Annotated in this window: 56 protein-coding genes (1 of these 56 running past the window's edge); 14 read left to right on the top strand and 42 right to left on the bottom strand. The window is 45.0% G+C overall.

Annotated elements, in window-relative coordinates; genetic code table 11:
• On the top strand, nt 1–3,005 hold the 3' portion of the coding sequence (locus AA980_RS23035) for a DEAD/DEAH box helicase (protein WP_024029671.1). The gene continues 148 nt to the left of window position 1, outside the view; only the last 3,005 of its 3,153 coding nucleotides appear in the window; its start codon lies off the left edge, out of view; the stop codon is at nt 3,003–3,005.
• 499 nt (nt 3,006–3,504) lie between these two features.
• On the opposite strand, the gene AA980_RS23030 is transcribed toward AA980_RS23035, so the two are convergent.
• On the bottom strand, nt 3,505–4,647 hold the full coding sequence (locus AA980_RS23030) for a 3D domain-containing protein (RefSeq protein ID WP_024029670.1): 1,143 nt from the start codon (nt 4,645–4,647) through the stop codon (nt 3,505–3,507).
• 376 nt (nt 4,648–5,023) lie between these two features.
• On the opposite strand from AA980_RS23030, the gene AA980_RS23025 reads away from it, so the two are divergent.
• On the top strand, nt 5,024–6,010 hold the full coding sequence (locus AA980_RS23025) for an NAD(P)-dependent alcohol dehydrogenase (protein ID WP_024029669.1): 987 nt from the start codon (nt 5,024–5,026) through the stop codon (nt 6,008–6,010).
• 205 nt (nt 6,011–6,215) lie between these two features.
• On the opposite strand, the gene AA980_RS23020 is transcribed toward AA980_RS23025, so the two are convergent.
• Nucleotides 6,216–6,626: a hypothetical protein gene (locus AA980_RS23020; protein WP_024029668.1), complete on the bottom strand. Its 411-nt coding sequence runs from the start codon at nt 6,624–6,626 to the stop codon at nt 6,216–6,218.
• 225 nt (nt 6,627–6,851) lie between these two features.
• Between AA980_RS23020 and AA980_RS23015 the strand changes: the two genes are divergently transcribed.
• Complete coding sequence (locus AA980_RS23015) at nt 6,852–7,265, top strand: helix-turn-helix domain-containing protein (RefSeq protein ID WP_024029667.1); 414 nt, start codon at nt 6,852–6,854, stop codon at nt 7,263–7,265.
• Between the two features lie 419 nt (nt 7,266–7,684).
• Nucleotides 7,685–8,428 (top strand): transporter substrate-binding domain-containing protein, encoded by a 744-nt coding sequence (locus tag AA980_RS23010; RefSeq protein WP_407937481.1) that lies wholly within the window; start codon nt 7,685–7,687, stop codon nt 8,426–8,428.
• A 5-nt stretch (nt 8,429–8,433) separates the two neighbouring features.
• Here the strand turns inward: AA980_RS23010 and AA980_RS27385 are convergent, their stop codons facing one another.
• Nucleotides 8,434–8,604, bottom strand: a complete 171-nt coding sequence (locus tag AA980_RS27385; protein WP_156351203.1) for a hypothetical protein — start codon at nt 8,602–8,604, stop codon at nt 8,434–8,436.
• 90 nt (nt 8,605–8,694) lie between these two features.
• Between AA980_RS27385 and AA980_RS23005 the strand changes: the two genes are divergently transcribed.
• Both AA980_RS23005 and AA980_RS23000 read left to right on the top strand, forming a co-directional pair.
• Complete coding sequence (locus AA980_RS23005) at nt 8,695–9,342, top strand: amino acid ABC transporter permease (RefSeq protein WP_024029665.1); 648 nt, start codon at nt 8,695–8,697, stop codon at nt 9,340–9,342.
• 39 nt (nt 9,343–9,381) lie between these two features.
• On the top strand, nt 9,382–10,119 hold the full coding sequence (locus tag AA980_RS23000) for an amino acid ABC transporter ATP-binding protein (RefSeq protein WP_034724556.1): 738 nt from the start codon (nt 9,382–9,384) through the stop codon (nt 10,117–10,119).
• Nucleotides 10,120–10,453: 334 nt separating this feature from the next.
• Here AA980_RS23000 and AA980_RS22995 read toward each other — a convergent pair whose 3' ends face one another.
• From AA980_RS22995 to AA980_RS22980, 4 genes are all read right to left on the bottom strand, one after another.
• Nucleotides 10,454–11,323 (bottom strand): RNA polymerase sigma-70 factor, encoded by an 870-nt coding sequence (locus AA980_RS22995; RefSeq protein ID WP_024029663.1) that lies wholly within the window; start codon nt 11,321–11,323, stop codon nt 10,454–10,456.
• A gap of 5 nt (nt 11,324–11,328) precedes the next feature.
• Nucleotides 11,329–12,627 (bottom strand): phytoene desaturase family protein, encoded by a 1,299-nt coding sequence (locus AA980_RS22990; RefSeq protein ID WP_024029662.1) that lies wholly within the window; start codon nt 12,625–12,627, stop codon nt 11,329–11,331.
• Between the two features lie 371 nt (nt 12,628–12,998).
• Nucleotides 12,999–13,223 carry a hypothetical protein gene (locus AA980_RS22985; RefSeq protein ID WP_024029661.1) on the bottom strand — a complete coding sequence of 75 codons (225 nt, stop codon included), beginning with the start codon at nt 13,221–13,223 and terminating at the stop codon, nt 12,999–13,001.
• Complete coding sequence (locus tag AA980_RS22980; RefSeq protein WP_024029660.1) at nt 13,216–13,584, bottom strand: single-stranded DNA-binding protein; 369 nt, start codon at nt 13,582–13,584, stop codon at nt 13,216–13,218. The genes AA980_RS22985 and AA980_RS22980 overlap by 8 nt, the downstream gene beginning before the upstream one ends.
• A 245-nt stretch (nt 13,585–13,829) precedes the next feature.
• Here AA980_RS22980 and AA980_RS22975 point away from each other — a divergent pair, with 245 nt between their 5' ends.
• Nucleotides 13,830–14,261 carry a YwpF-like family protein gene (locus AA980_RS22975; RefSeq protein ID WP_024029659.1) on the top strand — a complete coding sequence of 144 codons (432 nt, stop codon included), beginning with the start codon at nt 13,830–13,832 and terminating at the stop codon, nt 14,259–14,261.
• Nucleotides 14,262–14,331: 70 nt separating this feature from the next.
• On the opposite strand, the gene fabZ is transcribed toward AA980_RS22975, so the two are convergent.
• The 4 genes from fabZ to spoIIID all read right to left on the bottom strand — a co-directional run bounded on the left by fabZ (nt 14,332) and on the right by spoIIID (nt 17,180).
• On the bottom strand, nt 14,332–14,766 hold the full coding sequence (gene fabZ, locus AA980_RS22970; protein WP_024029658.1) for a 3-hydroxyacyl-ACP dehydratase FabZ: 435 nt from the start codon (nt 14,764–14,766) through the stop codon (nt 14,332–14,334).
• 136 nt (nt 14,767–14,902) lie between these two features.
• Complete coding sequence (locus AA980_RS22965) at nt 14,903–15,223, bottom strand: DNA-directed RNA polymerase subunit beta (protein ID WP_024029657.1); 321 nt, start codon at nt 15,221–15,223, stop codon at nt 14,903–14,905.
• A 365-nt stretch (nt 15,224–15,588) separates the two neighbouring features.
• Nucleotides 15,589–16,590, bottom strand: a complete 1,002-nt coding sequence (gene mreB / locus AA980_RS22960; protein ID WP_024029656.1) for a rod shape-determining protein — start codon at nt 16,588–16,590, stop codon at nt 15,589–15,591.
• A gap of 317 nt (nt 16,591–16,907) precedes the next feature.
• Entirely contained in the window at nt 16,908–17,180 is a 273-nt protein-coding gene (gene spoIIID / locus AA980_RS22955) for a sporulation transcriptional regulator SpoIIID (protein WP_007086083.1), read from the bottom strand.
• Between the two features lie 787 nt (nt 17,181–17,967).
• On the opposite strand from spoIIID, the gene AA980_RS22950 reads away from it, so the two are divergent.
• On the top strand, nt 17,968–18,282 hold the full coding sequence (locus tag AA980_RS22950; protein WP_024029655.1) for an MGMT family protein: 315 nt from the start codon (nt 17,968–17,970) through the stop codon (nt 18,280–18,282).
• A 181-nt stretch (nt 18,283–18,463) separates the two neighbouring features.
• On the opposite strand, the gene AA980_RS22945 is transcribed toward AA980_RS22950, so the two are convergent.
• The 8 genes from AA980_RS22945 to AA980_RS22905 form a co-directional block, all read right to left on the bottom strand.
• Entirely contained in the window at nt 18,464–20,548 is a 2,085-nt protein-coding gene (locus AA980_RS22945) for a penicillin-binding transpeptidase domain-containing protein (RefSeq protein WP_024029654.1), read from the bottom strand.
• A gap of 213 nt (nt 20,549–20,761) precedes the next feature.
• On the bottom strand, nt 20,762–21,598 hold the full coding sequence (locus tag AA980_RS22940; protein WP_024029653.1) for a M23 family metallopeptidase: 837 nt from the start codon (nt 21,596–21,598) through the stop codon (nt 20,762–20,764).
• A 361-nt stretch (nt 21,599–21,959) separates the two neighbouring features.
• Nucleotides 21,960–22,955: a nuclease-related domain-containing protein gene (locus tag AA980_RS22935; protein WP_024029652.1), complete on the bottom strand. Its 996-nt coding sequence runs from the start codon at nt 22,953–22,955 to the stop codon at nt 21,960–21,962.
• 834 nt (nt 22,956–23,789) lie between these two features.
• Entirely contained in the window at nt 23,790–24,836 is a 1,047-nt protein-coding gene (spoIID, locus tag AA980_RS22925; RefSeq protein ID WP_024027136.1) for a stage II sporulation protein D, read from the bottom strand.
• A gap of 320 nt (nt 24,837–25,156) precedes the next feature.
• The gene (murA, locus tag AA980_RS22920; protein ID WP_024027135.1) at nt 25,157–26,467 is read right to left on the bottom strand and encodes a UDP-N-acetylglucosamine 1-carboxyvinyltransferase; all 1,311 of its coding nucleotides are present in this window, start codon (nt 26,465–26,467) and stop codon (nt 25,157–25,159) included.
• Between the two features lie 32 nt (nt 26,468–26,499).
• Nucleotides 26,500–27,291 (bottom strand): YwmB family TATA-box binding protein, encoded by a 792-nt coding sequence (locus AA980_RS22915; RefSeq protein WP_024027134.1) that lies wholly within the window; start codon nt 27,289–27,291, stop codon nt 26,500–26,502.
• Nucleotides 27,292–27,494: 203 nt separating this feature from the next.
• Nucleotides 27,495–27,731: a DUF1146 family protein gene (locus AA980_RS22910; protein WP_024027133.1), complete on the bottom strand. Its 237-nt coding sequence runs from the start codon at nt 27,729–27,731 to the stop codon at nt 27,495–27,497.
• A gap of 168 nt (nt 27,732–27,899) precedes the next feature.
• Nucleotides 27,900–28,226, bottom strand: a complete 327-nt coding sequence (locus AA980_RS22905; protein ID WP_024027132.1) for a general stress protein — start codon at nt 28,224–28,226, stop codon at nt 27,900–27,902.
• Between the two features lie 214 nt (nt 28,227–28,440).
• Between AA980_RS22905 and AA980_RS22900 the strand changes: the two genes are divergently transcribed.
• Both AA980_RS22900 and AA980_RS22895 read left to right on the top strand, forming a co-directional pair.
• A complete protein-coding gene (locus tag AA980_RS22900) occupies nt 28,441–28,809 on the top strand; it encodes an IDEAL domain-containing protein (protein ID WP_024027131.1) in 369 nt (122 codons plus the stop codon).
• Nucleotides 28,810–28,880: 71 nt separating this feature from the next.
• On the top strand, nt 28,881–29,135 hold the full coding sequence (locus tag AA980_RS22895; protein ID WP_024027130.1) for a GlsB/YeaQ/YmgE family stress response membrane protein: 255 nt from the start codon (nt 28,881–28,883) through the stop codon (nt 29,133–29,135).
• Between the two features lie 165 nt (nt 29,136–29,300).
• Here AA980_RS22895 and cls read toward each other — a convergent pair whose 3' ends face one another.
• The 3 genes from cls to AA980_RS22880 form a co-directional block, all read right to left on the bottom strand.
• A complete protein-coding gene (cls, locus tag AA980_RS22890; protein ID WP_024027129.1) occupies nt 29,301–30,800 on the bottom strand; it encodes a cardiolipin synthase in 1,500 nt (499 codons plus the stop codon).
• Nucleotides 30,801–31,017: 217 nt separating this feature from the next.
• On the bottom strand, nt 31,018–31,839 hold the full coding sequence (locus tag AA980_RS22885; protein ID WP_034723347.1) for a CheR family methyltransferase: 822 nt from the start codon (nt 31,837–31,839) through the stop codon (nt 31,018–31,020).
• Between the two features lie 50 nt (nt 31,840–31,889).
• Nucleotides 31,890–34,778: a CHASE3 domain-containing protein gene (locus tag AA980_RS22880; protein ID WP_407937480.1), complete on the bottom strand. Its 2,889-nt coding sequence runs from the start codon at nt 34,776–34,778 to the stop codon at nt 31,890–31,892.
• Nucleotides 34,779–35,074: 296 nt separating this feature from the next.
• On the opposite strand from AA980_RS22880, the gene AA980_RS22875 reads away from it, so the two are divergent.
• Nucleotides 35,075–35,533 (top strand): Dps family protein, encoded by a 459-nt coding sequence (locus AA980_RS22875; protein ID WP_024027126.1) that lies wholly within the window; start codon nt 35,075–35,077, stop codon nt 35,531–35,533.
• Between the two features lie 557 nt (nt 35,534–36,090).
• On the opposite strand, the gene AA980_RS22865 is transcribed toward AA980_RS22875, so the two are convergent.
• The 7 genes from AA980_RS22865 to AA980_RS22835 form a co-directional block, all read right to left on the bottom strand.
• Nucleotides 36,091–37,230, bottom strand: coding sequence for a PP2C family protein-serine/threonine phosphatase (locus AA980_RS22865; RefSeq protein ID WP_034723345.1), 1,140 nt, complete (start codon nt 37,228–37,230; stop codon nt 36,091–36,093).
• Between the two features lie 42 nt (nt 37,231–37,272).
• The gene (sigB, locus tag AA980_RS22860; RefSeq protein ID WP_024027123.1) at nt 37,273–38,064 is read right to left on the bottom strand and encodes an RNA polymerase sigma factor SigB; all 792 of its coding nucleotides are present in this window, start codon (nt 38,062–38,064) and stop codon (nt 37,273–37,275) included.
• Nucleotides 38,030–38,512 (bottom strand): anti-sigma B factor RsbW, encoded by a 483-nt coding sequence (gene rsbW / locus AA980_RS22855; RefSeq protein WP_024027122.1) that lies wholly within the window; start codon nt 38,510–38,512, stop codon nt 38,030–38,032. Before rsbW ends, sigB begins: the two co-directional genes overlap by 35 nt.
• Nucleotides 38,509–38,841 (bottom strand): anti-sigma factor antagonist, encoded by a 333-nt coding sequence (locus AA980_RS22850; RefSeq protein WP_024027121.1) that lies wholly within the window; start codon nt 38,839–38,841, stop codon nt 38,509–38,511. Before AA980_RS22850 ends, rsbW begins: the two co-directional genes overlap by 4 nt.
• Before the next feature lie 239 nt (nt 38,842–39,080).
• Nucleotides 39,081–39,410 (bottom strand): KGG domain-containing protein, encoded by a 330-nt coding sequence (locus AA980_RS22845; RefSeq protein ID WP_024027120.1) that lies wholly within the window; start codon nt 39,408–39,410, stop codon nt 39,081–39,083.
• A 318-nt stretch (nt 39,411–39,728) separates the two neighbouring features.
• The gene (locus AA980_RS22840; RefSeq protein ID WP_024027119.1) at nt 39,729–40,160 is read right to left on the bottom strand and encodes a hypothetical protein; all 432 of its coding nucleotides are present in this window, start codon (nt 40,158–40,160) and stop codon (nt 39,729–39,731) included.
• A gap of 120 nt (nt 40,161–40,280) precedes the next feature.
• Entirely contained in the window at nt 40,281–41,225 is a 945-nt protein-coding gene (locus AA980_RS22835; protein ID WP_024027118.1) for a magnesium transporter CorA family protein, read from the bottom strand.
• Nucleotides 41,226–41,378: 153 nt separating this feature from the next.
• Between AA980_RS22835 and AA980_RS22830 the strand changes: the two genes are divergently transcribed.
• Complete coding sequence (locus tag AA980_RS22830; RefSeq protein ID WP_024027117.1) at nt 41,379–41,654, top strand: hypothetical protein; 276 nt, start codon at nt 41,379–41,381, stop codon at nt 41,652–41,654.
• A 132-nt stretch (nt 41,655–41,786) separates the two neighbouring features.
• Here the strand turns inward: AA980_RS22830 and AA980_RS22825 are convergent, their stop codons facing one another.
• Together AA980_RS22825 and AA980_RS22820 are read right to left on the bottom strand one after the other, a co-directional pair.
• On the bottom strand, nt 41,787–43,091 hold the full coding sequence (locus tag AA980_RS22825; protein WP_024027116.1) for a hemolysin family protein: 1,305 nt from the start codon (nt 43,089–43,091) through the stop codon (nt 41,787–41,789).
• A gap of 339 nt (nt 43,092–43,430) precedes the next feature.
• Nucleotides 43,431–44,924: a mechanosensitive ion channel gene (locus AA980_RS22820; protein ID WP_024031111.1), complete on the bottom strand. Its 1,494-nt coding sequence runs from the start codon at nt 44,922–44,924 to the stop codon at nt 43,431–43,433.
• Between the two features lie 394 nt (nt 44,925–45,318).
• Between AA980_RS22820 and AA980_RS22815 the strand changes: the two genes are divergently transcribed.
• Together AA980_RS22815 and AA980_RS22810 are read left to right on the top strand one after the other, a co-directional pair.
• Nucleotides 45,319–45,603, top strand: a complete 285-nt coding sequence (locus AA980_RS22815; protein WP_024029650.1) for a hypothetical protein — start codon at nt 45,319–45,321, stop codon at nt 45,601–45,603.
• Nucleotides 45,604–45,674: 71 nt separating this feature from the next.
• Nucleotides 45,675–45,863, top strand: a complete 189-nt coding sequence (locus AA980_RS22810) for a CsbD family protein (protein ID WP_024029649.1) — start codon at nt 45,675–45,677, stop codon at nt 45,861–45,863.
• Nucleotides 45,864–45,950: 87 nt separating this feature from the next.
• On the opposite strand, the gene nuoN is transcribed toward AA980_RS22810, so the two are convergent.
• From nuoN to AA980_RS22755, 11 genes are all read right to left on the bottom strand, one after another.
• Nucleotides 45,951–47,432, bottom strand: a complete 1,482-nt coding sequence (nuoN, locus tag AA980_RS22805) for an NADH-quinone oxidoreductase subunit NuoN (protein WP_024029648.1) — start codon at nt 47,430–47,432, stop codon at nt 45,951–45,953.
• 6 nt (nt 47,433–47,438) lie between these two features.
• The gene (locus tag AA980_RS22800) at nt 47,439–48,950 is read right to left on the bottom strand and encodes an NADH-quinone oxidoreductase subunit M (protein WP_024029647.1); all 1,512 of its coding nucleotides are present in this window, start codon (nt 48,948–48,950) and stop codon (nt 47,439–47,441) included.
• Nucleotides 48,947–50,815 (bottom strand): NADH-quinone oxidoreductase subunit L, encoded by a 1,869-nt coding sequence (nuoL, locus tag AA980_RS22795; protein WP_024029646.1) that lies wholly within the window; start codon nt 50,813–50,815, stop codon nt 48,947–48,949. Before nuoL ends, AA980_RS22800 begins: the two co-directional genes overlap by 4 nt.
• A 141-nt stretch (nt 50,816–50,956) precedes the next feature.
• Nucleotides 50,957–51,271 (bottom strand): NADH-quinone oxidoreductase subunit NuoK, encoded by a 315-nt coding sequence (gene nuoK, locus AA980_RS22790; RefSeq protein ID WP_024029645.1) that lies wholly within the window; start codon nt 51,269–51,271, stop codon nt 50,957–50,959.
• Nucleotides 51,268–51,786 (bottom strand): NADH-quinone oxidoreductase subunit J, encoded by a 519-nt coding sequence (locus AA980_RS22785; protein WP_024029644.1) that lies wholly within the window; start codon nt 51,784–51,786, stop codon nt 51,268–51,270. The genes nuoK and AA980_RS22785 overlap by 4 nt, the downstream gene beginning before the upstream one ends.
• Nucleotides 51,783–52,202 (bottom strand): NADH-quinone oxidoreductase subunit NuoI, encoded by a 420-nt coding sequence (nuoI, locus tag AA980_RS22780; RefSeq protein ID WP_024029643.1) that lies wholly within the window; start codon nt 52,200–52,202, stop codon nt 51,783–51,785. Before nuoI ends, AA980_RS22785 begins: the two co-directional genes overlap by 4 nt.
• 135 nt (nt 52,203–52,337) lie before the next feature.
• Nucleotides 52,338–53,342: an NADH-quinone oxidoreductase subunit NuoH gene (gene nuoH / locus AA980_RS22775; protein ID WP_024029642.1), complete on the bottom strand. Its 1,005-nt coding sequence runs from the start codon at nt 53,340–53,342 to the stop codon at nt 52,338–52,340.
• Nucleotides 53,342–54,442: an NADH-quinone oxidoreductase subunit D gene (locus AA980_RS22770; RefSeq protein WP_024029641.1), complete on the bottom strand. Its 1,101-nt coding sequence runs from the start codon at nt 54,440–54,442 to the stop codon at nt 53,342–53,344. The genes nuoH and AA980_RS22770 overlap by 1 nt, the downstream gene beginning before the upstream one ends.
• Nucleotides 54,443–54,445: 3 nt before the next feature.
• Entirely contained in the window at nt 54,446–55,789 is a 1,344-nt protein-coding gene (locus AA980_RS22765) for an NADH-quinone oxidoreductase subunit C (protein WP_024029640.1), read from the bottom strand.
• Nucleotides 55,790–55,792: 3 nt separating this feature from the next.
• A complete protein-coding gene (locus AA980_RS22760; RefSeq protein WP_024029639.1) occupies nt 55,793–56,305 on the bottom strand; it encodes a NuoB/complex I 20 kDa subunit family protein in 513 nt (170 codons plus the stop codon).
• Nucleotides 56,296–56,670 (bottom strand): NADH-quinone oxidoreductase subunit A, encoded by a 375-nt coding sequence (locus AA980_RS22755; RefSeq protein WP_024029638.1) that lies wholly within the window; start codon nt 56,668–56,670, stop codon nt 56,296–56,298. The genes AA980_RS22760 and AA980_RS22755 overlap by 10 nt, the downstream gene beginning before the upstream one ends.
• Between the last annotated feature and the right edge of the window lie 1,001 nt (nt 56,671–57,671).

Raw genomic sequence — 57,671 nt, 5'->3', positions numbered from 1 at the left:
GGACGGTGCTTGAGACGGAGAAAGTGGACGGCGTGGAAGGGGTCGTGCTCAGCGGCTGGCAGCTGGTCTCGCTTTTTGCCAAAGAGTCGTTTAATCGCTTCATTGAATGGGACTGGAATGAGGAATCCGAGATTTGTCTTGCCTCCTCCCTCGCCCTTTATGAAGGCATATTGGAGAAAGACTGGCTCCCGGACTTTTCGGTATGGGAGCACGGCGATTTCCGCTGGAAGCTGCCGGAGCGGGTTAAAGATGAATTCGATCCGTCCTTTTGGGAGCAGGAAATGGCCGGTGAGACGACGGCCCAGTTCCGGATTGGAGCTGCCGAGTCGCACCGGACGGACACGAATTTCAGGGATAATCCTGCCGAGCCGCACCGCCCACACACGGCTTTCGATTATCTCTCCGATTTGTACGATAACGCCTTAGATGCCTATCTAACTCGGAATTCCGCAATGAAAGAGCTATTCGGACCGAAGCTCGACTTATTGAAAAAGCAGAACATTTCTGGTGGCGAGCTGGCCCGTTATTTTGATGAGGAAAGCTGGCTCGAGTGGGTAGGGATTAAGGAAAGCGACATGCCATTTACGATCGGGCTCCGGTTAGATGAACCAATCAATGGCGAAGGTGCGTGGACGCTGGATGTTTTTTTGCGTGGTAAAAAAAATGTCGATGAGGTTTATGATGTTGATGGAGCCGCGAAGATTCCTGCGAAGTGGCGCCCATTTTTGGAGGGTGTTGACCGCGAGCAGACTCGCTGGGTGCGGCTGATTCCGTGGCTCGGTGAGGACCTTGGGGATAGCGAGGAAACGGCCACAGGCGATTTAGCCGCCGCCTTTATGAACAGCCGACTGAAAACCCATCTTACCGAGGAAGAAGCATGGATGTTTCTAACCGAGGCCAGTGAAACCCTGGTGGCGCTGGACATTGAAATCCTCCTCCCTTCTTGGTGGCAGGCGATGAAAAATGCCAATTTAAAAGTGAAGGCATCGCTGAAAGGATCGTCGAGCCATCGTCCGTCATTCGTTGGTCTGCAGGCGATGCTCGATTTCAACTGGCGTTTTTCAATGAATGGTGTCGACTTGTCCGAGGATGAGTTCGGTAAGCTGGTGGAGGAAAAACGGCGGCTGGTTTATATCCGCGGCCGCTGGGTCAAGCTCGATCCGCAGTTCATCCGCCAAATTCAGGATTTAATGAAGCGCGCCGAAAAGGAAGGGCTTCATGTCCGAGATTTGCTGGAGCAGGAGCTGGTGGAACCGACTGGTGCGGAAGATGAGCTCGAAAATCCCAAGGCGTTTGCAAAAATTCAAATCGAATTGAACCGCCAATGGAAGCAGATGGTCAAGCAGCTTTCGGAAGTGCACGAAATTCCGCTTGCGGACGTACCTGCGGGGCTGAACGGTGAGCTTCGTCCCTACCAGCATCTTGGCATGAGCTGGCTATGGTTTTTGCGCCAGTACGGCTTCGGCGCCTGCCTTGCCGATGACATGGGCCTCGGCAAAACCGTGCAGCTCATCTCCTATTTGTTGAAAGTGAAAGAAATTGTCGGCGATGAATTAGCAGCGGTGCCTGACACCCGTAATGGAATCGGCGATGCCTTGGTGCCTGACACCCGAAATAGGCACAACGTTGCTGTGGTGCCTGACACCCCCAACGGAATCGGAGCTGCCTCGGTGCCTGACACTCCTCCTGCCAAAACCCGCCGCAAAAAGGTGGCGGATGAGGTTCCTGCCAAGGTTCCGACGAAAGCGGCGCTGATCATCTGCCCGACTTCGGTGCTGGGTAACTGGCAGAAGGAGCTGGCGCGCTTTGCTCCGGAGATGCAGGTGTATTTGCATTACGGTTCGAACCGGCTGAAGGAAGAAGCTTTTTCCGAAAAGGTTCAAGCTGCCGATATCGTGCTGACTTCCTATGGATTGAGCCACCTTGACGGAGCCGAATTCGAGTCGATGATTTGGAGCTCCATTGCAATTGATGAGGCGCAAAATATCAAGAACGCACAGACGAAGCAATCGAAGGCTGTTCGGAGGCTGCGCGGCCGCCATCACATCGCGTTGACCGGAACTCCGATGGAAAACCGCTTATCCGAGCTGTGGTCGATTTTTGATTTTACCAATCACGGCTATCTTGGCAGCTTAGGGCAATTTCAGAAAAAGTTCGTTATCCCGATTGAAAAAGATGAGAAAAAGGAAAAAGTGCAGCAGCTCCAAGGATTAATTCGACCATTCTTGCTGCGCCGCACGAAAAAGGATGAAGAGGTTGCGCTCAACCTTCCAGACAAACTGGAACAAAAAGAATATTGCCCGCTCACGGCTGAACAGGCGTCGTTGTACGAGCAACTTATCCACGATACATTTGCTGAGATTGAAAAATTGTCTGGTTTCGAGCGCAAGGGGTTAATTTTACAAATGCTTAGCCGTTTGAAACAGCTATGCAACCACCCGGCGCTTTATTTGAAGGAGAAATCAGCGGGGCGCGAGCTTCTCGAGCGTTCAAATAAAATGGAGAAGCTTGTCGAGCTGATTGGCGCTGTTTTGGAACAGGGCGAAAGCTGTTTGATTTTTACGCAATATATAGAAATGGGAGAAATGATTCGCGCTACATTGAAGAAGAAATTTGGTGTGGAAGTTCCGTTTTTAAATGGGAGCGTGCCGAAGACGCAGCGGGATACGATGATTGAACGCTTCCAGAACGGCGAGTTTCCGGTGTTCCTGCTGTCCTTGAAGGCGGGCGGAACCGGGCTGAACTTGACCGCGGCGAATCACGTCATCCATTACGACCGCTGGTGGAATCCTGCCGTCGAGAACCAAGCGACCGACCGTGCCTACAGGATTGGGCAATCCAGGTTCGTCCACGTGCACAAGCTGATATGCACTGGAACGCTAGAGGAAAAAATTGACGCCATGCTCGAAAAGAAACAACACCTCAACGACCAAATCATCACCAGCGAAAACTGGATCACCGAACTCTCGACAGACGAGTTGAAGGATTTAGTTTATTTAGGGTGATGATGAGGGTGTCAGGCACCACTCGTGGACATTTGTCCGCCTGGGGTGGACAGTTGATGTCAGGCACTGTTGACGTTTCTTTGTTATTTGCGAATATGTGCCCTTTATTTGCGAATTGGTCCGTTTCATTTGCGAATATAGGCGTTTTATTTGCGAAATGTCCTGTTTTATTTGCGAATCATATTTTTACAGGACTTTTTGCAGGAAATATAGGTATGCGATAATCACGAAAGCCTCCTTAACTTATTTTATCAGCGAATTTAGAGGTCTTTTCAGCGAATCGAGCCTGTTTATCAGCGAATCGGAACCTTTTATCAGCGAATTCAAGGGTTTTATCAGCGAATTGAAAAATTGATACATCATCGCTGGGATATAAACCGCGACAGATAATACAAAAAAAGAGACCCTTCAGCATGAAAGCTGTGGGTCTCTTTTTTGCATGTTTAATTTTTTATAGCTATCTCCTAAACCTGACTAGAAATGGCATTATCACAAACCACTATTCCAATACAACAATTTTCACTGTCTTTCTGCCCCATTGCAGCGCTTGTGCTTTCGTTGGCAGTAAGATGTCGATTTTATGGCCCTTGATGGCTCCGCCGGTATCACCAGCAACAGCAACACCGTAACCTTCTACCCAAACTTTACTTCCTAGTGGAATAACTCTTGGATCGACGGCAATTAATTTCATATTAGGGTTGGCTTTAATATCGTAGCCAGCCGCTGTAATATGATAGGAATCTTCAGGTGTGTACGCAGTGGCAGTTACGTACATTTCCTTGCCTTTTATTGCAACGCCCACATTGCTTTTGGACGAAGATGAAGATGAAGATGAAGACGTAGATGAGGACGAGCGTGAGACTGTTCGCGCTTTTGCCTCTGCTTGTTCTCTAGCAATCTTTGCTTGGATATCTTTCATCTGCGACTCAATGCCTGCTTTTTCTTGTTCTGCAAGGGTTGCTTGCTGGGCGATTTGATTGTATTTATCCTGCATTGCTGTCAATGCTTCTTGTCTTTTTTGCAGATTTTGATCAAGCTCAGCTTGCTGTTTAGCAAGATCTTTTTGTTGATCCTCTAAAATCTGCTCTTGTTTATCAATCTCTTTTTTATCTTGTTCAATCTGTTGAAGGTCTTCCTTCTGAGCTGTTAAAATGCTTTTGTCCGCATCCATTAATTCCGATGCCGCAGTGGCACGCTGGATGAAATCTGAAATACTATTAGACTCGAAGAATAGGTTAATCATAAGATTAACACTATTATTTTGCTGCATGGCGACTGCCCGCTGCTTCATAATCCCTTTACGGCCAAGGATTTTGTCTTCAAGCTCGACAATCTCTTCTTTTTTCTTTTCGATGAGTTGGTTCGTCTCGTCTATTTTCTCCTGAGTCGCTGCCATGGCTTCTTTGTTTTTTGTAATATAACTATATAGTGATTCTAATTCTTGCTGTATATTTTGGATCTCTTTATTAACAACCTGTTTTTCTTGTTCCTTTTGCTCTACGATTCTTTGTTGGTCGTCAAGCGCCTGCTTGGCGTTATGTAGGGCTTCTTTACTTGTTTGTGCATATGTATTTGCAGTACCTGATACACATAACAGGGTTGTAAGTAACACGAGAATTATACGCTTTATCTTCAATTGCATACTCTTTCTCCTTTCCTTAGTACTATAGTTATAACAGAACAATATGCCAGTTATGTTACAAAAATATTAAAAGAGTATCACATTTTGTCTTATAACAGAAGATAGCGGCAGTTTTGTGTCATATTTGTGTCATTTTTAAACTGGGGGCCGCTCGCTTGTGGGCGCCGCTCGTGCGCATTTGGAATCGCACTGTTTTTAGCATTTTTAAAACTATTAATATAGTAAAGTTCCTTATTGAGCTGCCGTGGCATTTTTTTTACGAAAGTTATTAGAAACATTTTGCCTGAATAGTATGTAAAAACACCGCCTATATCCCCATATCTGAAGTTAGGGGTTTTATGAAAGATAACCTAAAAAATATTAAGGAGAAACCTTGATGAAGGCGATTATGTATAATAAATACGGAACTTCTGAGGTTCTTAAACTCAAAGAAGTAGAAAAACCTACACTAAAGGACAACGAGGTTCTAATAAAAGTTCATGCTGTTTCCGTGAATTCTTGGGATTGGGAACTCCTAAGAGGCAAACCGTTCCTAGCCCGGCTTGAGGGGCTTCTTAAACCAAAGTACAAAATACTCGGCGCTGACATAGCTGGCCAGGTTGAAGCTATTGGTAAAGACGTAAAGCATTTATTACCTGGTGATGAGGTTTTCGGGGACATTTCTTGGTGTGGATGGGGTGGGTTTGCGGAATATGTATGTGCTCATGAAAATGCATTGTCGTTGAAACCAGCGAGTATGACATACGAAGAAGCTGCGTCCATACCACAGGCGGCAGTCCTTGCCTTACAGGGACTTCGTGATAATGGAAAAATTAAAGAAGGACAAAAGGTTTTAATTAATGGTGCTGGCGGAGGTGTTGGCACGTTTGCATTACAGATTGCAAAATTATATGGAGCAAATGTAACATGTGTGGACAGGGCGGAGAAATTAAATATGCTTTCGTCTTTGGGGGCTGACCACGTTATTGATTATGCCCAAGAGGATTTCACCCAAAAAGGACAATCTTATGAACTTATCCTCGATATTGTGGGAAATCGGTCTATTTTCGATTTCAATCGGATATTAAATCCTAAGGGCACTTATATCATGGTCGGAGGTCCCTTGCACCGAATTTTACAATGCCTGATCATGGGACCTTTGTATTCTAAAACCTCGGGAAAGAAAATGACTATCCTGGTCTATAAACCAAATAGAAATGACCAAAATTATTTAAAGCAGCTCTTTATAGCAGGCACAGTAGTACCTGTTATAGATAAACAATATCCGTTAAGTAAAGCTGCTGATGCTGTCCAGTATCTTGGAGAAGGACATGCCAAGGGAAAGGTCGTAATCCGTGTTGAGCATGAAAATGTCCAATCTTAGAACATTTTTAGTTTGAAAATCTTCATAAACCCCTTCAAGTCAATAAAGAAGCAGAGCGAATTCATATGTGAATTACTCTGCTATTTTAGCTGCTCTTATATGTGTTTTTATAGCTGCGGGCACTCCAAAAGAGAACGGCTTTATTTGATCCCGAAACCTTCTTCTTGTACTTCCTACTACTCAGATAATCTCAATTCATTAATCTCTACTCGCCCTCCAGTTCCTTTCCCGCCAATAACACACGGACCTCCTTCTTTTTCCTTGGTATCGTATTTCGTTTCGGAATTACTTTTAAAAAAGTGACCTTGTTTCCTTCTTTAAAGGCAAAATTGCTACATATATCTAAAACTTTTTCATCGGATAGATTCTTGTCGCCTGCTAAGACCTGTAGTGACTTATTGTAGTACGTGAAATGGATGTTTTCATCACTAAAGTGGATGGAAAGGTTTTTGCTGCCATCAATGGCGATGGACTGATAGGGAGTATTCTTAGTTGAGTGGGTTAACGGTTTTGAAAGACAGATTGCATCGCTAAAATCGGGTTTACTCGTAAGCTGTAATTCATTATTCCGCTTTTTTTTGCCAATAAATATTATTGAATGTTGATTTTCATCCATAAAAACGGACCTCCCAATATAACACATGATGACACCATTATTTATTATTCGACAATAATTTGTATTTTCCTGCATTTGGAGTATTTGGAAATTAACTTTTCCTTGGTTATTCGCTCCGTGTGCACTATTTACACAATTACAATTGCGCATTTTATGCACATTTAGACCTTGCTGCTCGTTATCCCGTTAAGTTAAAAACAAGAAATGTTTTTGGCGGTGATAATAATGTCTTTAGCAGATAAATTGAAGGAGCTTCGCGATAATCAAAACTGGTCCCAGAAAACACTTGCTAAGATGATGAATTTGCATCGGTCTAAAATTAGTCGGATTGAAACAGGAAAAGTTATTCCTGACTATCAAACCCTGGTGAAATTTGCGGAAGTTTTTAAAATCGAAAAAGACTATTTGGTAATGGAACTGGATCAACAGAACCGCAAACCTGAGGAGAAGGGATTTGTAGCAAAGGAAAGCTTAGAGGATCCTGAATTAGTAATGATTTCACAACTTTTCGAAAAAGAACCGGAGTTAAAAAAGCACCTGGTCGAGCTTCATTTATTACCTCCAAGACGGAGAGCCTTCTACGTAGATTTAATCATAAACACAATTAAAGTTAACCAACGACACCCAGACAAAATGTAGCAGCAGTTGGCGGGGATAGTGCCTTCATAAATGGTGCCTGACACCATTTAGAAAAAAATGGATAATGGTGCCTGACACCTTTTGGAACAAACTGGAATGTGGTGCCTGACACCTTTTGTCAAAAACTTCAAATAATCTAAGTCCAATTCATTAGCTGAGTTGGACTTTTTTTATCGCATTTTAGCGAAACGTAGGGAATTTGAAGCATCCGGGACAAACTTAGCGAATTTATTAGCATTGGGGAGGCCATTTGCCCAAATGAATCGATAGCAAAGATAGGCCTGTTTTTTTGTCGCTTTTAATTTTGCGAATATTCAAAAATACATGGTAAGCTAAAGTGTGTTACCTAAAATAAATGAAAATTAGGGGGAGTTTTTCAGGTGAAATTTCTAGCGAAAGGAATGTTAGTACTGACTTTGATGGTTTCGCTTGCGGCTTGCGGGAGCGACAAAACATCGACGGATGGAATGAATTTGGTTGAAGGCGGCAAGTTTACCTATGCTGCTTCTGGTGAGTTCAAACCATTCAGTTATGTGGAAAAGGATGGCAACATGATTGGATTTGACATTGATGTTGCCGAGGCTGTTGCCAAGGAATTAGGGCTCAAGCCGGTCCAGAAGAAGTTTAAGTTCGGCGGGATTGTGGAAGGGGTTAAATCGGGGCGCTTTGATGCCGCCGTCGCCAGCCACACTATCACAGAGGAACGTTTACAAGCGGTAAATTTCTCTACACCATACTACTACTCAGGACCGCAGATCTTTGTCCGTCCTGACAGCTCATTTAAAACCCTCGATGACCTAAAAGGTAAAGAAATTGCCGTATCAAAAGGTTCCACTTATGCAGAAATAGCCACAAAAGTTACCGACAAGATTATTTTGCTCGACAGCGATGTCACCGCGCTCGAAGCCTTAAGCAAAGGAAAGCATGATGCCGTTATTACTGATTTCATTACAGGAAAAGAAGCGATTGGCGCCGGGATGAAGATTGCCGGAAAAGAGCTGCTCGGACGCAGTGAACAGGCAATTGCCGTTTCTAAGAAAAACGACAAGCTTCTGAAAGAAATTAATAAAGCGCTCGAAAAACTCCGTGAAAACGGGACGTTAACGGAAATCAGCAAAAAGTACATCGGCGAAGATATCACGAAAGATCCGGAAAAGGAATAATTGCTTCAATGGAGGCAGCACGATATCCGTAGATCTAAGAAGAACAACTGCTTCAATATAGGCGGAACAGTATCCGTGGATCTTAGAGGAACTGCTTCAATGGAGGCAGCACGATATCCGTGGTGCCAAGTGGGAATAACTGCAGCGGCGAATGCATGCAAGGGTGCATTCGCCATCCTTTTTACCTCCCTGCAATCATTTTTTTAGGCGAATCCAAGATTCAAGTATAAGTAAGTACTTTACGCCCTAGGAAAGGAGTGAAAGCCTTGGAGTGGCTTAATAAATTTATCGATTCCTATCCGGTTTTTCTGAAAGGAATGCTGCTGACGTTTGAACTGACAGCGGTCGCCATTTTTATTGGTATTTTTATTGGTTTATTTTTTGCTTTTTTAAAAATATCTAAGATCAAAATTCTCGAGTGGATTGCCGATTTGTATATCTTTCTGATTCGCGGAACGCCGCTTATTGTCCAGATTTTCGTTTTCTACTATGGCTTGACTTCATTAAATATTTCGCAATTTTCGGCGGTGGTGCTGGGGCTTGCCTTCCATAACGGAGCCTATATAGCTGAGATTTTCCGCGGCGCCATCCAATCGATCGACCGCGGGCAAATGGAAGCAGGCCGCTCATTGGGGATGAACTTGAAACTGACGTATCGAAGAATTATCCTGCCCCAGGCGCTCCGACGGGCGATGGCGCCCCTCGGAAATCAGTTCATCATCGCCCTGAAGGACTCATCGCTTGCTGCATTCATCGGCATGTACGAGCTCTTTAACGTCGCAACAACCTACGGCTCCAATTCGTTCGACTACATGACCTACCTATTAATTGTTGCCGTTTATTATCTAATCCTTGTGTTTATTTTTTCCATCCTTTTACGTTACGTCGAAAACCGCATGGCTATCAGCGACTAGCCTTGTTAACAAGTACTTTTAAAAAGGAGGGTTGTCCCTATGGCTGATTCCATCATGGTAAAGGTTGAAACACTCAATAAATCATTTGGTAATCTTCATGTTTTAAAAGATATCGATTTAACCGTGAAGGATCGGGAGGTCGTTTGTTTAATCGGCGCCAGCGGATCGGGGAAAAGTACGCTCCTCCGCTGCCTGAATTTCCTTGAGGTCAAGGACAGCGGCACGATTTTTATTGGCGGAGAGAAAGTGGAGGAAGCTACCCATGACCTTAATCAGGTTCGGACAAGGGTCGGCATGGTGTTTCAGCACTTTCAGCTTTTTCCGCACATGACCGTCATCGAGAATATTATCGAGGCGCCCGTTCATGTAAAAAAAATCCCCAAAGACCAGGCGTATCAAGAGGCAAAGGAGCTGTTGGCGAAAGTCGGCCTCAGCGACAAGGAAACCGTCTATCCCGGCAAGCTGTCCGGCGGTCAAAAGCAGCGGGTTGCCATCGCCCGAGCGCTTGCGATGAAGCCTGATGTCATGCTGTTCGATGAGCCCACTTCCGCCCTTGACCCTGAGCTGGTCGGCGAGGTGCTTGCCACGATGAAAAAGCTCGCCTTAGAGGGAATGACGATGGTCGTCGTTACCCATGAAATGGGCTTTGCCAGGGAAGTGGCCGACTGGGTTGTCTATATGCACGATGGCCGGATTGTCGAGGCTGGACCTCCCGACAAATTGTTTAGCAGCCCCACCGAGCAGCGGACAAAGGATTTCTTGGATTCGGTTTTGTAAATGTCCGTTCCAGAAGCTGCGGACACGTGATTTCTAGGTAAAAATCGAAGAAGCCGCTGAAACGCGTTCAGCGGCTTCTTTTTTAAGGCTGTTTTCGTAAATATTGTTGTTATTAACCTTCATTACGCGTCCAAAAATCGTTAATTCGGTGTAAAATTACACCTCATTAATAAGTGGAACAGATATATTATCGGATTTCGGATGTTTATTAGCGATTCGACAATTTTATTAGCGAATTCGACCATTTTATTAGCGAATCCACAATTTTATTAGCGAATCAATAATAGAAACAATCTGTTAAGCTTGGCTGTTGCTTACAGGTATTTCTGTTTTTCTATCCTCGTATTTGCAAGTGTCCAAGTTTATCAGGATTCGCAACCATAAAGATCCGAGCGATTTGGTTTGCCTCGAATTCAAATGAAAGCACATAAGCAATGTAACCATTTATCGTTAAGACCACACCCGGGCTGCCGTTTACATCTTTAAATTCTAGTATATAGTTTTCAGGAAACTTTTTAAGAATATTTGAGAATAACGAGATGATACGTTGTGACGTGTATATCGGTTTCAATGCAGCTGTTACTTTGCCGCCGCCATCGGAGATTAATACAGCATCTGTCCGTAATATTTCGAGCATTTTATCAATGTTGCCTTTTTGCAATGCAAGTGTAAACTGCTCGATACTGGACTTCATGGATTGGAAATCAAGAGTGGAAGCTTTCGGACGATTGGTGATGCCTTTTTTTGACCGATGGTAGATCTGCCTGCAGTTGGTTGCGGATTTCTCGACGATTTCTCCAATTTCTTCATAACTGTACTGAAATACTTCTCGTAAAAGAAAAACGGCACGTTCCACCTCCGATAACTGCTGCAAAAGCAGAAGATAGGCTGTTGAAATCGATTCCTTCATCAAATACAGATGAGAAGGTTCGTTTGCTTCTTCGACAATGGGTTCAGGCAGCCACTCGCCAACATAAACCTCGCGCTTGCTAGCCGCAGAACGCAATTTGTCTATTGAGCTGTTCATAACCATCCTGCATAAATACGCTTTTTCATTTTCAATCTTCTTTTCGTTAGCTAAACGGCTAAACGTAAGGAATGACTCATGGATAATATCCTCTGCATCCATGACACTCCCGGTCATACGGTAAGCAATCGAAAACAACAAAGGTTTGTAAATTTGGTAGAGCTCAGCAGTTTCCAAAACGGTTACCCTTCTTTCACTAAGAACAGTTCGTTCGTTTTTACTATCTGTAGCGCGGCACGCTTCCCGCTGGCAACAGCAGCATCTGCTAATACTTCTTCATGTCCACACCAATCCCCTGCAATATAGATGCCTTTCATTTGCGGTATGGCTGGGCCTGGGTTTCCACTTCGTTTCAAATGAGGAAAATCATGAACGACAGTAATTTTTGGTAAAAATTGTTGTTCTACCACATCTTTTCGCCAATCAGGATGAAGCAAGTCCATAGCTGCCTCTAATTGCTCTTTATCTGCTTGTGGATGAATGGATTGGTCAATCGGGTTATGGTATTTAACCAGGCTCACAACGATTGTGCCATCTTCACTTAGTTTGGCAGCTCTCGATTGATTCGTGAAAAACAAAGATTGGTCAAGTCCTAAGGCAAATTGATGATGAGGATCAGGCAATTTTTTCATACCTAAATCCAAGCAGCATGCTGTAACTGGAATTGCCTGTTCAGTCCATGTCCTTAGTGATGTGTAGTCTGAACCATTAATCATATTCAATGCTTCTTTCGGGGGCGCCGTTATGATGCAGTCAGGGACATTATATACCTCCCCATTTGAACATCGTATGCTTTGAGACTGTTCATGATGTTCAATTTCTATTACGTTTTTACTGTTGAAAAATTTCACTCCAGCCTCTTCTGCCTGTTTCTTTAGCTTTTGAATGATCGTTTCCCAACCACCGTCCACGTATAAGACTCCGTTTAATGATCGTTTCACCTGCTTCAAAACTGGTTTTGCTCTCTGGAGTGCTGGAGCGCTGGTATAAGTGGTCAATCGACATAATGAATAAAAAATATGCCTTACCATTGGGTCACTAATTTCCGCTTCGGCCCAGTCACTCAAACTTATATCTGGAATGGAGTCCATGTTGCCCTTCATAAGCTTCAACATTAATTTCGAAAAGACAATTTTAGCTTTCCATGATAAAAGTGACGATGACAAAATCGAAGAAAAATCAGTTGGGATTGGATAGACTGCATTTTTCCAAATTCCTTGAATTTGAACCGACTTTGAGGCATCTTCACCGGGAATAGTTATCCCTAGCTCTGTTAGAATCTTCATTGCCTGCCCTTCTAAATACAAGCCATGGGCTCCTAAATTCATAAGAACGCCATTTTTATCATTCGTCATCGCTCTACCGCCGAGGCGGTTTGATTTTTCCAACACCACTACCTTTTTTCCATCTCTGGCCAAAAAATTTGCTGCTGTCAATCCAGCAAGCCCGCCACCGATGATCGCAACATCAAAGTTATTCATAAAAAAATCCCCTCCTAATACTCGTTCTGTAATCAAAACGAATGAAGTGGGGTTTTTGTGACATAAATTTTAAAAAAATCGAAGAAGCCGCTGAACACTTAGTCAGCGGCTTCTTTTTAAAAAAACAGGGGGGTTTTTCTGTTAGTTTACCCCCTATGGTGAAGCTTAAACCTTTTCCATAAAAAAAATTCCGGCAATTTTCTGCCGGAAAAATGAGGACGCCGCGGGGAGATGTTTGATTCTCTTTAACTACCAGTTTAGCTGCGGAGATAATTTTTTATAAAACTCGCCAGCAAGTGGCTCAAATGATGCAAAACAGAGGCGATTTTTTTGAATGGTTCAATTTCACGGAGCTTGGCGATTTTTCCAGTTTAAACATGAAAGGGAATATTTTCTGCAGTTTTTTGCGGATGTCTGGAGTAAATTCTGATGGGGCCTCTTTCCCTGAGTTCAAACTGCTGCTCCTTTATAATCGATTCCAGCTGGCTGACGCGTTTTTGCAGACTGTCGACATTTTGATTGGCTTTGCCGACCATCTTAATTAAACTTTCAAGCAGCTGCTCCAATTTGTAGGCATCGTCATCATGATTAACCAATCGGGACTTCCTCCCTTTTTTGCTCGGTTGCCGCGACAGCCGGCTTAGCGCCCAAGAAGCGGATGGTTTCGGCTACTACCTCGGTGACGTACACCCTTTTTCCCTCTTTGTTTTCATAATTCCGAGTTTGCAATCTGCCCGTGATCCCGACGACGGAACCCTTACGGCAATATTGGTGCGTGTTTTCAGCGGCCTTGCGCCAAAGTGTGCACTGAACAAAATCGGCTTCAATCTCACCATTTTGGTTCCGGTAGTGGCGATTCACCGCTAGCGTAATGTGGGCGACCGACGTCCCTTCTGTCGTCTTTTTTAATTCCGGGTCCCTGGCCAATCGACCGACAAGTGTGACCTGATTGATCATGCGTTCATCTCCTTTTCACTTGATGGTTTTAGCATAGCTTCTTGGCTCCATGGTTGTAAAACCGCGAAAAGGTCCTTATCAAGGGGTGATTTCATTAGATAATCAGCTTATCAAGGGGGTATCGGTCAAATGTGCAGGACTTTTGACTCACAACAGCTTTTATTCAAATTTCGACAAATATTTTTCGACATTTGTTTCTGCTCGACGTATGTTATAATTTAGGGAAAAATAAACAGGAGGCCGCCATGAAATCTTTTAAGTTATACTCATTGGAAGTTGTCGAGGACGACAAGTCGGTGGAAGTTCCGTTAACCGATGGCTTAATTATTAATAAGGAAGACGACCGCTACACCTGGCTGCTTGAGGCTTATACAGATCTGTCCCTCTATGATTATTTTAAAAAAATATCTGAGCAAGACCGCGACATCATCGTCGAAGCGGTTATTACCAAAAAGGAAAACGACCCGGCCTATTTTCAAACGAAAATTTGCTCATTGACGAAATTTGAAAATTATATCAGCGTTTTATTCGAGGGCCATCTGCGCCGTAATAAAAGTGACTACGCCGAGCTGCTGCTCGATGTTCTTCTTCAAAAAGGCCTCGATGGTCCCGAACTTCTCAACGAATTCCGTGAAAAGATGCAGAGCAAGCCGAAGATCAAAGCGAACAATCGGTAATGTTTGAAAAGCGCAGTAGAATTTTAAAAACAGGCCACGTATTTTTAAAAAAATACGTGGCCTGTCTGGATTATTCCTTTTTTTCACCAAGTGCAAAGGTAATTTCCGCTTCGCAGGCGATCTCGCCGTCAACTGTTGCAACCGCTTTGCCCTTACCAATCGGTCCGCGCAGGCGCACGATTTCGACTTCAAGTCGAAGCTGGTCGCCCGGCTTCACCTGGCGCTTAAATCGGCAACTGTCAATTCCGGCAAAAAACGCCAGCCGCCCGCGATTTTCTTCCTTTTTCAAAACAGCGACAGCCCCGACCTGTGCAAGTGCTTCGACGATTAATACGCCAGGCATAACCGGATAATCAGGAAAATGCCCATTGAAAAACTCTTCATTGGCCGTAACATTTTTAATTCCAATCGCTCGTTTTCCTTCTTCCACTTCCAATATTCGATCCACTAGCAAAAACGGATAACGGTGCGGGATAATTTCTTTAATTTGATCAATATCAAGCATGCGATTTAGTACCTCCTACTAAGAACAAGTATTTATTACTTATTCTACTATTAATCGTGCACAAAAGGGAAGGGCTTTCTCCCCCTTCCCTTTTATTAATTATCCAAAACGCCATCCTGATTGTGGCTATCCAAGTCTATTTCCCTTTATCCACTAAATCACGAATATGCGTCCAGGTTGACTCTTTAAATACATCTGCGACTTTCCCATTCCCTAGCACACCGTAGCCAACCACTGCTCCAGCTGTCAACCCGACGGCGATGGATATCACCAATAGAAGAAGACGAAGCCAAATCGGAATCAGGCGGATGCGGACTCGTTTATTCTTTTGAGCTGCCACCTTTTCCCCACTTGCCTTCTTCTCATGGGCAGTTACCTTTTTCTGCGATTCATACTTTGCCTTTTTGTATTCTTCTCTCGTCTTCGCCTGTTCCTGGCTTATATTATTTACAGACATTTATTAATTCCCCTTTGGCAGAAATCCGTTCAAACGCCGGCCCTCGTCCCAGTTTGTTAATACGTATAATATCTAGTTTTTATCTCTTTTTTTAAAAAAATTCCCTTGTAATCATTCTATTATAAAATATTATTCCTAATTACAGGTTAACTTTTTGCAGAAAAAAGTCAATCCCTGCAAAAAATGTGCAATATTTGCTGATTCCGCCATATTTCAAGGTGGGAATAGCCGATGAATTTGGGCAAAATAAAAAGCCCAATGATCTAGGCTTGTTCCGCCTGTTTCATTAGACTTTTTTCGCGATGAAACCTTGATGGCCGAAAGTCAACGGCACGGTTCCTCGTTTTATTTTTTTAAAAAAGCTCTTACCCTAACTTCCGGTTCGGAATGCGGTCAATATTATCAAGCATGATGCCTGTTCCAATTGCTACGCAGTCCATTGGATTTTCCGCGACAAGGACTGGAACTTTAAGCTCGTCGGCAAGGAGCATGTCAATGCCGTGGAGCAAGGCACCGCCGCCGGTTAAAATTACGCCGCGGTCAATGATGTCGGCAGAAAGCTCTGGCGGAGTGCGCTCAAGAACGCTTTTTGCAGCCTGAACGATAACAGCAACCGATTCGCGCAAGGCACCCTCGATTTCCTCAGAACGAACGGTAATCGTACGCGGCAGACCGCTGACCATATCACGGCCGCGAATTTCCATTTCTTCCGAGCGTGAACCCGGGAAGACGGTGCCGATATTGATTTTTATATTTTCAGATGTGCGTTCACCGATTAACAGCTTGTACTCGCGTTTGATGTAGCTGAGAATTTCCGTGTCAAACTTGTCGCCGGCCATTTTGATGGAAGAAGAAGTGACGATATCGCCCATTGAAAGAACCGCAACATCGGTCGTTCCTCCGCCGATGTCCACAACCATGTTTCCGCTAGGCTGGAAGATGTCCATCCCGGCGCCAATTGCAGCCACTTTCGGCTCTTCTTCAAGATAAATCTTTTTGCCGCCGCTCTTTTCAGCAGCTTCCTTGATGGCTTTTTGTTCTACGCTGGTGATGTTCGTCGGGCAGCAGATCAAAATCCGCGGCTTCGATAAAAAGCCTTTCACGTTTAACTTATTAATAAAATGCTTCAGCATTGCTTCTGTTACGTCAAAATCAGCGATGACGCCGTCTTTCAACGGGCGAATCGCGACAATATTCCCAGGTGTACGACCGACCATGCGGCGGGCTTCTTCACCAACCGCCAGTACTTTGTTCGAATTCTTATCAATTGCTACGACAGATGGCTCATTTAAGACAATTCCACGGCCCTTCACGTGAATTAACACGTTCGCCGTTCCCAAATCAATTCCAATATCCCTTGCAAACATTCTCTTTTCTTTCCTCCTCAAAGCGGAATTCCACATGCATTTCCTAATTGTTTATTGTATCATATTCATGAAAATTTCCATACTTTTAATGAAAAAAGTTGTAAATATTTGCAGGAAATTGTCGGAATAGTTGGGAAATTAACAAAACCTTTTCGTTGCATAAAAAAAGCCAGTTCGCGTTGCCGCTATGCTGGCAAATGAAAACCGGATCAGCACAAAGTTTTGCTCAGAAAAAGCCAGTTCACGTTGCCGAACCAGCTGCAGATTGTTACCCTTTTCAAATTGGATTTTTTCGATTCCTTCCCATGAGGCTTTGTTTATTTGACAGCCTCGCCTTCCTTTTCTTCTTTTTGGTATTTCATTTTGGTCGCCTCTCCACCCCGGAGGTGACGGATCGATTTATGATAATCTAAAATTTCTTTTACCTCGTTTGCCAGCTCTGGATTAATTTCAGGAAGTCTCTCGGTTAAATCCTTATGGACTGTACTTTTGGATACGCCAAACTCCTTCGCAATCACGCGAACCGTTTTCCTCGTCTCCACGATATACTTTCCAATCTTGATAGTTCTCTCTTTGATGTAATCGTGCACACTCTCGCCCTCCCTAATATGGATGTGAGAAGTGTGAAATAAGGGCCCGCTTATCACCTCGACCAATACTGCTCCGCACACTGTCCGCCCCACAACGCCCACCCCAAGCTGTACACTCCACACTGTACACTCCACGCGGACAAATGTCTTTTTGTGGTGCCTGACACCAATAACACCATTTACACCATTAACACTATGCGGCTGAAGGTATTTCCCCTTCTGATTTACAATGAATAATCATGTCCCCGACTGGATACCTGCTAACTTCAAACGACTCCTCACCTCAAACACTCTCTTTGTAAAGGTTTGTAACCATTTTATTAGCTTGGATACGGGTTTATGCACAAAATCCACAATCTGGACAAGTCAATTCTAGACTCTTCTGAAAATAGGACAATTTTACTTTTTTCGACATTCCGCTAAAAGCATGGGGCGCCTGCGATTTTCTAGGAAATACGCAGGCCGGCACATTATTTCCTGAGAAATTTGTCGAGAGAAAAAATTATTCTAAATGCTGATGATGTGGGAATTTCTAATAAAACTGATTTGGCGTTCCATTTCTTTACCTTCCATAAAAATACATTTTAGGGGCACGACTAATCTTTAAGGCAGGGATGGACAAAATCGGGCTTGACTTAGTTTGTCTTCATCCAAACTAGCTATTGTAATCCGTCTTACGGGGCTCTATTCCTTTTCCAAATGAAATTTGTTTCATTTGCCATTATAATAAAATAGTTATGCGGTTCTTTCTGTGTAAGAACATAAACGATTGTGGGGGAAACTTGCCGTGACACCATTTACCGAAAACGTCATTGAAATCATCCGCAGCATTCCCGAGGGCAAGGTGATGACCTACGGCCAGATTGCTGGGCTTGCTGGAAGCCCGCGTGCTGCCCGCCAGGTCGTCCGCATCCTGCATTCCATGAGCAGGGCACATCGCCTTCCCTGGCACCGCGTCATTAACGCTAAGGGGCAGATTGCCCTTCAAGATGATGAGTCTTACAACGAGCAGCTCCTGTCGCTTGAGGCAGAGGGTGTGGAAGTAGGTTTGAACGGGGTAATTGATTTGGGGGAATACCAGTGGAATCCTCATAACAAATAAAAAGATGCGAACAGCACTTTTTTCAAAAAGGTTGCTCGCATCGATTTTGTTGTTCGGAAATATAGTGGGACGTAGTTCACCCCTGTGTCCCACGCATTTTCAGAAATGCAGCCAGGACACGGTGCCTGTCCCTGCATCCCAGACCGGGTGCCACATCGGGTGCCTGACACCTTCTTCCAAATCATCTCAATTTCATGTAAATGTTTTTCACTTTTTCCACAGGTATCTGTGAGCCGCCGCGCCCCTGGACATCCTCAACCATCATCGCGATCATGAGGCTTGGCTTGTTTGTATTGTAGGCGATGAACCAACCGTTTTCCGTTCCGGTTTCGCCTTGCTTCTGCTTGATCTCCGCGGTGCCTGTTTTTCCTGCAAGCGGATAGTCCGCCATTTCCGCGCGATGGGCCGTTCCACTTGCATCCGCGACGACCTTCCGTAAATCAGCGGCAATCAGCACGGCCTGTTCGCTAGGAACTAGCGATTCCTTCAGTACCTGAGTCCGCTGCTCCGTGTCCAGTAAAATTGGCTTAACCATATTGCCATTATTGACAAACGGAGTATAGGAGGCCAACAAATGAACAATGCTCATTTGGATTTGTCCCTGGCCATAACCTGAGTCGGCGAGCGCAATTTCGCTCCCCAGATCGCCTATTGTCGATGTCGCAAGCGGGTATGGAAAGTCAACCTTCTCTTCAAAACCGAACTTCTTCAGTCCGTCCGCAAATGCATCCTTGCCAATTTTCAGCGCCGCCTGTGCAAAATAAATATTATCGGAAAACACAAGTGCTTTTTCCAGATTTACCGGGTCGGTCCCCGCATGCACCCGCGTTACAAAGTAGCCGCCCCACGATTTATCCTTTTGCCATTTCGCCCCAAGGATGGCCTCTTGCTCTCCCGGATTAATAGCCCCGCTCATAAGTCCCACCGCCGCCGTGATTGGTTTCATCACAGACCCCGGCGCATAACTTTGCGAAAATCTTGTTGTTAACGGCTGGCGTGCATCTTCCTGCAGTGCTTTCCACTCGTCCGCTGAGAAGCCAAGTGACGCCTGGTTTGGATCAAATGACGGGCTGCTGACAAGTGCCAGTGTTTCCCCGTTCACAGGGTTCATCGCTGCCGCTGTGCCCGCAGGTGCCCCTCCTGCTGCGTTCGCCGCTGCCGCAGTACCTGCAGCTGCTCCTTCTTCCGGATTCGCAGCACCGGCTCCGCCAATCTCCGCACTCAATTCCGTATAAATCACTTCCTGCAAATCAGCATCGATGGTCAGCTTGACGTCCTTCCCGTCGACAACCGGCTTTTCCGCGAGCACCACATCTTCGTCGTCACCCTTCTTTTTAATGATGATTTTGACGCCGCTTTCGCCCTTCAGCTCCTCGTCCAACACCTGTTCAAGGCCTCTTTTTCCAATCACATCCTGGCTGGTGTAACCCTTGTCCTTCCGCTTCGCCAGCTCGTCCGCCGTTATCGCGCCGACATAGCCCACAAGCTGCGCCGCCGCCTCCTTATAAGGGTAAATCCGCGCATCCACCTTCCGCGTCTGTACCGGCCCGAGCGCGATCAGCTGTGCAACCCGGTCCTTGTCCTCCATCGACACCTTTTTCAATGGCACAAACAGCCCCGGCTTCACCCAGGTTGCACTCAGCGCCTTGTTGATCTGCTCTGGGGTCATTTTTAACAGCGAAGCTAACGGTTCGATTTCAGACGCCTCAAGCTTGCCAGCCACCACACCTACCTCATACACCTGGCCATTCGCCGCCAGGCCCGAGCCATTGCGGTCGAGGATCTCCCCCCGTTTTGGCGTGATTGTGCTCAGGCCAATCGTGTCCCCTTCTTGCAATTTTGGAAAAATATATTCAGTATTCCAGTCTACATACCAGTTCTTCTTATCGTCTCGTTCTTCCTTTTGCAGCTGAGCTTTCTGGGTGAATTGAATCGTTCCTGCGATGCTGTTCATTTTAGCATTAAAAGAATAGCTTGCCTGTTCTTGATCTTTCTTTTTATCCTTTTTTGGCTTTTTGAAGTCAATCTTGAGGTTAGTAATCTGAAGGTCTTCGTAGATTTTTTGATAGCGGCTCGTAAATTCTTCTTTGGTGATTTTCTCTTTTGCATCATTTGAAAGGTAATCATACATCTTAGTAAACTTTTGCTGATTCCATAAAGCTATGTACTCGGCGAATCGATCCTCCGGCGTAGGTTCCTTACTGCAGCCAGCAAACGCAAAAACCAGCAGCAAACCCAAAACCAACACCCCCGCAAACTTCCTCACCCGAACCCCTCCTTTTAATACCATTCTAACATATATGCACGTACAAACAGTAGTAATACAACAAAGGGTGTCAGGCACCACAAAAAGACATTTGTCCGTGTGGGGTGGACACTGCCGGTGTAAGCTACTATTTTGCGGCGCTAAATCGAGGTTTTTTTCCTTTTGGAGATAAAAAAAAAGAGGAAAGTATTCCCCTTCCCCTTTGGTGCGATTTTATGAGTTTTTCTTTTCTGTCGTGTTTGGTTTTTCGTCTTGTCCGTCAGAGGACTGTTCGTCTTCTGCAGACTTTTCTAGGTCTTCAAGCTTTTGCTGCGTTTTTTGGCTTGGAGTCTCGATTGATTTTTTTTCATTCGAAGACTTGACTTCCTGTAACGCGCTCAACGATTTACCAAAATAGCTCGTTGGGTTTACGGCCACACCGTCTTTACGGATTTCAAAATGTACATGTGTTCCAGCTTTTTCATTAAACAAGCTTTGCCCAGCCTTAGCAAGGACATCGCCTTGTTTTACTTGTTCGCCAGCCTTAACCTTTATGTCTTTAACCGATTGATATTGAGTGACAATCCCTTTGTCGTGTTCAATTTCAATAACATTTCCAAGAACAGGATCATCCTCGACACGAGTGACAGTCCCGCTTAATGCTGCAACAACATCGAAGCTTTCGCCGTCCTTCACGGTAACGTCGATACCAGTGTTCGGCTGATACCTATTATTATAAAAAACTAACGCCGCTTCCTGGTCTTCTTCTTTACCATTGAACTCATAGAATTTCATCTTGACGACAGCATCCTCGGCCTTAGCCACTGGCATTTTGAAGCTTTCCAATGGTTTGTTAACTTCAACAGCTTTCGGCGGGTTCTTTTTACCAGTGAGATCAGTAGAGTTATAATTGTACTTGTCTGTGTTGCTGCTGCTCGCTTGGTACCATAGAACCCCGGTTAAAATGATAGCTGCACTTGCGATATAAATAGCTGGAAATACCCAACGCTTTTTGAAAAAGCGCTTTACGCTGGAACTTTGAGAAGATCGTTTGTTTTCTTCCTCTCTCATTTTCATCACCTCAGCAATCATTCTGAACAGATAAGTAGAATTATATACACTAGTCAAAAAATTTTTTTAAAACTTATTTTTCGACAGTGGCAATGTTTTTATGCATGAGAGTGTGAAAATTTTTTTCCAGTCTAAAAGAAGAAGCATTCCAATGGGCGCTGGTCTGTACATGCCCCCGAAACGATTTCCCGCACCTTGATTCCTGTATCCCTCTCTTTAATAGATTTCATGATTGTTTTGCTAGTCTTGGCTTTTGGTGACACCCCGGATATATTCCGGTTATGTACCGGTCTGTGCTCCAGGTGCAGCCACACCTTGGCGTTTTGGTTACACGACCGTCTCGCTGTTCCAGTCTTGCTCCCTATTGCCGGCCCTCTACGATCTTGTCACCGCTGTGGCTGATCATATATACCCGATTTTTATATTTTCCTGTAAAGGGTAAATTCATTGTGGCAAAAATTTTTCCTGCAACACTAATGGAATCAATATGGAGGAATGCCCGGAGCTCAGCGTTTGTAATCTTCGGTTTTATTAAAAGAAAATAATCGTCAATTGCCGGTATATGTGCTGTTTTGGACTTCATGTTACATTTCGGGCAGCACCAAGTTCCATGCCGATAATCAATTGGTATATAGTCACAAGTTGGACATTTAACTCCGGTGGGAATTTCGTTAGGAGATAAGTTGAATTGTTTGAGGATATCTGGATTTGCCGGAGTGTGCTTCGAAAGCAGAAGCCGTTTTAGTTTTCGCAGCTCTTTTGCATCAAGTTTATCCATCTGATGATAATTTGCTAATTGGTCTATTTTCTCTATCAAGACCTCACTATTGCAAATATGCCGGGTAATATGCTCGTTTCCGGGATCTGAGAGGATTAGAGTTTTTTCATTACTATTTACAAAAAGATAATGAACCGGAATATCCTTGAAATTATGGTCCTCCAACCAGCCTTTTAGCTTCCTGGCTTGCAGCTGTGCCTGTAAAACAGGATTTTTGATTCTTTCAGCTTGACCATTTCTTTTACAAGTAGCCTGATTAAATTCCTTTTCAAACTTCAATTCGCCGCCCCTGTTTTTCACCTCAAGCACTAAGGCAAAAGCCGCACAGAGAACTAGGAAGTCAATTTGGAAAAAGAAGCCCCTGTATTGCAGGCGAATACCGTGGTAAATTTGGTATTTTGAATCAGAAAGCATACTTAAATGAAAGTACATGGATTTCTCTCCACGCTGCCCTGCCAGCCGGCTTTTATACTCGTTCATGACGTCTGGCCATACAGGATGCTGTTCAGGGATTCTTCCGATAAGTGCTTCTAATTTTTGAATTCTTAATGATGGGGAACATTCTTCAATCAATGACATCAGTCCTTTCCTTTTTGATTCTATTTCTCTTGTTCCCTTCCATTTCCCTGCAAAAATCGACATGAATTTATGTCGATTTCGTGGACATTTAAAGGACTTTTTTATTTTATTTTTACTTCGAATGTTGGTACTGTTCGGGTTTGAGGATTTACTGTCGGTTTTGGAGATTTACTGTCCGGTTTTGAATCATTACTCTCCGGTTTCGGCGATTTACTCTCCACTTTTCCTCTTTTACTATCCACTTCCCTAAATTCACCCGGAAACCCGCGAAAAAGCCAGGCGGATAGCCTGGCTCAGGTAACTTTCCTCTCTACTATCCAGGATTTGCCCCCATTTTATTGAAAGTCTCTTCCCATAGCTCCTTTTTAAAAGGACTTTTTGATTTACTGTCCACTTTGGATCCTTTACTCTCGGGTTTTGAGGATTTACTGTCCGGTTTTGAATCTTTACTCTCCGGTTTCGGCGATTTACTGTCCACTTTTCTTCTTTTACTATCCTCTTCCCAAAATCCACCCGCAAACAAGCGAAAAAGGCAGGCGCACAGCCTGACCTAGGTAACTTTCCACTCCACTATCTGGGATATGACCCTTTTTTATTGAAGATTCCTTCCCATAGATCTTTTTAATTACCTTTTTTAAAGGACTTTATGATTTACTGTCCACTTTGGATCCTTTACTCTCGGGTTTTGAGGATTTACTGTCCGGTTTTGAATCTTTACTCTCCGGTTTCGGCGATTTACTGTCCACTTTTCCTCTTTTACTATCCATTCTCCAAAATCCACTCCCAAAACAAGCCAAAAAGCCAGGTGCGCAGCCTGGCTCAGGTTACTTCCCACTATTTCTGCGCCGTAATCGTCGCGAGCATTGTATCTGCTGAAGTAATTTCGACACCTTGATAATAGTGCTTCACAATTTTTTTATAATCCGCGCCTTCCGCTGCCATGCCGTTTGCGCCGTACTGGCTCATGCCTACGCCATGGCCGAAGCCCTTCGTGTTGATGACAATATTGTCACCCTTGCGCTCCCAGGAAAAATCAGACGACCTCAAATCAAGTTTTTCTCGGATATCCTTTCCAGTCAGTACCTTCCCATTGAAGTCAACCTTCCCGACGCGTTTTCCGGTCGTTTTTTCAACAACCTTCCCAATCGTTCCACCAGAGCCTATTTTCACGCCCAGCTTCTTTTCAAATTCCTTAATCGACAACACTTTTTGAAAATTAAACTTTGGCGAGTTTTTGTCCCATGGACTTGAAACACTTCTTAAATAGGGGTAGCTACCTGACCAGTAATCTTCTGAATTCTCTGTGTAACCGTTGCTTGTCGAGAAAAATTGCGCTGCTATTACCTCGCCCTTATAGGTTATCACTTGCCCGCTTGTTGCCCGGACTGCATCTAAAATCTTCTTCCTCTTCTCTTCGTACTTCGCCCCCCAATCCTTTTTCAATTGATCATCACTCTTGTAGGCTTGATGGATGGGGGTATCCGTAACCTGGGAACCCTTTGGCGTCCCCAGCGTGTCCTTCGTTATTAATCTTTTTACGATATAGGTTCTCGCTGTTAGTGCCTGGGCTTTGAGTGCTTCTTCCTTAAACTCCACTGGCATCTCAGCCGCCACCACACCGACAAGATAATCTTCTAATGGGACATTTTCAATTTTCGATTTCGCAGAACGATAGACGGCGACTTCAACCGCTGGGTCTACGGCCGATACGGCTGCCTGCGTCTCTTTTGCCGGGGGACCAGCCTTTTTGATTATATCCTCTCCCAGTTTTCCAATTGCACGGTGTTCCCCCGAAAACGGTAATACAAGCACTGCGGGAATAATCAAGGTCAGGGCAATGAGAAGTGATCCTAGTACGAAGAGTGGTTTGATTTTTTTCATGAAAGTGCCTCCAGTTTGTTTTTAAAATTCACAGCCCGCACCTGCACCGGACTGCATCTCAATAAAACATATGGAAGCGGACAAGCATTTATTACAGATTTTTTATCAAACAATGCAATTGGTGTCAGGCACCTTATTCCAGTAAAAGGAAAATGGTGCCTGACACCAAATACCATTAAGTGGTAATTACCACCCGATACCAACACCAAATCCCACAAAAAGGAAATCGGTGCCTGACACCACTGCCAAACACCCCTCAAATTCACACAAAAACAACAGGACCCAGCTCCCGCTAGGTCCCGTTGTTTTAATATTGTGTGTTATGCGTTCATGTCCGATACGTAATTCTGGACTTCGATAAAGGTTTCTTCTTCTTCTTTCACGCGTTCGATGTCGGCACCTAAGCTTGCTAGCTTGCCGTGGAAGTTCACGTAGCCGCGGTCTAAGTGTTTTAATTCGGTTACGCGTGTTACGCCTTCTGAAACCAAGCCGGTTAAAATTAACGCCGCTGCGGCCCGCAGGTCGGTTGCTGAAACTTCCGCGCCCTGCAAGTTCGATAAGCCATTTAAAATGACGGAACGGCCTTCAATTTTAATATCGGCATTCATCCGCCGGAATTCTTCGACGTGCATGAAACGGTTCTCGAATACCGTTTCGGTAATCATCGATGTGCCCTCTGCACGAAGCAGTAATGCCATCATTTGCGATTGCATGTCTGTTGGGAAGCCTGGATGCGGCATCGTTTTAATGTCAACCGCCTTTAAGCGCTCAGGACCGATGACACGGACGCCATCCTCTTCCTCAATAATCGTTACACCCATTTCCTCCATCTTGGCAATCAAGGAAGAAATGTGCTCAGGAACTGCGCCTTGTACCAATACATTCCCGCCTGTAATCGCCGCGGCCACCATGAAGGTACCTGCTTCGATTCTGTCAGGAATAATATTATGTTCTGCGCCAAATAATACATCGACGCCTTCAATCCGTAACGTTCCAGTGCCAGCGCCGCGAACGCGTGCGCCCATTTTGTTCAGGAAGTTTGCCAAATCAACGATTTCTGGTTCTTTTGCGACGTTTTCAATGATGGTTGTGCCCTGTGCAAGGGTCGCAGCCATCATAATGTTTTCTGTGGCACCAACACTTGGGAAATCCAAGTAAATTTTTGCTCCTTTTAAACGGCCGTCTACCTCCGCTTCGATAAAGCCATTTCCTACCTTCACCTTCGCACCCATTGCTTCAAAGCCTTTTAGGTGTTGATCAATAGGCCGGGATCCAATCGCACAGCCACCTGGAAGAGCAACTCGTGCTCGGCCATTACGTGCCAGTAACGATCCCATGACAAGGACAGACGCGCGCATTTTTCGAACATATTCGAACGGCGCTTCATCTTTTAACTCTCTGGATGCATCAACTACAACTGTATTGTTTTCAAACACCACTTCAGCATGTAAGTTGCGTAAGACTTCATTAATTGTATATACATCGGAGAGTGTAGGTACATCACAAATTACACTTTTTCCATCACTTGCTAATAATGTTGCAGCGATAACAGGCAGGACGGCATTTTTTGCACCTTCTACTTTTACCGTTCCGTAAAGCCTTTGTCCGCCGCGGACGATGATCTTTTCCAAGAGTATTCCCCTCCGCGTCCATTTTCTCTATATTAATATTCAATCGTAATGATTGGTGTGCCAACTACGATGGTAGTCTTTGCGCCCAATCGTTCGGAGCGTAAGCCAATTTGTAAATTCATGTTATTTTTTCGATTATCTATGAAGCCTGTAAACATAGGCGATGTCGCCGAAACAGACATGAAAGTCTCCTCTTTTAACGCTTCGATTTCTGTTGCATCAAAGCCAGACAGCAACTTGCTTAAAGTCGCAGGTAAAGCCGTATCAATCTTATCACTGACGGCGCCCTTCATACAAGAGAAAACTGTAGGTTTTCCTCGAAATATGTCGGTAAGCCTATTTTTAAATTGTTTGGTTGTGAAAAAGGTCTCAGACGACTTGTTCCACTCTTTTCCGTTGACACTATATACTATATACGCATTGACAGGTTGTTTTGTGTGGGTTGCCATAATTTGAAGCTTTTCGCTGTGGTGTTTAGCTGTTGGAGAAACTGCTGTCGCTTCCCATTTCTGGCCGGTACTTGTTTCTGACCAATCCCAATCGGGAAACTGTTGTTGAAGCTTTTTCGCGTATTCCTTCACTTCTTGCTCACTTTTCATGCCGGCTATATGCTCTCTTGCATAAAAAGTCCATTCATTGAGCAGAATATTCTCAGCTTGTAAAACTTTGCTGATTTTCGCCAAATCATGATTGCTTTTTTGAAAAAATAAATCGTCGACGCCATTCGGGCCGCCCTTAGCTTCAATTGTCTGATTCCCAATAACAACCAGTATAAAACTTATCATTGAAATCATGCATAAAAGAATCTTACTATTTCTGTTCATCTCCGTACTCCCCCTTACTACCATTGTTGCCAGGAAGGAGAACAGCATACTTGGGAAATGTCGTCACTTTTAGACAAATTTCAATTTTAAGACATACTTAGCTTTCCACATAAAAAAGATTGTACTCAAAATATCCGCAAAAGGGAACATGTAAGAATACCTAAATTTTTTCCAGTTAAGTATGTACAGCGGGGCTAGCCTACCTAATTAAACAGCATCGGCAGCTGCCGTGACCACTGGAGATAATCAAGGAAAAAGTTACTAACAGATGATCCAATGAAAATGGCTAACAATATATACAGCAATCGCCCCTGAAAGACGTGGTTTGCCTTCAGCAGCTTATCTAGGCGAATCGCCTGCAGCGCCCACCATGAAATCGCAATAAACAGCAAATGCGACACAATGCTAAGCAGCGCTAATTGGCCAAAGTCATTTATCATTCTGCTTCCTCCTTTTTACACACAATGATTATTCTACCATACTTGACGGATGAAAGTTGGAAAAGTTTCGTTTTAGGTCATATTTGGAAAATTGAAAAATCTGGACATAGGAACAGGCTCCGTGTCCCGCTCATAGCGGGGGACACGGAGCCTGCCCCTCGTCCCACTCTAATTCGCTTTGGAAGCGACAACAATGACTTTTCCCAGGTCCAATTCTTTTTCAAATCGCTCGGCTTCGGCATCTGATGCTCCCAAGGATTCCAGCTTCGCGCGGAGTTCATCTCCCCTGGTCCGAAAGAAGTTGGCGACAGAATCAAACACGCCTTGTTCGCCGACACCAATATCATTAATATTGAGGTTATCCGTTAGGTCTTCAGAGCGTTTTTTATCGTGAGCCAATAAATAAATCTCATCCTTCGTGTACCCCTGCTCGACGAAATTTTCAATTTCCTGTCTTGCTTCAACACCATTTTCAACTACTTTTACATTTTCCATTTTTATTCCTCCTTTTTAAGAAAGAGGTCTGACCCCCAGCGTGTTAACTCTGGAACGCAGCGGGGGTCTGGCCCCTGTTTGGTATTTAACCGTTTTTTGAAAAATTAAAACCCCTTTCCGACAATCTTCTAATTTTTCCATTCAGGGTTAGTAACCAATCCATCCTGGGTATATAAGAAAATAATCGCTGGGATTATTAATGGAGGTGTTTAATATGAAGAAACTGTTATGTAAATATTGTGGGAATGCGGAATTTTATGTGGTCAATCTTCACGAAACGGTCTGCAAATGCGGTTTGCGCTTAACGAAGCTTAGTGATTATCGGCGGGAAGGAACGAAACCAGCGGAATATCCCAGCCAAAAACAGCAAGCAGATCTTATTTCAAAAATTAGCATTTTAAAGCGGGAGATTGACAAGTGTCTGGACGAACGGGAACAAGAAGGTTTTCACCAGTTGTCATTGGAATTAAAGGGCTGCGAGGAGCAACTTCTACAATTGGAGGATACAGCTGACCAAGATCATTTCGCGAAAAGCCTGAAAGACAACAAAGATTGGTCTAATGGCAGTGACATTATTTTCTAGGTTTATGTTTTTCTAGCGCCGGGTACTTACTTACCATAGTTGATTTTCAAAAATAGAGAGGAGAGATTTTCATGGGATTTATTTGGTCATTAATTATCGGAGGCGTCATCGGCTGGCTGGCCGGACTCATCCTTGGACGTGACGTACCAGGAGGTATCATCGGAAATATTATCGCGGGGTTTATCGGGGCATGGCTTGGTTCCTTCCTATTAGGCGGCTGGGGACCAGTGATTGGCGGATTTTACTTCATTCCCGCACTCATCGGCGCCATCGTCCTAGTGTTCATCATAAGCCTCATCTTAAGAAATATAAAACGGCCTGCATAATACCGATACAAGAAGAGACTGCATATAGCTGCAGTCTTTTTTATTGTTGTTGCCTCTGACCAGAGCTTTTTCCGAAGAAACAAGGCATTTGCTTCTGCAAATGCCAGTATTTCCGCTTCATCTTACACCTGCACATTCACGCCTGCAAATGCCGGCATTTCCGCATCATAACACACCTGAAAACAACTTGGCAAAGGATTCCTTCCATTTGACAGCCATGCCCCGTTTATAAAATTCAACGGGGCGGATTCGCCGGCTTTCCATTAGATCTTCTTCAAATTGTGCCGCTAAATCTTGAATGGACTCTGTGCCTGTTAAAAACAAATTCACTTCAAAATTCAATTGAAAACTGCGCATATCGACATTTGCCGTTCCAATTGAGGCAAGATCGCCATCGACAATGATTACTTTTTTATGGAGAAAGCCTTTTTGGTACGAATAGATTTCGATTCCAGCCCGGAGCAATTCAGGAAAATAGGACTGGGTGGCATATTGGGTGAGAAAGCCGTCATTGGTGTCAGGCACAATCAGCCGGACTTGAATGCCTTTACGAGCTGCGACCCTTAGCGCGGTTTGGATGGCTTGATTGGGAATAAAGTACGGTGTCGCAATCCAAATCGATTTGGTGGCGCTCGTGATTAACGCAAAGTAGTGATCACTCATGTCACGCGTTTCGGGACCTGTGGCGACGACATGAACATGGCCATCTCCAGCTGCGGGCACCGGTTTCATATAGCGTTCGTCAGCAAATAGCTTCTCCCCGCAAACATACTTCCAGTCTAATAAAAAAACAGCATGAAGGGTTTGCACCGCTTCACCTTCCAGGACGACATGTGTATCACACCAAAAGCCAATCTTATCATCTTCGCCAAGGTATTCCACCCCGACATTCAGCCCGCCGATAAATCCAATTTTCCCATCAATGACAATGATTTTTCGATGATTGCGGAAGTTAAACCTTTGATTAAACCAGACAGGTTTGATTGGTAAAAAGGGCTGGACTTTAATCCCGGCTTCCAACATTTTTTTACGATCGGCTCCCGAAAGTGAGTAACTCCCGACTGCATCGTACATCAACCGGACTTCGACGCCTTCCGAGACCTTTTCTGTTAAAATTTCAACCAGCTCCTGCCCTAGCCGGTCATTTCGAAATCGATAATATTCCAGATGGATATAGTCTTTCGCAGCCATTAGCCGCTGTTTAATTTCCTGAAAGGTTTCTTCACCATTTCTTAAAATTTTTGTTTTAGTATTGCGGTTTTGATCGGTTAGCGTCACCCGTTCCAAATAACCGGCGAAAATACGCTGATGGTCATTTAACTTTGACAAATCCAGCGGGCGCTGTTTTTTGCGGAGCGCTTCGAATAGTCGGCGGTCGCTCATGCGCTTCGACTTAAATAATTCTCCTTTGACCACTAATTGGCCGGAATACACGTAGAAGATATAGCCAAATACAGGCAATAATACTAATATGTATGTCCATAAAAGCGTGTTTTGCGCTGGGCGGTTTTCAAGCCATAAGGCCAGCACCGTACTTAAAATGATCACACCGTAAAAGGTGATACACAGCGCTTTCCACTTAAAGGGCAGTCCAGTAAAAAAGACAACAGAGCAAAAAGCAATCATCACAAGAACAAAGAAAAATTCAAAGTGTCTTCGTTTCATCACAGGCGTTCTCCCCACATCTTTTTCACAGTAAAATACCCTTTTTATCAAACAACAAAACAGGGGTCAGACCCCCCAGCACGCGATAACCCAGCGAGAGTCCAACCCCTAATTTTTGGAAGATGGTGCCTGACACCTAATTCCTATTTCTGGAAAAAGGTGCCTGACGCCTAATTCCTGATTTTGGAAAAAGGTGCCTGACACCAACAGTGGACATCTAAAGTTTTCTATAGATTTTTTCCTGTGAGTTAAATTCTTTGTACTTCATTCTTTTTGGCATGAATAGGAGTGTTTCTTTACTTCCGAGTCCGATGAATCCTCCGTCAGCCAGGCTGTTGTGGATCAAGCTATGGACTTGCTGCTGCAGCTCGTTGTCAAAATAAATCAAGACATTTCGGCATAAGATCGCATGGAACTCATTAAAGGAGCCGTCCGTCACCAAATTATGCTGGGCGAAAATCAGATTCTCGCCCAAGCTGGGATGAAAATAGGCAAACTGATGGTCTGTTGTATAGTACTCGGAGAAGGAATTTTTTCCGCCAGCTTTCAAGTAATTTTTTGTATATTGCTGCATTTTCTTGAGTGGAAATGCTCCCTTTTGGGCAGCGGTCAGAGCCTTTTCATTCATATCCGTAGCATAAATGGTGGTCTTTTCCGCCAGTCCTTCTTCACGCATGAGGATGGCCATCGAATAGACCTCCTCCCCTGTCGCGCAGCCAGCGTGCCAAATCCGAATCTCAGGAAGCTCTCTTAATAGTGGCACCACTTCATAACGAAAGGCGGCAAAGAAACTGGGATCGCGAAACATTTCCGTCATCCGGATAGATAGATCATTCAATAATCGCTCCAAATAGCCGGGTTCGTGGAGGACTTTTTCCAAGAGAGCCGTAATCGACGGGAGCCGTTCCGCCTTCATGCGATTCAATATCCTTCGCTTCAAGGAAGCCCGTACATAGCCCCGGAAGTCATAGCCATACTTTTGAAAAAGTCCCTCAAGTAGCAAATTGATTTCTATCTCTTGTAGTTCGTTTAGCTCCATATCCTCTGTTTCTGTGAATAAACCAGAAGATCTGGGGATGGGTCTGTTGTTCAATCTCGTTCCACCTGTTCTGTCAGCCATACCCGCATCAATGAGAATAGCTGATCGATATTTAATGGCTTCATAATATAATCAGAAGCACCTGCTTCCAAACACTTGTCACGTTCGCCTTTCATTGCCTTGGCCGTCAAGGCGATGATCGGCAGAGTTTGCAGCCCCAAGTCGTGACGGATGGCCTTCATCGCCTCATAGCCCCCCATCACTGGCATCATGATATCCATAAAAATCAGGTCAAAATCAGGATGTACTTGCAGAACTTCGAGGGCGCGTTTGCCGTTTTCTGCTACTTGAACGACAACACCTCTGCTCTCAAGAGCCGTAACGAGTGCATACACATTGCGTCCATCGTCCTCTACGAGAAGCACTTTCTTTCCTGTAAACAACTGTTTGTCCGACATTTCAGTCTCGGTATATTCATCTGAATTTTCGGGCTCGGTTGGTTCATCCAAACAGAGGACTGCGGTTCGTCCATCCGAATATTCGTCCACAGTTCGTTTGCCCGAATTGTCTGCGATTCGTTTGCCCGAATTGTTCGCTCCAGTTCTTTCACCCGAATTGCCTGCCACAGTCCGTTCGTTCGCTGGCCAGTCTGCTTTTCCCTCTGTCCATTCTTGGTCCGAAGTAGTCCCGCTAGCGCTTGCCGCTGTTTCCTCAAGCGCCTGTTGATGATTACGGTCCTGATACTCCAGCGCAAGCTTGCTCGGAATATATAAGGTAAACGTACTGCCCTTATCGACCTCGCTTTGAACATCAATGACGCCGCCCAGCAAGCGGGTAAATTCGCGGCAGATTGATAATCCCAGCCCTGTCCCGCCATAAAGACGGTTCGTGGTGCCGTCAACCTGTTGAAAGGCATTGAAGATAATTTCCTGCTTATCGCATGGTATGCCGATTCCGGTGTCAGTTACTGAGATTGCGAGCATCACTTCTCCAGCTTGGACACCGTGGTTCGCTTCGCCTGCTTTGACATCGCGCATCGCTTCATCTGCATTACCACCAAGCAATTCCGCCGCCTTTTCCGGATCGGCAAGTTCGATTCGTACCGTTACCCCGCCCTTTTCCGTAAATTTAAAGGCATTGGACAATAGATTTTTCAAAATTTGCTGCAATCTTTGTCCGTCCGTCGAAATGACTGCCGGAACGTCCGGACCCGTTAACACCTCAAACCTCAAATTCTTTTTAGCCGCAACGGGTTCAAAGGTAGTTCTCAACAGCAGAGGAATTTCTGTCACGTTGACTTCATCTGTTAAAATTTCAATTTTTCCCGCTTCCACTTTCGATAAATCGAGAATATCATCAATCAGCCGCAGCAAATCTCCGCCAGAGGTATGGACGACGCGGGCATATTCCTCCACTTCAGACCTGTCCATTTCCGCGGTATTTTCCATCAGCATTTGCGAGAGAATGAGAATGCTGTTCAATGGCGTCCGCAGCTCATGTGACATATTCGCCAGAAAGTCGGTTTTGTATTGCGAACTCTGCTTCAGTTTCCGCGAATAATCTTCTAGTTCATCCTTCGCTATCTTAAGTTCTGCCGCTCGTTGCTCGGCAAATTCATTCTTCTCTTCTAAAAATTCATTGGTAATCCGCAGCTGCTCCTGCTGCATTTGCAATTCTTCGGATTGCGCTTGGAGCTCTTCCGATTGCGCCTGCAGTTCTTCGGTTAAAATTTGCGATTCTCCGAGCAGCCTTTCCACTTCCATCCTTCCCGCCACATTGGTAATTGCCGAACCAAACTTGTCCTGCAGCATGTCCAGTAAGGTCAGATGCTGGGAGAGAAACGGCTGCAGTGAGGCAAACTCGACCACTGCTTCAACCCTGTCATCCACCAAAATCGGCGCAATTAGTAGGCTGCGAGGGGAGGAAGCACCTAAGCCGGATGTCACTTTGAAATGATCTTCCGGCAGCTGATCAATGAGGAATATTCGTTTATCAAGGGCTGCTTGGCCGATTAACCCTTCTCCTAATCGGAAGCTTGCCGCAGCGTGTTCCTCATCTTCCAGCGCATAGCCGGCCGATTTAACATATTCCACCACCCCGTCCGCATCACTCCTGCGCAGATAAACGACCCCGTAGGTAGCTTCCAGTAACGGAGCAAGCTTCGTGATAAATGCTTGCGTCAATTCTTTGATATCGGTAATCCCTTGATACATCGTTGCTATCTCTGTCATGCTTTTCTGGACCCAGCTCTGTTTCTCGAGACTGCTTAGCAGCTTGTTCATCGCCTCAGCCAGTTCCTGGGTTTCGTCATGGGTATTCACTTTAATCCTTGCGGTCAGGTCGACCTCTGACTCTGTGATATGCGTAATGGTTTTCACAACCTGTTTAATTGTCTTCACGATTGAATTTGACAAGATAATCGCTGTGGCGATCGTAATCACCGTCACCAAAATAATAATCGCATACAAGGTTATTTTTAAGTTCATATTGCTCTCATTGAGCTGTTTCGTCCGTTCAGTCGTTATTTTCTTTTCATTGGCAAGAAAGGATTCAAATTGTGTGCGCAGCTGATCGGTTAATTTCTTACCGGTATTTTCGGAAAAATGCTTGTCCAAGGCAGCGGTGTTATTCGCCTTTTTTGAATTGATGACATATTCGCCGGAATTCGTTACCCAGCTCAAAATCAGCGGTTTCATCTCCTCCAAATTCCGCTGCTGCCTGCTGTTATCGGTTAACAGCGTATACAGTTTGTTGTAGTTGTTGAGCCAGCTGCGGCTCGCAAGATTATATGGCTCGAGATACTCGTCATTTCCCGTGATCACGTACCCTCTCATCCCGGTTTCCATGTCGAGGATATTTTTTTGAATCTGATTTGCAAGATCGTGGACCTCAATATCGTGTTCGGATACATAGTCTATCTCTTTCTGCAAAACTGTCATCCTGTTAATCACGATGAGCAGCGAGAGAACTAAGCAAATTAAGATCACTAAATAGCCAGTAATTATTTTCGCGTGGATGTTGTAGTTTATTCCTTTTATGTTGACCGCCCCCCCGATATTAATCGTCAGTTGAATCTCCCTTATTCTACCATAACCCGCTAACGGGTAACATTGAATTTGACCGCAGGCACCTAAATAAGGTCTTATTGCCCATTTTTTCGAAAAATTTGTCTAAGGTTTCAACAGATGCAGGAGCGGGTAAAGAATAGGTATCCTACAAATGGAGGTATGTAAAAGTGGTAAAAACGAAAGATAAAAACGAAATTATATCAGAGACACTTAACAAGCAGGTAGCGAATTTCTCGGTTCTTTTTATGAAGACACACCATTTTCATTGGTATGTAAAAGGAGAGAATTTTTTCACCTTGCATGTTAAATTTGAAGAATTGTATACGGAATCAGCCTTACACCTTGATACAATCGCTGAACGAATGCTGGCGATAGGAGTCTCACCAACGGCCACACTAAAGGAGCAATTGGAGATAGCTTCTGTCGAGGAGGCAGCTGGCGGCGAGAATGCGAGAGAGATGGTGCGAACTTTGGCGGATGATTTTAACACGATTTGCACTGAGCTTACAGAGGGAATAACAGCTGCCGAAGACAACGATGATCAGCCGACCGCTGATATGTTCATTGCGATTCGCACTTCTCTAGAAAAGCACAAATGGATGCTAGAAGCGTATTTGGCGGAGTAAGAATGGGGTTTTGTAGGGAAAGCAGGTGTCCGGTCGGATGGGGGCTGGCACCTGTGAATCTTCTAATTTGATTTTTTAGGTTTTTGGGTTTTTCCACTCACGGGCACTGTGAACTTTTCATAGTGCCCGTCTTTGGCTTTTTTTCATGCGCACGGGCACTCTGAACCTCTTAGAGTCCCCGTCTTTGACGTTTTTCCATGCGCACGGGCACTGTGAACCTCTCAGAGTGCCCGTCTTTGGCGTTTTTCCATGCGCACGGGCACTCTGAACCTCTCAGAGTGCCCGTCTTTGGCGTTTTTCCATGCGCACGGGCACTCTGAACCTTCCAGAGTGCCCGCCCCTGGCGGTTTTTGACGCTCATGGGCAATGTGAATGATTAATTGTGACCGTTTTGACAAAAAAAGCCCCGCAGCGGGCACAATAAAAATTATTTGTGACCGTTTAAACGAAAAAAGTCCCTCACTGGGCACAATAAACCATTCAAGGGAAAGTGGAAGCACTATTAAAGTACGCCTCCACGCTCACCATCACCATCACCATCATGCTCCTGCACCCCATCAGCTCGTCGCAATCATCACCAAACAAATATCATCCTTTTGGGGATTTGTGAGCTCGCAGCTTGGCTGCAGCCGCTGAAGCATCGCCGCTGGATCAGCGCCGGCTCCTTCCTCTTGTAAACAGCTGATTAGCTTCACAACTGCATCCTCGTATTCTTCCTCCAGCCATTCCGACAACCCATCGGTAAACAGCAAGATCCGTGCATCATCCTTGTACGAAATGACGCCTTTACTCACTTCTATTTCATCAAAAAAACCTAGAGCGGGGCAGCCTTTCTCCAGCAGCCTCACTTCACCATCGACAAGCGCAATCCCCGCTGGGTGGCCAGCATTCACGTATTCTATCGACTGCTTTTCCGTGTCGAGCACAAAGTAAATCGCAGTGAAATAATAGTTGATTAAACTATCATTGTGGAGCTGGTTCATGCGCCAGTTCAGTTCTTTCATCACGGCCTCCGGATCGCACAAACCGGTAATTGAATCCTTTAAGGCCGAATATATGTACATACACACGAGCGATGACGAAATCCCATGGCCCATCATATCGAGCAAGATCACACCATAGCGGTGCGGGCTAATCTGGTACCAGGCATACAAATCACCGGCAAGCTCAAAGGACGGCTTGTAGACCGCCGAAATCGTTACATCGTCTTTTTGGACTGGACCTGAAAGCATGCTGAGCTGCACTTGCTTGGCCAAATCCAGTTCATATTGAATCCGCTTATCCCGTTCCTTGCGCAAGTCCTTTTCAACCTTTAAGCGGAGGACGGAGCGAATCCGCGCCAGCAGCTCGATTTTATTGATTGGCTTCATCACATAATCAAGGGCGCCTGCATCCATCGCCTCGGCCATTTTATTGGAGTCTCCCATTGCCGTTACAAAAATAATCGGAAGATCGCGGAACCGCTCATTCCCGAGAATCGTGCGGCAGGCCTCAATGCCATCAATCTCCGGCATCATCAAATCCATCAAAATTAAATCGATATCCATTTCAGCGGGATTAGGCGCATCAAGCTGCAAATAGTCAAATAACTCCGCGGCAGATGACAGTAGCACCAAGCGTCTATAACCAGCCTTCATGAGGATTTTTTCAACAATCATGAGATTCGTTTTATTATCATCGACAATGATAATTTTCATCGCCATCCTTAGCCGCCTCCTCTGGGGTCAAACCCCTTCATATTAACGCGTTAAAGCGTCAGGAGTCTTCCCCCCCAGAGCTTTACGCAATTTTTCAAGCGCCTTCTTCTGCAAGCGAGATACATGCATCTGCGAAATCCCCAAATACTCTCCTGTTTCCTTTTGACTTTTATTAGCAATAAAAGTGCATTCGAGGATTTGCCTTTCTCTTTCTGATAAGACATGAAGGGCACTTTCGAGAAACAGCTTTTGGTCGACCTTTTCGAAGCCTTCCTCTACAGTTCCGACCATATCAAGCGTCGTAATTGTGCTGCCCTCGGTACCCGTTTCAATCGATTGATCAACAGAAGCAGCTTGATAACTCTTGCCCATCTCCATCGCTTCTAAGACTTCCTCTTCGGAAATCTCCATAAACGATGCAATTTCGTCAATCGTTGGTGAGCGTTGATATTGATTCGTCAGCTCGTCCACTACATTTTTAATTTTCGGCCACGTTTCTTTGATTCGCCGTGGTACATGGACACTCCACGTTTTATCCCTTAAAAACCGTTTAATTTCGCCAATGACAGTAGGAATTAAATACGATTCAAACGATCTCCCTACACCTGCATCATAGCGTCTGATCGCAGACAATAAGCCAATCATCCCTACCTGCACGATATCCTCATGCAAATACCTTCCCTTTGAATATTTCCTCGCAAGGCTCCCGACCAAGGCCGTGTAATGTTCCACCAAGACGGTTTGAGCCTCATCACTCTCGTTCTGTTGGAAATCTAAGATTAGGGCATCAATTTCTTCCTTAGTTCGTTTCATGGGTTGAGATGGTTGTGTCATGATTATCACGCTCCCCACTTCGGTTCTTCACCATGAATACCGTTACTCCGGAATGATTCAGTATCCGGACTTCATCCATAAGCGTTTCAATCAAAAATAGCCCTAACCCTCCTTCTGCCAGCTGCTCCACTGTACTTGATTCTGTGTATGGGCCGAGTTCGCTTTTTGTTTGTAAAAAATTAAAGCTCCTTCCGCTGTCGGCGACGACGATTTCCAATTTATCCTCGTAAATTCCGAAGCCGACGATGACTTCCCCGCCCTCGTCCTTGTTGTAAGCATGCTGGACTGCGTTGGTACTAGCTTCACTAACAGCAATTTTCATATCCTCAATTTCCTCATATGTATAACCCATCCGGCTGGAAATCCCTGATAATGTCAATCTAACAACACCTATATATTCCGGTTTCGCCGGAATCTTCATTTCGATATAATCCATCACTTCGCTCATCTTCCTCCACCCTCTGAATGTGCCGAAATATCTATTATGTTACTCAAGCCGGTAATTTCGAAGAGCTTTATTAGTCGATCCGATAACTCAATCAACCTTAATTCGCCGTCATGTTGCTTTAGCTGCTTAAATAGGCCCACAAAAACACCAAGTCCGGTACTGTCCAAATAAGATACATCCTTTAGATTAATGGTAATTGATTTATTTTCGCCTTCAGCCAGCGGCAATATTTCCTCCCGCAGCTTCGGTGCCGTAAACGCATCAATTTCCCCGCCAACCAGCACCACAATTCCCTCATCCTGCTGATGTTTATTTATGGTAATATTCATATTCTCACACCTTATAGATTTTAAATTGTACATACCCGCTTACAAAACTCGTAAACCTCTTTTTTTAAAAAAAAATTTTGGAAGCATGGGGACGGTTCTTTTATTATACCAAAAAATTCCGGTTGACTTAATAGACCATAGGTCCCAGCTGCTCCGTTCCCTTCACTACAACAAGCCAAAAGCCAGGCTTCATCAGCCTGGCTGTGTTATGGTGTTTTTCACCAACTCTTTTATCGGGATTAATCGTTATCTCGCTGTTTACTGCGGGCTTCTCCGCCTTTACGCCCGATCTCTCGATAAAAGTCTTTATCATGATTCTCGGCTGTCGCTTCTCCGCCTTTTTCCCCGATCTCTTGATAAAACTCTTTATCATGATTTTCGGCTGTCGCTTCTCCGCCTTTACGGCCAATCTCTTGATAAAAATCTTTACCATGACTCTCGGCTGTGGCTTCTCCGCCTTTTTGTCCGATCTCTTGATAAAAATCTTTATCATGATTCTTAGACGTTGCCTCGCCACCCTTACGACCTGCTTCCTCTACACTCATGCGTTCATTATTATTTTTAGCCATTATCAGTTCCTCCTTTAAATTTTTTATAAAATTGCTGCTTTTTTAACTAGCCTGTTCATTCGTTTTTACTTCATTTGCAGGCCTTCATATTTAAATCAACCTCCTTCTCATTTACTTATTTTCCATATTCAGGTTATCTTGATGCAACCCTGTTTATGGTGTACCACCTTTTTCCCCATCTAAAACACCTTTTTTTATTGTTTTAATATAGAAAAATATGTTTCGCTCAAGACCTCACGATGCGGCTTTGATAAGTTATTTTTGACGACTTGATTTTTACCTCATCTGCCGCTGCAGTATGAGCTGATTCGTTATCGTTCAGTTAATAAATCGCTGATGCTCGTGCGATTCTTGCTCGCTGTCCTCTTCTGGCAGTTTAGCACTAGCATTCAGCGGAGGGAGCTCGTCGTCGTCGTCCCGATGTCCATATTTTTTCTGCAAGTCATCATCGTCATCATGATTTACGTCAGTATCAGCTGCGGATCTTAGCCCTTTCTTCTGCTGGTCCGCTATATCCCCTTGCATCGATGTGCCGTCCCTGTACCTTTGCTTGAGTTCACGGTCATCCTGCATGGATTGATTGTCACCGCTGCTTTGCTTGAGTTCACGGTCACCTTTCATAGAATGATTGTCACTGTTGCTTTGCTCATGAAACGATTGATCATCCTGCATGGAAGTTTCTTTTTCGCAGCTTTGCCCATCCTGTACGCGCCGCTCTTTTTCCTTTTGATCAACATCATTCGTAGTCATGCTTAATTCCCCCTTCAGATTGCTGTTCTTCATCCCAACGGGTTTACCGAACCTGCAACCACATATTTAAACCACCGTCCTTATATCAGTGTTGTACCACCGAAGCGTGATTCCAAAACCCTATTTAAAAAACGACCCCTTCTTTTTCCCTTTTAACAGGTCGCCGGTCCAGCCATTGTATTTTAAATAACCATACAGCAGAACCGTGGAAATAATGATAAGCAGGATTGAAAAAATGTAGCCAAACCGCCACTCGAGCTCAGGCATATTGGTGAAGTTCATGCCCCATAACGCCCCGAATGCCATAATCGGCGTAAAAATGGTTGTAATCACTGTTAAGGTTTTCATAATTTCGTTTCCGCGGTGCGAGGAGATGACTTCCTCTAATTTAATAATCGAATCAAGTTCATGTTCATATTCGTTCAAAAGCGAGAACGCCCGATCAATTCGTTTCGCTGTGCAACGAAATATCGCGTAATCACCGCCGTGATGAAGGGCAATTTCCTCGATCGCCATTTTCAGTTCCCGGATTGGAATCAATAGACTTTTCCACACTAACAGCTCATGCCTTCGTCTATAGACAAGTTCAAGGGTGCCCGTTTCATTCTTTATTCGGATACTCCAAATCAGGCTCTTGAGCTCCGCTTCGAACCCATCAATCTCCACTAACATTTCATTCATCAATTCTCCGAGAAAAAGTAAAAAACCGTCGACTGCGTTATCAGTCTGACCGATTTTTCGTAAAAGTCTTTCTGAATCGATGTGTTTCAGTGCCGACAACTCCAAGTCGACCGAAATCCATTGATCTTTCGTCACATAAAAATGAAAGAGTTGATAATCTGTTTCATTTTTAAAATTTTGTTTATAAATGAGCGAGCCATTGACGACCTTTTCGCCAGTTTCCAGGATGCTTACTCGCAGGCAATTTGCCCTGTTTCCACGGACTTGCTCGAACCAGTCTTTGCATCCGTAACTTTCATTTTCAATGAGCGATTTTATCCTATCAATCTCGGTTTCTTTAAATTGAAACCACTTCCACTTCGCAGGACCGATATATTTTTCCATAGTTTCTCCTTTTTATAATGATAAGTTCCCGCCTTTTGAAAAAATGAAACTTAAAACATAGGTTTGTTAACAATATTAGTAGGGTATTCATAGATAAAACAGGATTGGAGCCGCTATCCGGGCTCCACATAAAATCCAAAGGAGGGTTTTGTTTTGAAACGAGGCTTAGGAAAAACATCACTAATGGTTGTAGGAATCGGAGCATCTGCATCTGCGGCGGTATGGTTATCATCTAAACCGAATCGCATCAAAACAGAAAATTGGCTTCGAAAGTTGAAACGAAAAGTCAAACCCACTGTCTTTGAGAAAAGCGAACAGCTCCCGATTGAAAAAGGCGCCCATCCTCATCCACACGATCTCGAGGATAACAATATGGTCAGCGAGGGTGCGATGTATTCCGTAAAATTTTATAATGAGAGAATTCAATAACTGAAATACAGTTGGGGTACCTTGCCCCAACTGTTTTTAATTTGATGGGGAAATAGGGAGTTCCCGGCACTTCTATTGGTGACCATTTTCTCTTTTTTCCTCAAAAGAAAAAAGCCCCGCCTGAGGCCCCAATTATCGCTTTATCACTTCTAAATACATGATGTGGTAACCATCGGCTTCGTGGACTTTGAACGAGTACTCTTCCGCTTCAACCACTGCGCCCGCACCTAATTGAACGGTGGGATCTTGTGTCAGGAACCAGCCGCCAATTGTATCCACTTCCTCATCGGTTAAGTGGGTGCCGAGAAGCTGGTTTACTTCGCGAATGGCAACTTTGGCATCAATAATATAGTGTTTATCCGCCTCGATCGTGCGAATTTCCGACACTTCGTCTCCATCAAATTCATCCCTTACCTCGCCAATGATTTCCTCGATGATATCCTCGACTGTCACTAAACCAGAGGTCCCCCCATATTCGTCCAGCAGAATCGCCATATGGGTTCGTTCCATCTGCATCTTGATCAATAAGTCATGAATCGGGATGGTTTCGATGACGCGAATCACAGGCTGGATATAAGATTTTATTTTCCAATTTTGATATTGACCTTGACTCATGATTTTAGCGGTTATAAACATTTTCACGTTCATTACACCAATAATATGATCTTTATCCCCCTCGATAACGGGATAACGGGTAAATTTTTCCTCCTTCATCGTTTGCACGACGTCCCCAATCGTATCTTCAACTGAGAGACAGATCATTTCTGTCCGCGGCACCATAACCTCCTTGGCGATCCGCTCATCAAATTCAAAAATATTGTTAACATATTTCCATTCATTTTTGTTGATTTCCCCGCTATGATAGCTTTCTGACAGGAGAATCCGCAGCTCTTCCTCCGAGTGCGCCACTTCAAGCTCGGCCCCTGGCTTTAACCCAAACAGGCCGACAAGCAAACGGGCAGCATTGTTTAACAACCAAATAAATGGAAACATAATTTTGTAAAATATGATGATCGGTTTGGCGAATAACAGCGTAATGGCCTCCGCTTTTTGAATGGCCACTGTTTTTGGCGCCAATTCCCCTGCGACCACGTGGATAAAGGTAACAATGGCAAACGCCAGCGCAAAGGAGACGATATGGGTCACAGCATCGTTCATCCCTAGTATTACCAGCAACGGATGAAACAGCTTTTCTACCGTCGGTTCTCCAAGCCAGCCCAGTCCCAACGCCGTCACCGTGATGCCAAGCTGTGTGGCTGACAAATATTCATCAAGATGGGTCACAACTGTTTTCGCTGCAATCGCGCTCTTTTTCCCTTCCAGAATCAATTGGTCAATCCGCGACGTCCGTACCTTGACAATAGCAAATTCAATCGCGACGAAGAAACCAGTTAAGACAATGAGCAGTGCAATCACTAATAGATTTATCATCAGCATACCCTGCACCTCCCTTTTTTTAAGGCTTTGTTAAAAGTGAATGTTGATTTCCGTTCCAGGCGCTTCGCTTTCCGCGGGGCGGGCGGTGAGCCTCCTCGGCGCTAAAGCGCCTGCGGGGTCTCACCTGTCCCGCTGCTCCCGCAGGAGTCTCGCGCCTTCCACTCCAATCAACATTGTGTTCATAATCAAAAATGTTCTTTAACACAGCCTTTTTTAAAAATAACAATCCGAAATCAGATGGGGATTTCGGATTGTTTTGTTTATAAATTCCCCCCTAGCCAAGGGGTTCCAGATTGATTTGCCTCAGCCAAGGGTGTTCCGGATCATTCCCGTTCTACATTATAAATTTTCCTCTTCCAGTTTATTGTCTAGTTTCCGTAAATATTTGCGGGCAAACTCTGTTCCGCCAAGTCCAAATGCGAGTCCGAATGCCAGCGCCAAACCGCCTAAGACGAGAATAAAGGCCGCATTGACAATGGAGTGGGCTACACCGAGTTGGTCTAACGCCATAAACAGCGTAATCGTAAAGATTGCATATTTTGCAACCGCGGCAAGGGTGCGGGAGTAGCGCTGTTTTAAGACATTTTGCAGCACCCGCTCGACTAAATAGCCTAAATATAAGCCGACCCCTAAAATTACTAATGCCGCTAATAGCATTGGTAAATAGGCAATTACCCCCGTTGCTAACGTAACTAAGAAATTTAAATGAACAATTTGCAAGGCTTCTGCTGTAAATAAGATCACCACGACAATTTTCGCCAGCAGCCCAACGAGCTGTGACAACGTGTACTTCGACTGCCCATTCGGTGTCAACGAGCCGATTCCCATATGGTGGAAAATATTATCAAACCGTAAGCGCCAGAGCATTTGCTCGACCATTTTTTCAACCCATTTTCCTAGCCATATTCCGAATAAAATTAACATGATGGCCGCAGCAATGTTTGGAATTAGGGTCATAATTTGCTGGAGCATCGCAATTGCCGGCTCTGAAATTCCCTTTAAGTCCAATTTTTCCAAAGCTGTAATAATTGTTGGTATGAGGATGAGGATGAACACGATATTTCCGATAATGGTTGAAAGATTAGCTCCTTCAAGTCCAAATCGCTGTCCGAGTCGTTCCGTCCCAATGCTCTTTAAAAAATTGGTTAAAATATCACGAACAAGTTTTGCAATCAGCCAGCCGATAAAAATAATGAGGGCTGCCGCAAATAATTTTGGAATAATGGCCAGTAAGGTCGAAAGGACATGTGCGAAAGGTTCAGAAATCCCATCCAGCTGCAATGCGCCTAATACCCCTGGTAAAAATAGCAAAAGAACAAAATAGAAGAGTGCCTTTGCGATACTGTTCACTTTGGTGCTGGCATCTAGTTGATTTTTGGCCATCTTCCATTTTACTAGATGGCCTTCTACACGGAACATCGCTGCCCCTCTTTTAAATAGCAGTTTCAGCACGGTCGCGACCGCCCAGGCAAATAGGAGAATCAGTGCTGCTTTTAATAGATTGGGGATTGCTGCTGTGATTGTCGATAACATGTTAACGAGCGGCGTTGCGATTAGACTTAAGTTCAGGATATTAAAAAAGATTGTCCACACAAACACCAGTAAAAGATAGTAAACTATTTTTCCAATCAGCACTTCTGATGGATATTTTCGTTTTTCCACGTTGGAAAACAGCTTATCATCAAAGCTTGTTTTCTTGAGCGCAGCCTCTACACCCTTGCCAATCCATTTAGCAGCCAGCCAGCCAATTAAGAGGACAAGCAGTGCCAGTAATAAGTTTGGAAGCTGGTCGGTGTATGTGTACCATCCGGCTGTCATATTTCTAAACGTCATGTAACATCTCTCCTTTTTATCTAATATTGATTGGTAACTGTAATACCCCAACACCCTTTCTTCAAACATGCGATATTGTCTCGGTGATTATTTAAAAATGGCTCTTTTAAAGTGAATATTGATCTCCGTTCCAGGCGCTTCGCTTTCCGCGGGGCGGGCGGTGAGCCTCCTCGGCGCTTAAGCGCCTGCGGGGTCTCACCTGTCCCGCTGCTCCCGCAGGAGTCTCGCGCCTTCCACTCCAATCAACATTGTGCTAACGATCAACTATGTGTTTTAACACAGTCTAAAAAATGCATTTAATGTAGGTGAATAATTTGGATGAATTTAGGGGTTTTGAATTTTTTTTAAGGGGAAATATACCCACCAGCTAGACGAATTTAGAGGAGGAGTATCCATGATTACTGCTAAGAAGAAAAAATTACTAGCTGGCGGATTTGCTGTTTTCCTAACATTTGGATTAGCCGGTTGCGGCGATGGTGTCGACCAAGATAATGGCATTAATGATGGCGAGCAAAAAGATGCGATTGATAACGACACAAAGCAGGAATCCAATGATGCCTATCAGGAAGCAAAGGACAATTTAAACGATATCAAGAACGATGTTGAGAAAAAAATAAAAGAAGAGGAAGCCAATGATGGCGTCGACGACGGGGAAAAGGCTGATGAAAATAATAACTAGAGTTTCCTAGACTTTCTCATAGGGTAATAGAATAGTGGAGATAAAAAACTTTAGCCAAGGAGGAACTAACAATGAATAAAGAACAAGTAAAAGGTAAGCTAGACCAGGTGAAGGGTGAAGGAAAAGAACAATGGGGTAAATTAACCGACGATCACTCAAAGGAAGCAGAAGGAAAAATGGACAAGGCAAAGGGTAAACTGAAAGAAGGTTACGGGGATGTAAAGGAAAAATTATCGGAAAAAGATGATAAAGTAGAATAAAATTGTGCAAAAAAAGAAGAGGCTCCCCCTGCCTCTTCTTTCTGTATGAATACCCCTTTAATTTGACCCCTTGTTTGTATTACCTTTTTACATTTTGTTCAAAAAATCGAGCGCGATGTTAGGCGCTACCCCGAATAAAACAGAACCAACGACAGCCACAATTAGGACAACGATGATGCCGAATGGCAGGTTGAACTTGCTTTCTTCGCGCGCCGGGCGGAAGAACATTTGCGTCATGACGCCGAAATAATAGAAATACGAGACGACGGTGGTCGCAATCATGATCGAAGCCAGTACGTAATGCGGCTCGCCGTAAAAGGCGCCGACAAAGATGTTTAACTTGCCGATGAATCCGGCTGTGCCCGGGAAGCCTGCCAAGGAAACGAGTAATATTCCCATCGTGACAGCGAGAACCGGTGAACGACGGTACAGCCCGGCGAAATCAGCAATCTCAGCTGAACCCGTTTTTTCCGTTACGACTTGGATAACTGCAAAAGCGCCAAGGTTCATTAACATGTAGGCAAGCAGGTAAAACCAAACGGAAAAGATTAAATTCGCGCTCAGCGTCGTTAAGGCAACAAGCAGATAACCGGCGTGGGCGATGCTGGAATAAGCAAACATCCGTTTAATATTCGTTTGTTTCAACGCGACGACGTTACCGATGATCATCGTAACCGCGGCAAGGAAGGCCAGATAATCGTGCATTTTGAACAGGATACTGCCCCCATCCCCCGATGGAGCGGCATTGAAAAACACGGAAATCAGAATCCGGATGACAATCACAAACCCAGCCGTTTTCGAAACGACACTCAGGAAGGCCGTAACAGGTGTCGGCGCCCCTTGATAAACATCCGGCGCCCACATGTGGAACGGTGCCGAAGCCAGTTTAAACGATAGACCGACAAAAATCATTAAGAAGGCAAGACCGAGCAAGTAGGTATGCTGGCCATCGACAACTGCGGACAACTTATTGGCGATTTCCGCTAAATTGGTTGAGCCGGTTAATCCGTACACATAACTCATCCCGAAAAGCGTGATTGCCGTTGCAATCGAGCCATTGATAACGTATTTCATCGCCGATTCGTTGGACTTCAGGTTGTGCTTCTTGATGCCTGCTAATATATAGGAAGAAATCGATAGCAATTCCAATCCGATAAACAAAGTAATTAAGTCGCCGCTCGATGTCATGAACATCGCACCGAGCAAGGCCGTTAAGAACAAGTAGTAAAACTCGCCGCGGTAGTCTTCCATACCCTCTTTTGCGTCATAGCTGACCGCCAAAAACATGACGAGGCCAGCACCGGCAAGCAATAGTAATTTAAACGACTTGCCAAACATATCAAGCGTAAATGTATCATATAGAATCGAGGTTGGCTCTGTGCCAAGTAAGCTGAAGAGCGCAGCCATTGCGGCAATAATACCGGCAATGGAGAGCCAGCCAAGAATTCTGCGGTCAATACGCTTTGGCATAAATAAATCTAGTAATGTCAGCAATGCGATGACGCCAAGGATGATGAACTCTGGTGTCATAACACTCCAATTAAACTCGCTCAATGTCTCAAGACTCATCCTTCATCACCCTCCTATCCCAAGCATGATTGTTTCCAGTGTTGTTTGCAGCGGTGAGCTTAACACACTTGGGAAAACGCCGATTACCACGATAAGTAACATCAGAACCCCGACTGGGATTAATTCGACCCCTTTAAGGTCAAGGACACCGGTAAATTCACGGTGTGACTTGCCGTAGGTCATGCCAAGGACCGCGCGCAGCAAGTACGCCGCCGTCATGATAATGCCGATGGTTCCAACAGCAGCAATCCACGGCAATTCTTTGAACAGACCGAGGAAAGCCATAAATTCGCTGACGAACCCGGACATGCCCGGAAGACCGAGTGATGCCATTGCACCGGCAAGCAAGAAGCCTGCGGCAATCGGCATCCCTTTGGCGATACCGCCGAGATTTCCGATCAGCGACGTGTCGGTCCGCTCGTACAAGACTCCAACCAAGAAGAACAATAGCGCGGAAATCAAGCCGTGCGAAATCACTTGGAAAATCGCCCCTTGCACTCCAGCCTCGTTCATGGCAGCCAGTCCGATTAACACAATGCCCATATGTGAAATCGAAGAATATGCTAACACCATTTTAAAGTCTGTTTGAATGAATGCTAAAAACGCCCCGTAGAGCAGGTTGATCACTCCAAGAATGGCAATTAGGATGCTAAGTGTTTTAAATTGCTCGGGAAAAATCCCCATTCCAAAACGAATTAAGCCGTACGCACCAATTTTGAGCAGGATCCCCGAGTGGATCATTACAACCGATGGCGGCGCCTGGACGTGAACCTTGAGCATCCAGCTGTGCAGCGGGAAAATCGGTAATTTTACTCCAAATGCGATTAATAATGAGATTAATAGACCGAGCTTCAAGTCGCCAGACAGCGGTGCGCTTGGGTCGGCCATGATTTGGGCCAGCATCTCAATATTGGTTGTACCTGTTTTTGCAAACAGAATCATAATGACAATCAGCAGAACAGCGGAGCCTAAGCCGTTATAGATTAGGAAGCTGTATGCTGCTTTTTCTTTTTCAAAATAACCCCATTTTCCGATTAAGAAGAAGGTTGGAATCAGCGTGATTTCGAAAAAGATAAAGAATAGAATTAAGTTTTCTGCGGTAAAGACACCGAGCATGCCGATTTCTAGTAAAAGAAACAGCATGAAGTAGCCTTTCCATTCTTTCTTGACAAACTTGGCAGCCGCTAGCGCTGAAAGTGTTGCAACGACGGCTGTAAGCACAACAAGTACGAGCTGAAAGCCGCTTAGTGCGAGCTCATAATTAACAGAGAAAAATGGTTCTGGGACGCCGCCCATGCCGCGGAATTGAATCCACGCCTTCGAGACGGCAAAATCAGCTAAATCCTTGCCCCACTGAAAGTGTAAGTAAGCGGCAAGTGCGATTAATAAAGCTGGAATCGTCGCTAAAAAGCCGACCACTTTAATGAGTTTCTCCGATTGTTTCGGCAAAAATGCTAAAACGATGATTCCTAGTAAAGGGGAGAATACTAGGATTGAAAGTGTCGATTGTAAATTCATCGTAAGTACCCCCCTGTTAACGCAAAGATGACGACGAGCAGCGCAAGGCTGAAAAAGGCAACAGCCCCATATGTCTGTACCTGTCCGGTCTGCATTTTCGAACCAGTTCGACCAAGGCCTTGGACAATTCCGACAACGCCCTTGACGAGTCCTTCCACGAGGAAGACATCAATGAAGCGAAGGAAATAGCTTAAGCCTTTTGTAAACGCGACGACTGTGAGTTGATAGAATTCGTCAACGTAATATTTGTTCAGTAAAATCGTGTGCAAGGTGTCCCCCGTGCCGCTGATGGTGTTGCGGGCGATGGAACGCTTGCGGTACATCAAGTAGGCAAAGTAGATTCCAGCTAAGGAAACAACGGTTGCCGCAATCATGATCCAGATTGGACCTTCGACATGGCCATGGCCGAGTGCCGGGTTGCCGTCAACGAGCCAGTCGCCAAGGAAGGAACCGAACCATGGTGTGTTCACATAACCAGCGATGACCGCTAAGACGCCTAGAAGAATCATCGGATATGTCATGTTGTTTGGCGATTCGTGAACATGCTTTTGTTCGCTGCGGGCTTCGCCGGTGAAGACCAGGAAGAACAAGCGGAACATGTAGAATGCCGTCATGAATGCTGCAATTAACGCCAAGAAGAAGAGGATTGGATGTCCGCCTTCCCATGCGGCGACTAAAATTTCATCTTTACTGAAGAAACCGGAAAGCCCTGGCACACCGCTGATTGCAAGTGTTCCAATTAAGAATAACGGACCGGTCAGCTTTAATTTTTTCCAAAGTCCACCCATTTCCTCGATGTTCTGCGTATGCACGGCGTGAATCACGGAGCCGGCTGCTAGGAATAGGAGCGCCTTGAAGAACGCGTGTGTCATCAGGTGGAAAACACCGGCGACATATCCTGCAGAGCCGAGCGCCAGCATCATGTAGCCTAATTGGCTCACGGTTGAGTAGGCAAGGACTCTCTTGATATCAGTTTGGACAAGTCCGATGCTCGCCGCAAAAATGGCGGTAAACGCGCCGATGACGGCAATCGTTAACAATGCGGTTTTGCTTGCTGCGAACAGCGGGAATAGGGCAGCCACTAAGTAAACCCCGGCCGCAACCATTGTTGCCGCGTGGATGAGGGCCGAAACAGGTGTCGGACCTTCCATCGCATCCGGAAGCCACGTATGCAGCGGGAACTGACCCGATTTGCCGACCGCGCCGATAAAAATCAGGATTGCGGTTAGGGTGATCATGGTGCCTGACACCGCGCCGGCATCGACTGCTGCGAAAATTTCGCTGTATTCAAAGCTTTTTGTTTCCCAGAAGAGCAGGATCATCCCAATGAAGAGTCCAACGTCCCCAATCCGGGTCATGATGAACGCCTTTTTCGCGGCGGCCTTTGCTTCTTCTTTGTAATAATAAAAGCCGATTAATAGGAAGGAACCGACACCAACAAGCTCCCAGAAAATATAGGTTTGCAGCAGGTTCGGCGAGATGACGAGCCCGAGCATTGCAAACGTAAATAGTCCTAAATAGGCATAGAATACTGGAAACCGCTCATCCCCGTTCATGTACCCTTTCGAGTAGGTATGTACTAAGAAACTTACGAGCGATACGATAAACAGCATTAATGCATTCAATTGATTCACTTCAAAACCCGCTGTTAGATGCAAATCTCCAATCGTGAGCCAGTCAAATTTCGTGCTATAGGTTGGCTCCGAAAAGCGCTCGAATAATACGAGAATCGAGAAGACTAGCGATGCCAGCGTGAGAAGAATCCCCACATAGGCGCTCGCCTCCTTCAGGCGCTTACCGAATAGAAGAAGGATCAAAAACGATAATAGCGGGAAAAGCGGTATGAGCCATGCATTCTCCATCATTATCACTATCCCCTTTTCGGGCGTGCGTGCGGCACTTACTGTGACTACCACCACCCGAATTTTGTCGAAATTGCTGTGCGGTGCCTGACACCCTTTTCCAGTTAAAGGGAAATGGTGCCTGACACCCTAGTTTTTGACACCCTAGTTTTTCATTGTGTCCATTTCATCAATGTTGACGGTTTTCCTTGTGCGGTATAGCGAGATTAAGATTGCTAGTCCGACTGCGGCTTCGGCGGCCGCGACGCTGATAGCAAACAGGGCAAATACTTGGCCTGTAATGGACGGCGCTATCCCGTATTTGCTGAAGGTGACCAGGTTAATGTTCACGGCATTCAGCATTAATTCAATCGAAATTAACACGATAACGGTATTTCTCTTGGTAAGCGCACCGTATAAGCCGATGCAAAATAAAATCAGGGCCAGTGCCAGGAAGGCTGAAGCGGGAACTGAACTCATTCGTCATCCGCCTCCTTCTTCTCATTCTTCGCTAAAATAATGGAACCAACTAAAGCCGCTAATAGTAACACAGAGGTTAACTCAAATGGAATGATGTATTTTGAGTAAAGTGCTTTACCGATTTGCATCGTGTTGTTTTCATGCAGCGCGGTTTGCTCTTGCTCAACATTGAAATTGTAGATCCCAATATAGACGGCAAAGGCAAAACCGAGAATCCCCAAAAATACGAGAAGTTTGCGCAATTTACCTGTTTTAGGTTCATTTTCATCATCATGCTTCGTTAACATGATACCAAACAGCATGATAATCGTAATCGCACCAGAATAGATTAAAACTTGCACGGATGCGACAAATTCTGCAGAAAGCAGCACGTAAATGCCGGCGATTGCTACAAAAGTAAAGATAAGGGCAACGACCATATGAACAACCTTGGTAAGGTTCAACAGAAGCACGCCGCCGATGAGCGCAACAAGTGCAAGGCCCATAAAAGCGAGGAATTCGCCTGAAAATGTCATGCTTTATTCACCTGCCGTATGTTTTCGTCGTTTTCATCCAGCCATTCTAGATTTTTAAATAACATGTCACGGCTATATTCAGCAAGCTCGAAGTTATTGGTCATAATAATGGCTTCCGTCGGGCAAACCTCCGTACATAGGTCACAAAGGATGCAAATCTCGAAGTTAATGTCGTATGTGTCGATGATTTTCCCCTTTTTCGCCGGGTCCGGATGTTTTTTGCCCGTTAATTGAATACAATCGGTCGGGCAAATGTTGGCGCATTGATTACAGACAATACACTTCTCCGGATAAAACTTCTGAATCCCGCGGAACCGGTCCGGCAGCGGCAGCGGCTTATTCGGATAATCATAAGTAACCTTTTCGCGCGTTAAGTTCTTTAGGGTATATTTCAAGCCTTTAGCAAATCCAAGCACGTTTTTCACCCCTTTTACGTTTTAAAGATGGTTTTCGGTGGTATTTAATAGTGTCAGACACCCTTTTACAGCAAATGGTAAATAGTGTCAGGCACCGCTTGACAGAAAATAACATTTGGTGTCAGGCACCGCGCCTTAGAAAAATAGTGATTTGAGTAAGGCGGTTAGGAATATGTTTGCTAGTGCGATTGGCAGGAGTACTTTCCAGCCAAATTCCATGAGTCTGTCAGCGCGGAAACGCGGTAACGTTGCGCGGATCCAGATATAGATGAAAACGACGACACTGAATTTAAGTGCAAACCAAACGGCACCTGGAATAAAGTTAAGGAAGCTGAATGGCGCAAGCCAGCCGCCAAGAAAGACAACGGTAATCAGTGCAGACATTGCGAATAAATAGACATATTCAGCAAGCATAAAGAATGCCCAGCGGAATCCTGAATATTCAACATGGTATCCTGCAACAAGTTCGTTTTCCGACTCTGGCAAATCAAATGGTGTCCGGTTTAGTTCGGCAATCGATGCAATAAAAAAGACGATAAAGCCGATTGGCTGTAATAGGATAAACCAGCCGTGCTCCTGATGCGTGACAATTTCATTTAAATTTAAGCTTCCTGTTAAAAGGATGACACCAAGGACAGACATCACGAGCGGGATTTCATATGAAATCATCTGGGCCGCTGCACGCATGCCTCCTAAGAGTGCGTACTTGTTATTCGATGCCCAGCCGCCTAGCACCATTCCAAAAACGGTTAATCCGGATACGGCTATGTAATAAAGCAGGCCGACCCCGATATCCGCAAATTGAAATTTATCGGTGAAAGGCATCGTCGCCAGGACCATGAAGGATGGCGCGAAGGCAATCATTGGTGCAATGATAAATAATGGCTTGTCGGCAGCTTTTGGGATAATGTCCTCTTTTAGTAACAGCTTAAGGACGTCAGCGACGGTTTGCAGCAGTCCCCATTTACCGCCGACCTGATTTGGACCATGGCGCAGCTGCATATAACCTAAGACTTTCCGCTCTGCTAAAATCCCGTAGGTAACGAAGCCTAAGACAATTAAAAGCAAGACAGCACCGAGTAAAAAGAAAATTGCAAAGTTAGCCCAACCGGGACTTGACTGGAGCAATTCTTCTATCATTAGCCGTCAACCTCCCCAAGGACAATGTCAATTGCCCCTAAAATAGCAATCATGTTTGCGATATTTTCGCCTTTTAATAGTTTTGGGAGAATTTGCAGATTATAGAAGGACGGCCTTCTAAACTTTAAGCGGTACGGTTCTTTTTTGCCGTCACTCGCAATATAGCAGCCAATTTCTCCGCGCGGTGATTCAATTCTGACAAAGGCTTCCCCTTTAGGTGCCTTAATAATCTTCGGCACTTTGGCCATAATTTCGCCTTCGGCAGGGAATTGCTCTACTGCTTGTTCAAGGATGTTCAATGACTGCTCAATTTCGGCAAGACGCAGATGGTAGCGTGCCAAGCAATCGCCTTCCTCAGATGTCGGAACATCAAATTCAAAGCGGTTATAAATCGAATAGGGTTCATCTTTACGAAGATCCCACTTCACGCCGGTACAGCGAAGATTTGGCCCGCTGAGTGAATAATGGAGTGCATCCTCTTTCGTATACTTGCCAATCCCCTTTACCCGATCGAGAAAAATTTCATTTCCGGAAACAAGGTCATGGAAGCCCTTTAGCTGTCCGCGCATATATGGAACAAAATCTCTTACTTTTTCAATCCAGCCCTCAGGTGCATCCCACTTTACACCGCCAACGCGCATATAGTTGAACGTCAAGCGTGCCCCCGACAGCTCGTTCAGCATATTGATAATCATTTCGCGGTCACGGAACGCATAGATAAATGGACTCGTCGCCCCAAGGTCAAGGATGTAAGTCCCCCATGCGACAAGGTGACTCGCAACCCGGTTCAGCTCCATCGCAATCACACGCAGAAAATCAGCCCGTTCAGGAACCTGAATCCCCATCATTGTTTCGACCGCATGACAGAGGATATAATTATTTGTCATCGATGACAAATAATCCATTCGGTCTGTATACGGAATAATCTGTGTATATTGCAGGTTCTCAGCCAATTTTTCCGTCCCGCGGTGTAAATAACCGATGACCGGCTTTGCCTCGGTAATGATTTCCCCATCAATTTTTACGACCAGCCGGAAAACACCGTGCGTACTTGGATGCTGAGGACCAACGTTTAGTATCATTTCTTCTGTTCTGATCACTCTCTACACCTCCACATCGTACGGCTCATAATCTTTTCGCAGTGGATAGCCCACCCAATCTTCGCCGAGGAAGATGCGGCGCAAGTCCGGATGCCCGGTAAACTTTATCCCGAGTAAATCATACGCTTCACATTCGGGCCACTCCGCTCCAGCCCAAAGCGGCACGAGCGACTCAAGTACCGGTTCCCCGCGGTCAATCTTCACTTTTAAAGCGACTGATTGACGATTTTTGTATGAGTAGAAGTGAACATACACTTCCATATACGTTTCGAAGTCTGTCCCATGAAGCTCTGATAAATAATCAAACCCTAAGAGCTCATTATATTTTAAAAATTGAGCTATCTTAAAATATGTATCACGCTTCGCCACGAGTGTTGGAACATCCTTAGACAGTTTATTAATATAAGAATCTTCTAAAACGTCAGAACCTAGATTTTCCTCAATTACCTTGATGTACTTATCTAAATATGGCTGGTTGACTGATGGCTTTGCTTCTGCCGCCGGAGCTTCCGTACTGCCGGCTTTCCCTCCAGCTGCTGCTTTTGCTTTCGCTGCCGCCGCGGCCTTTGCCTTCGCTTTCGCTGCTGCAATCGCTTTCGCCTTCTCATCATCGCCGCCTGCCGCATCAGCTGCTGCGTCTCCTGCTCCGGCTGCTTTCGCCTTAGCCTTCGCCGCTGCTGCTGCTTTCGCCTTCGCTACCGCCGCTGCCTTTTTCTTCGCGAGGTCATCTGCATCTCCACCTGAGGTCGCTTCACTTGCGGTTTCCTCTGCTGGCGCTTCCCCCATCGCTTTTCGCTTCGCCGCTGCCGCTGCTTTTGCCTTCGCTACCGCCGCTGCTTTTTTCTTCGCGAGATCATCCGCGTCTCCACCTGAGGTCGCTTCACTTGCGGTTTTCTCTGCTGGCGCTTCACCCATCGCTTTTCGCTTTGCCGCAGCCGCTGCTTTTGCCTTCGCTACCGCCGCTGCTTTTTTCTTTGCGAGGTCATCTTTTTCTCCACCTGAGGTCGCTTCACTTGCGGTTTCCTCTGCTGGCGCTTCACCCATCGCTTTTCGCTTCGCCGCTGCCGCTGCTTTTGCCTTCGCTACTGCGGCTGCTTTTTTCTTTGCGAGGTCATCCGCATCGTTTACCGGCGCTGCTGCTTCAGCTGGTGGTGCCACTGGTTCTTCAGCCTTTACCGGCTCAACAGGTTTGGCTTCCTGCATAGGCTCCTCCGCCTGCTTCGGTTCCGATTCCTGCTTCGTTTCCGCCATGCCGGCTGCCTTGGCCGCCCGTTTCGCTGCCGCTGCTGCTTTTGCTTTTGCAACTGCCTCTTTCTTTAACTGTTCGAGATCCTTTTCCCCACTCATTGGTTAGATCACCTTCTTCCCAGTCTTCGCTTCATAGCGAATCTTTTCCTTTAACTTATTGATACCATAAATTAAAGCGGCTGGGTTTGGTGGGCATCCAGGTATGTATACATCAACAGGGACGATTTGATCGACTCCCTTAACAACAGAATATGACTTTACATACGGCCCGCCAGCTGTTGCACAAGAACCCATCGCAATCACCCATTTTGGCTCAGGCATTTGGTCATACAATCTTCGTAAAATCGGCGCCATTTTCTTCGTCACCGTTCCTGACACAATCATACAATCCGACTGGCGTGGTGACGTACGGAAAAACGAACCAGAACGGTCCAAATCATAGTTGGCCCCGCCAACACCCATCATTTCAATCGCACAACAAGCCAGACCAAAAGTCATCGGGTAGATCGAACTGCTTCGCGCCCATGCCTTAATTTGCTCCAGCGTAGTCATAAATACATTTCTCTGTAACTCTTCCATCTCTCGAGGTGAAATGTTGTCTAATTTTAGATCCATCGTAGCACCTTCTTTTTCCAAGCATAGATTAAGCCGATTAAAAGCATGGCAACGAAAATCAACATTTCAACCAATGCAAAAATCCCCAGCTTATCATAGGCCACAGCCCATGGATATAAAAATACCGTTTCCACATCAAAAATAACAAACATCAGGGCAAAAATATAATAGCGGACATTGAACTGTACACGGGAATCGTGAAATGGCTCAATACCGCTCTCATATGTGGTATACTTCGCATCACTCGGAACATGCGGACGCAAAAGCTTACCTAAATATAACGCCACCACCGGCAGCAGTACCCCCAGACATAAGAACGCAAAAACTATCAGATAATTATTCTGATATACATTTAAAAGTTCCATGCCCATCCCCTCCAATGTTGAAATAATTTAAACAAACACAAAATTGCAACCGAATACATTATAGCATTCTTACAAACCCATGTCGACAAGCCATCTTCACAAAATTGGAATTCTATCGCCGCGAAATTCTCGATTTAAAGGCACTTGAGAGCTCGCTCTCAAAAGAGCCTTTAAATCGGGAATTTTGCAAGCCGCAGCGACAGCGGAGGCGCTTCGGTGCGCTAGCACATGGCGATAGAAGTCCAATTTCACACCCAAACCGGACAGTCGACATGGGTCCCCTCCCCCTGAGCGTTTGCGTGATCTCGCAGAAATACTTCTTGAATACACTTCAGAGATGACGCAAAAGCGAATTGGCAAGCTGGTCAATGGAGGAAGGTCTTAGCGCACGTGATCTGGAGCGTCAGCGGAAGATGACGTGCATAGATCAGGGTTCGCAAGAACCCCAAAAAACGCTCAAAAATTTCGACAACAACCCTTATTTAATACCAAAAAACGACCATTGTCAGTGAGGTTTGTCATTAACTGTTAACAATCTATTACACTTTTTTTAGTTAATTAGTATTCTTCACTACATTACCTTCACTGTGTTCTCCCTACCATCATATTCATGAGGGGACAATTCATTCGATTTTTACAAAATCCAGGACATGTTTACCGTACGCAATACTAAATTACCTATAAAATGCTAAATAGCCAGTCGCAAGACTGGCTCAATCTAACTTTCGCTCCTTCATCTAATTATTAGGCTCTTTTTATAACGTACTCCTTCCATTAAAACCATTTAATTGACCTTTCCTTTTNTACTGTCCACTTTTCCTCATTTACTCTCCACTTCCGACGATTTACTGTCCACTTTTCCCCTTTTACTCTCCACTCCCTAAATTCCATCCACAAACAACTCAAATAGCCAGTCGCAAGACTGGCTCAATAGTCAAGTCCTTGATTTTGTGTAAATTTGCTAAACAATGTTTTCAACCAAATTTTGTTATGTCAAATAT

The sequence above is a fragment of the Neobacillus vireti genome, from assembly GCF_001026695.1.
GTDB lineage: Bacteria > Bacillota > Bacilli > Bacillales > Cytobacillaceae > Neobacillus > Neobacillus vireti.
The sequence above is the reverse complement of the archived record's forward strand: the minus strand, read 5'-3'. Positions and strand labels throughout refer to the sequence as shown.

Coding starts and splice junctions, on each gene's coding strand:
- AA980_RS22975 (WP_024029659.1), top strand. CDS start 13,830: ATGAAATCTTTTAAGTTATACTCATTGGAAGTTGTCGAGGACGACAAG.
- AA980_RS22785 (WP_024029644.1), bottom strand. CDS start 51,786: ATGACATTTTCAGGCGAATTCCTCGCTTTTATGGGCCTTGCACTTGTT.
- AA980_RS22825 (WP_024027116.1), bottom strand. CDS start 43,091: ATGCTGATGATAAATCTATTAGTGATTGCACTGCTCATTGTCTTAACT.
- AA980_RS22865 (WP_034723345.1), bottom strand. CDS start 37,230: ATGAAAATTATCATTGTCGATGATAATAAAACGAATCTCATGATTGTT.
- AA980_RS22840 (WP_024027119.1), bottom strand. CDS start 40,160: ATGACTACGAATGATGTTGATCAAAAGGAAAAAGAGCGGCGCGTACAG.
- AA980_RS23015 (WP_024029667.1), top strand. CDS start 6,852: ATGTCTTTAGCAGATAAATTGAAGGAGCTTCGCGATAATCAAAACTGG.
- fabZ (WP_024029658.1), bottom strand. CDS start 14,766: ATGCTTGATATTGATCAAATTAAAGAAATTATCCCGCACCGTTATCCG.
- AA980_RS22755 (WP_024029638.1), bottom strand. CDS start 56,670: ATGGAACTTTTAAATGTATATCAGAATAATTATCTGATAGTTTTTGCG.
- AA980_RS22935 (WP_024029652.1), bottom strand. CDS start 22,955: ATGTCATTGATTGAAGAATGTTCCCCATCATTAAGAATTCAAAAATTA.
- rsbW (WP_024027122.1), bottom strand. CDS start 38,512: ATGAGCGAAGTGATGGATTATATCGAAATGAAGATTCCGGCGAAACCG.
- AA980_RS22885 (WP_034723347.1), bottom strand. CDS start 31,839: ATGGAGCTAAACGAACTACAAGAGATAGAAATCAATTTGCTACTTGAG.
- cls (WP_024027129.1), bottom strand. CDS start 30,800: ATGAAACGAAGACACTTTGAATTTTTCTTTGTTCTTGTGATGATTGCT.
- AA980_RS23020 (WP_024029668.1), bottom strand. CDS start 6,626: ATGGATGAAAATCAACATTCAATAATATTTATTGGCAAAAAAAAGCGG.
- AA980_RS22845 (WP_024027120.1), bottom strand. CDS start 39,410: ATGGCTAAAAATAATAATGAACGCATGAGTGTAGAGGAAGCAGGTCGT.
- nuoH (WP_024029642.1), bottom strand. CDS start 53,342: ATGATAGAAGAATTGCTCCAGTCAAGTCCCGGTTGGGCTAACTTTGCA.
- AA980_RS22850 (WP_024027121.1), bottom strand. CDS start 38,841: ATGAATATTACCATAAATAAACATCAGCAGGATGAGGGAATTGTGGTG.
- nuoL (WP_024029646.1), bottom strand. CDS start 50,815: ATGATGGAGAATGCATGGCTCATACCGCTTTTCCCGCTATTATCGTTT.
- AA980_RS22810 (WP_024029649.1), top strand. CDS start 45,675: ATGAATAAAGAACAAGTAAAAGGTAAGCTAGACCAGGTGAAGGGTGAA.
- AA980_RS22880 (WP_407937480.1), bottom strand. CDS start 34,778: ATGACAGTTTTGCAGAAAGAGATAGACTATGTATCCGAACACGATATT.
- AA980_RS22965 (WP_024029657.1), bottom strand. CDS start 15,223: ATGTCTGTAAATAATATAAGCCAGGAACAGGCGAAGACGAGAGAAGAA.
- AA980_RS22990 (WP_024029662.1), bottom strand. CDS start 12,627: ATGAATAACTTTGATGTTGCGATCATCGGTGGCGGGCTTGCTGGATTG.
- AA980_RS23030 (WP_024029670.1), bottom strand. CDS start 4,647: ATGCAATTGAAGATAAAGCGTATAATTCTCGTGTTACTTACAACCCTG.
- spoIID (WP_024027136.1), bottom strand. CDS start 24,836: ATGAAAAAAATCAAACCACTCTTCGTACTAGGATCACTTCTCATTGCC.
- AA980_RS22815 (WP_024029650.1), top strand. CDS start 45,319: ATGATTACTGCTAAGAAGAAAAAATTACTAGCTGGCGGATTTGCTGTT.
- AA980_RS22905 (WP_024027132.1), bottom strand. CDS start 28,226: ATGGAAAATGTAAAAGTAGTTGAAAATGGTGTTGAAGCAAGACAGGAA.
- AA980_RS23000 (WP_034724556.1), top strand. CDS start 9,382: ATGGCTGATTCCATCATGGTAAAGGTTGAAACACTCAATAAATCATTT.
- AA980_RS27385 (WP_156351203.1), bottom strand. CDS start 8,604: ATGGCGAATGCACCCTTGCATGCATTCGCCGCTGCAGTTATTCCCACT.
- AA980_RS22980 (WP_024029660.1), bottom strand. CDS start 13,584: ATGATCAATCAGGTCACACTTGTCGGTCGATTGGCCAGGGACCCGGAA.
- AA980_RS22835 (WP_024027118.1), bottom strand. CDS start 41,225: ATGGAAAAATATATCGGTCCTGCGAAGTGGAAGTGGTTTCAATTTAAA.
- AA980_RS22895 (WP_024027130.1), top strand. CDS start 28,881: ATGGGATTTATTTGGTCATTAATTATCGGAGGCGTCATCGGCTGGCTG.
- AA980_RS22900 (WP_024027131.1), top strand. CDS start 28,441: ATGAAGAAACTGTTATGTAAATATTGTGGGAATGCGGAATTTTATGTG.
- sigB (WP_024027123.1), bottom strand. CDS start 38,064: ATGACACAACCATCTCAACCCATGAAACGAACTAAGGAAGAAATTGAT.
- AA980_RS22910 (WP_024027133.1), bottom strand. CDS start 27,731: ATGATAAATGACTTTGGCCAATTAGCGCTGCTTAGCATTGTGTCGCAT.
- AA980_RS22765 (WP_024029640.1), bottom strand. CDS start 55,789: ATGAGTGGGGAAAAGGATCTCGAACAGTTAAAGAAAGAGGCAGTTGCA.
- nuoK (WP_024029645.1), bottom strand. CDS start 51,271: ATGAGTTCAGTTCCCGCTTCAGCCTTCCTGGCACTGGCCCTGATTTTA.
- AA980_RS23025 (WP_024029669.1), top strand. CDS start 5,024: ATGAAGGCGATTATGTATAATAAATACGGAACTTCTGAGGTTCTTAAA.
- AA980_RS23010 (WP_407937481.1), top strand. CDS start 7,685: ATGGTTTCGCTTGCGGCTTGCGGGAGCGACAAAACATCGACGGATGGA.
- AA980_RS22915 (WP_024027134.1), bottom strand. CDS start 27,291: ATGAACAGAAATAGTAAGATTCTTTTATGCATGATTTCAATGATAAGT.
- mreB (WP_024029656.1), bottom strand. CDS start 16,590: ATGTTTGCAAGGGATATTGGAATTGATTTGGGAACGGCGAACGTGTTA.
- AA980_RS22760 (WP_024029639.1), bottom strand. CDS start 56,305: ATGGATCTAAAATTAGACAACATTTCACCTCGAGAGATGGAAGAGTTA.
- nuoN (WP_024029648.1), bottom strand. CDS start 47,432: ATGAGTCTTGAGACATTGAGCGAGTTTAATTGGAGTGTTATGACACCA.
- AA980_RS22800 (WP_024029647.1), bottom strand. CDS start 48,950: ATGAATTTACAATCGACACTTTCAATCCTAGTATTCTCCCCTTTACTA.
- AA980_RS22940 (WP_024029653.1), bottom strand. CDS start 21,598: ATGAGAGAGGAAGAAAACAAACGATCTTCTCAAAGTTCCAGCGTAAAG.
- AA980_RS22820 (WP_024031111.1), bottom strand. CDS start 44,924: ATGACGTTTAGAAATATGACAGCCGGATGGTACACATACACCGACCAG.